Source organism: Flavobacterium kochi (assembly GCF_048286715.1).
Taxonomy (GTDB): domain Bacteria; phylum Bacteroidota; class Bacteroidia; order Flavobacteriales; family Flavobacteriaceae; genus Flavobacterium.
Genome location: NZ_JBLVPW010000008.1, coordinates 115,343 through 173,013, shown reverse-complemented (window position 1 = coordinate 173,013; position 57,671 = coordinate 115,343). Strand labels below are relative to the sequence as shown.

General features: G+C 34.9%; 52 protein-coding genes and 1 pseudogene (2 of these 53 running past the window's edge). 36 read left to right on the top strand and 17 right to left on the bottom strand.

The window, feature by feature from the left end; genetic code table 11:
- The 8 genes from ACNQGH_RS09475 to ACNQGH_RS09440 form a co-directional block, all read left to right on the top strand.
- Positions 1–1,480 carry the 3' portion of a DUF2339 domain-containing protein gene (locus tag ACNQGH_RS09475; protein ID WP_417955758.1) on the top strand. The gene continues 1,016 nt to the left of window position 1, outside the view, so the window shows 1,480 of its 2,496 coding nt (coding positions 1,017–2,496); the start codon falls outside the window, past its left edge; the stop codon is at positions 1,478–1,480.
- Between the two features lie 4 nt (positions 1,481–1,484).
- The gene (locus ACNQGH_RS09470) at positions 1,485–2,696 is read left to right on the top strand and encodes a hypothetical protein (RefSeq protein ID WP_417955757.1); all 1,212 of its coding nucleotides are present in this window, start codon (positions 1,485–1,487) and stop codon (positions 2,694–2,696) included.
- A 350-nt stretch (positions 2,697–3,046) separates the two neighbouring features.
- The gene (locus ACNQGH_RS09465; protein ID WP_417955755.1) at positions 3,047–3,814 is read left to right on the top strand and encodes a ParA family protein; all 768 of its coding nucleotides are present in this window, start codon (positions 3,047–3,049) and stop codon (positions 3,812–3,814) included.
- A gap of 4 nt (positions 3,815–3,818) precedes the next feature.
- A complete protein-coding gene (locus ACNQGH_RS09460) occupies positions 3,819–4,718 on the top strand; it encodes a ParB/RepB/Spo0J family partition protein (protein WP_417955753.1) in 900 nt (299 codons plus the stop codon).
- Positions 4,718–5,281 (top strand): DUF5683 domain-containing protein, encoded by a 564-nt coding sequence (locus ACNQGH_RS09455; protein WP_417955751.1) that lies wholly within the window; start codon positions 4,718–4,720, stop codon positions 5,279–5,281. Before ACNQGH_RS09460 ends, ACNQGH_RS09455 begins: the two co-directional genes overlap by 1 nt.
- Before the next feature lie 59 nt (positions 5,282–5,340).
- Complete coding sequence (dapB, locus tag ACNQGH_RS09450; protein ID WP_417955749.1) at positions 5,341–6,042, top strand: 4-hydroxy-tetrahydrodipicolinate reductase; 702 nt, start codon at positions 5,341–5,343, stop codon at positions 6,040–6,042.
- Between the two features lie 67 nt (positions 6,043–6,109).
- Entirely contained in the window at positions 6,110–7,663 is a 1,554-nt protein-coding gene (lepB, locus tag ACNQGH_RS09445) for a signal peptidase I (protein ID WP_417955748.1), read from the top strand.
- A gap of 141 nt (positions 7,664–7,804) precedes the next feature.
- Positions 7,805–8,422, top strand: coding sequence for a WbqC family protein (locus ACNQGH_RS09440; RefSeq protein ID WP_417955747.1), 618 nt, complete (start codon positions 7,805–7,807; stop codon positions 8,420–8,422).
- A 9-nt stretch (positions 8,423–8,431) separates the two neighbouring features.
- Here ACNQGH_RS09440 and ACNQGH_RS09435 read toward each other — a convergent pair whose 3' ends face one another.
- Genes ACNQGH_RS09435 through mutL form a run of 4 tightly spaced genes read right to left on the bottom strand, consistent with a single transcriptional unit; the run spans position 8,432 to position 12,980 of the window.
- Positions 8,432–9,484: an endonuclease/exonuclease/phosphatase family protein gene (locus tag ACNQGH_RS09435; RefSeq protein ID WP_417955746.1), complete on the bottom strand. Its 1,053-nt coding sequence runs from the start codon at positions 9,482–9,484 to the stop codon at positions 8,432–8,434.
- 35 nt (positions 9,485–9,519) lie between these two features.
- Positions 9,520–10,386, bottom strand: a complete 867-nt coding sequence (locus tag ACNQGH_RS09430; protein WP_417955745.1) for a rhomboid family intramembrane serine protease — start codon at positions 10,384–10,386, stop codon at positions 9,520–9,522.
- Positions 10,387–10,395: 9 nt separating this feature from the next.
- A complete protein-coding gene (locus ACNQGH_RS09425) occupies positions 10,396–11,142 on the bottom strand; it encodes a rhomboid family intramembrane serine protease (protein ID WP_417955744.1) in 747 nt (248 codons plus the stop codon).
- On the bottom strand, positions 11,139–12,980 hold the full coding sequence (mutL, locus tag ACNQGH_RS09420; RefSeq protein ID WP_417955743.1) for a DNA mismatch repair endonuclease MutL: 1,842 nt from the start codon (positions 12,978–12,980) through the stop codon (positions 11,139–11,141). The genes ACNQGH_RS09425 and mutL overlap by 4 nt, the downstream gene beginning before the upstream one ends.
- A 388-nt stretch (positions 12,981–13,368) precedes the next feature.
- Here mutL and ACNQGH_RS09415 point away from each other — a divergent pair, with 388 nt between their 5' ends.
- Entirely contained in the window at positions 13,369–13,944 is a 576-nt protein-coding gene (locus ACNQGH_RS09415; protein WP_417955742.1) for a YciE/YciF ferroxidase family protein, read from the top strand.
- 143 nt (positions 13,945–14,087) lie between these two features.
- Here the strand turns inward: ACNQGH_RS09415 and ribH are convergent, their stop codons facing one another.
- Positions 14,088–14,663, bottom strand: coding sequence for a 6,7-dimethyl-8-ribityllumazine synthase (ribH, locus tag ACNQGH_RS09410; RefSeq protein WP_417955741.1), 576 nt, complete (start codon positions 14,661–14,663; stop codon positions 14,088–14,090).
- Between the two features lie 107 nt (positions 14,664–14,770).
- Positions 14,771–15,544, bottom strand: coding sequence for a tetratricopeptide repeat protein (locus ACNQGH_RS09405; RefSeq protein ID WP_417955740.1), 774 nt, complete (start codon positions 15,542–15,544; stop codon positions 14,771–14,773).
- A gap of 144 nt (positions 15,545–15,688) precedes the next feature.
- On the opposite strand from ACNQGH_RS09405, the gene recF reads away from it, so the two are divergent.
- The 13 genes from recF to ACNQGH_RS09340 all read left to right on the top strand — a co-directional run bounded on the left by recF (position 15,689) and on the right by ACNQGH_RS09340 (position 30,003).
- Positions 15,689–16,768 (top strand): DNA replication/repair protein RecF, encoded by a 1,080-nt coding sequence (recF, locus tag ACNQGH_RS09400; RefSeq protein ID WP_417955739.1) that lies wholly within the window; start codon positions 15,689–15,691, stop codon positions 16,766–16,768.
- 76 nt (positions 16,769–16,844) lie between these two features.
- Complete coding sequence (locus tag ACNQGH_RS09395; protein WP_417955738.1) at positions 16,845–17,543, top strand: thioredoxin domain-containing protein; 699 nt, start codon at positions 16,845–16,847, stop codon at positions 17,541–17,543.
- A 7-nt stretch (positions 17,544–17,550) separates the two neighbouring features.
- Positions 17,551–18,222, top strand: a complete 672-nt coding sequence (locus ACNQGH_RS09390) for a DUF2461 domain-containing protein (protein WP_417955737.1) — start codon at positions 17,551–17,553, stop codon at positions 18,220–18,222.
- A 15-nt stretch (positions 18,223–18,237) separates the two neighbouring features.
- Positions 18,238–19,305 (top strand): glycosyltransferase, encoded by a 1,068-nt coding sequence (locus ACNQGH_RS09385; RefSeq protein ID WP_417955736.1) that lies wholly within the window; start codon positions 18,238–18,240, stop codon positions 19,303–19,305.
- A gap of 2 nt (positions 19,306–19,307) precedes the next feature.
- On the top strand, positions 19,308–21,155 hold the full coding sequence (gene asnB / locus ACNQGH_RS09380; RefSeq protein ID WP_417955735.1) for an asparagine synthase (glutamine-hydrolyzing): 1,848 nt from the start codon (positions 19,308–19,310) through the stop codon (positions 21,153–21,155).
- A 48-nt stretch (positions 21,156–21,203) separates the two neighbouring features.
- Positions 21,204–22,217 carry a UDP-N-acetylmuramate dehydrogenase gene (gene murB / locus ACNQGH_RS09375; RefSeq protein WP_417955734.1) on the top strand — a complete coding sequence of 338 codons (1,014 nt, stop codon included), beginning with the start codon at positions 21,204–21,206 and terminating at the stop codon, positions 22,215–22,217.
- Positions 22,218–22,310: 93 nt separating this feature from the next.
- Complete coding sequence (locus ACNQGH_RS09370; protein ID WP_417955733.1) at positions 22,311–22,925, top strand: FMN-binding negative transcriptional regulator; 615 nt, start codon at positions 22,311–22,313, stop codon at positions 22,923–22,925.
- 86 nt (positions 22,926–23,011) lie between these two features.
- Positions 23,012–24,118 carry a glycosyltransferase gene (locus ACNQGH_RS09365; protein WP_417955732.1) on the top strand — a complete coding sequence of 369 codons (1,107 nt, stop codon included), beginning with the start codon at positions 23,012–23,014 and terminating at the stop codon, positions 24,116–24,118.
- Positions 24,109–24,660: an RNA polymerase sigma factor gene (locus ACNQGH_RS09360; RefSeq protein ID WP_417955731.1), complete on the top strand. Its 552-nt coding sequence runs from the start codon at positions 24,109–24,111 to the stop codon at positions 24,658–24,660. The genes ACNQGH_RS09365 and ACNQGH_RS09360 overlap by 10 nt, the downstream gene beginning before the upstream one ends.
- A gap of 186 nt (positions 24,661–24,846) precedes the next feature.
- The gene (locus tag ACNQGH_RS09355) at positions 24,847–25,668 is read left to right on the top strand and encodes an energy transducer TonB (RefSeq protein WP_417955730.1); all 822 of its coding nucleotides are present in this window, start codon (positions 24,847–24,849) and stop codon (positions 25,666–25,668) included.
- Positions 25,669–25,886: 218 nt separating this feature from the next.
- The gene (lipA, locus tag ACNQGH_RS09350) at positions 25,887–26,756 is read left to right on the top strand and encodes a lipoyl synthase (protein ID WP_417955729.1); all 870 of its coding nucleotides are present in this window, start codon (positions 25,887–25,889) and stop codon (positions 26,754–26,756) included.
- Positions 26,757–26,810: 54 nt separating this feature from the next.
- Positions 26,811–27,815 (top strand): type I glyceraldehyde-3-phosphate dehydrogenase, encoded by a 1,005-nt coding sequence (gap, locus tag ACNQGH_RS09345; protein WP_417955728.1) that lies wholly within the window; start codon positions 26,811–26,813, stop codon positions 27,813–27,815.
- 22 nt (positions 27,816–27,837) lie between these two features.
- Positions 27,838–30,003 carry a tetratricopeptide repeat-containing hybrid sensor histidine kinase/response regulator gene (locus tag ACNQGH_RS09340; protein WP_417955727.1) on the top strand — a complete coding sequence of 722 codons (2,166 nt, stop codon included), beginning with the start codon at positions 27,838–27,840 and terminating at the stop codon, positions 30,001–30,003.
- 6 nt (positions 30,004–30,009) lie between these two features.
- Here the strand turns inward: ACNQGH_RS09340 and ACNQGH_RS09335 are convergent, their stop codons facing one another.
- Both ACNQGH_RS09335 and lpxK read right to left on the bottom strand, forming a co-directional pair.
- A complete protein-coding gene (locus tag ACNQGH_RS09335) occupies positions 30,010–30,822 on the bottom strand; it encodes a purine-nucleoside phosphorylase (protein ID WP_417955726.1) in 813 nt (270 codons plus the stop codon).
- Positions 30,794–31,816: a tetraacyldisaccharide 4'-kinase gene (lpxK, locus tag ACNQGH_RS09330; RefSeq protein ID WP_417955725.1), complete on the bottom strand. Its 1,023-nt coding sequence runs from the start codon at positions 31,814–31,816 to the stop codon at positions 30,794–30,796. The genes ACNQGH_RS09335 and lpxK overlap by 29 nt, the downstream gene beginning before the upstream one ends.
- A 111-nt stretch (positions 31,817–31,927) precedes the next feature.
- On the opposite strand from lpxK, the gene ACNQGH_RS09325 reads away from it, so the two are divergent.
- The 4 genes from ACNQGH_RS09325 to rluF all read left to right on the top strand — a co-directional run bounded on the left by ACNQGH_RS09325 (position 31,928) and on the right by rluF (position 35,603).
- The gene (locus ACNQGH_RS09325; RefSeq protein ID WP_417955724.1) at positions 31,928–33,022 is read left to right on the top strand and encodes a Nif3-like dinuclear metal center hexameric protein; all 1,095 of its coding nucleotides are present in this window, start codon (positions 31,928–31,930) and stop codon (positions 33,020–33,022) included.
- A gap of 3 nt (positions 33,023–33,025) precedes the next feature.
- Positions 33,026–33,805, top strand: a complete 780-nt coding sequence (locus ACNQGH_RS09320; RefSeq protein ID WP_417955723.1) for a zinc ribbon domain-containing protein — start codon at positions 33,026–33,028, stop codon at positions 33,803–33,805.
- Positions 33,806–33,841: 36 nt separating this feature from the next.
- A complete protein-coding gene (locus ACNQGH_RS09315) occupies positions 33,842–34,690 on the top strand; it encodes an alpha/beta fold hydrolase (protein WP_417955722.1) in 849 nt (282 codons plus the stop codon).
- A 100-nt stretch (positions 34,691–34,790) separates the two neighbouring features.
- Entirely contained in the window at positions 34,791–35,603 is an 813-nt protein-coding gene (gene rluF / locus ACNQGH_RS09310; RefSeq protein WP_417955721.1) for a 23S rRNA pseudouridine(2604) synthase RluF, read from the top strand.
- Positions 35,604–35,638: 35 nt separating this feature from the next.
- Here the strand turns inward: rluF and ACNQGH_RS09305 are convergent, their stop codons facing one another.
- From ACNQGH_RS09305 to ACNQGH_RS09295, 3 genes are read right to left on the bottom strand one after another with little or no spacing between them, the layout of a single operon-like run.
- Entirely contained in the window at positions 35,639–37,018 is a 1,380-nt protein-coding gene (locus ACNQGH_RS09305) for a DUF4153 domain-containing protein (protein WP_417955720.1), read from the bottom strand.
- Positions 37,019–37,072: 54 nt separating this feature from the next.
- A complete protein-coding gene (locus tag ACNQGH_RS09300; RefSeq protein WP_417955718.1) occupies positions 37,073–37,366 on the bottom strand; it encodes a winged helix-turn-helix domain-containing protein in 294 nt (97 codons plus the stop codon).
- Positions 37,367–37,368: 2 nt separating this feature from the next.
- A complete protein-coding gene (locus ACNQGH_RS09295; protein WP_417955717.1) occupies positions 37,369–37,983 on the bottom strand; it encodes a hypothetical protein in 615 nt (204 codons plus the stop codon).
- Positions 37,984–38,352: 369 nt separating this feature from the next.
- Here ACNQGH_RS09295 and ACNQGH_RS09290 point away from each other — a divergent pair, with 369 nt between their 5' ends.
- The 3 genes and pseudogenes from ACNQGH_RS09290 to ACNQGH_RS09280 all read left to right on the top strand — a co-directional run bounded on the left by ACNQGH_RS09290 (position 38,353) and on the right by ACNQGH_RS09280 (position 42,864).
- Positions 38,353–40,530 carry a response regulator gene (locus tag ACNQGH_RS09290; RefSeq protein ID WP_417955716.1) on the top strand — a complete coding sequence of 726 codons (2,178 nt, stop codon included), beginning with the start codon at positions 38,353–38,355 and terminating at the stop codon, positions 40,528–40,530.
- Positions 40,531–40,784: 254 nt separating this feature from the next.
- Positions 40,785–41,699 (top strand): annotated as a pseudogene (locus ACNQGH_RS09285) (IS1595 family transposase).
- Positions 41,692–42,864: a virulence RhuM family protein gene (locus ACNQGH_RS09280; RefSeq protein WP_417955715.1), complete on the top strand. Its 1,173-nt coding sequence runs from the start codon at positions 41,692–41,694 to the stop codon at positions 42,862–42,864. Before ACNQGH_RS09285 ends, ACNQGH_RS09280 begins: the two are co-directional and overlap by 8 nt.
- 67 nt (positions 42,865–42,931) lie before the next feature.
- On the opposite strand, the gene ACNQGH_RS09275 is transcribed toward ACNQGH_RS09280, so the two are convergent.
- Positions 42,932–43,213 (bottom strand): hypothetical protein, encoded by a 282-nt coding sequence (locus ACNQGH_RS09275; protein WP_417955714.1) that lies wholly within the window; start codon positions 43,211–43,213, stop codon positions 42,932–42,934.
- 1,206 nt (positions 43,214–44,419) lie between these two features.
- On the opposite strand from ACNQGH_RS09275, the gene ACNQGH_RS09270 reads away from it, so the two are divergent.
- The 7 genes from ACNQGH_RS09270 to ACNQGH_RS09240 all read left to right on the top strand — a co-directional run bounded on the left by ACNQGH_RS09270 (position 44,420) and on the right by ACNQGH_RS09240 (position 53,310).
- Positions 44,420–47,470, top strand: a complete 3,051-nt coding sequence (locus tag ACNQGH_RS09270) for a PAS domain S-box protein (RefSeq protein ID WP_417955713.1) — start codon at positions 44,420–44,422, stop codon at positions 47,468–47,470.
- Positions 47,471–47,505: 35 nt separating this feature from the next.
- On the top strand, positions 47,506–47,949 hold the full coding sequence (locus ACNQGH_RS09265; protein ID WP_417955712.1) for a response regulator: 444 nt from the start codon (positions 47,506–47,508) through the stop codon (positions 47,947–47,949).
- A complete protein-coding gene (locus tag ACNQGH_RS09260; protein ID WP_417955711.1) occupies positions 47,946–48,962 on the top strand; it encodes a PAS domain S-box protein in 1,017 nt (338 codons plus the stop codon). The genes ACNQGH_RS09265 and ACNQGH_RS09260 overlap by 4 nt, the downstream gene beginning before the upstream one ends.
- Before the next feature lie 6 nt (positions 48,963–48,968).
- A complete protein-coding gene (locus ACNQGH_RS09255; RefSeq protein ID WP_417955710.1) occupies positions 48,969–49,358 on the top strand; it encodes a response regulator in 390 nt (129 codons plus the stop codon).
- 256 nt (positions 49,359–49,614) lie between these two features.
- Positions 49,615–51,309: a hypothetical protein gene (locus tag ACNQGH_RS09250; RefSeq protein ID WP_417955709.1), complete on the top strand. Its 1,695-nt coding sequence runs from the start codon at positions 49,615–49,617 to the stop codon at positions 51,307–51,309.
- On the top strand, positions 51,302–52,543 hold the full coding sequence (locus tag ACNQGH_RS09245; protein WP_417955708.1) for a radical SAM/SPASM domain-containing protein: 1,242 nt from the start codon (positions 51,302–51,304) through the stop codon (positions 52,541–52,543). Before ACNQGH_RS09250 ends, ACNQGH_RS09245 begins: the two co-directional genes overlap by 8 nt.
- An 11-nt stretch (positions 52,544–52,554) precedes the next feature.
- On the top strand, positions 52,555–53,310 hold the full coding sequence (locus tag ACNQGH_RS09240; RefSeq protein ID WP_417955707.1) for a sterol desaturase family protein: 756 nt from the start codon (positions 52,555–52,557) through the stop codon (positions 53,308–53,310).
- On the opposite strand, the gene ACNQGH_RS09235 is transcribed toward ACNQGH_RS09240, so the two are convergent.
- The 5 genes from ACNQGH_RS09235 to argS all read right to left on the bottom strand — a co-directional run.
- The gene (locus tag ACNQGH_RS09235) at positions 53,311–53,718 is read right to left on the bottom strand and encodes a DUF1801 domain-containing protein (RefSeq protein ID WP_417955706.1); all 408 of its coding nucleotides are present in this window, start codon (positions 53,716–53,718) and stop codon (positions 53,311–53,313) included.
- A gap of 41 nt (positions 53,719–53,759) precedes the next feature.
- Positions 53,760–54,647, bottom strand: a complete 888-nt coding sequence (locus tag ACNQGH_RS09230) for a bifunctional 5,10-methylenetetrahydrofolate dehydrogenase/5,10-methenyltetrahydrofolate cyclohydrolase (RefSeq protein WP_417955705.1) — start codon at positions 54,645–54,647, stop codon at positions 53,760–53,762.
- A gap of 133 nt (positions 54,648–54,780) precedes the next feature.
- Entirely contained in the window at positions 54,781–56,130 is a 1,350-nt protein-coding gene (ffh, locus tag ACNQGH_RS09225) for a signal recognition particle protein (protein WP_417955704.1), read from the bottom strand.
- 132 nt (positions 56,131–56,262) lie between these two features.
- On the bottom strand, positions 56,263–56,730 hold the full coding sequence (locus ACNQGH_RS09220; protein ID WP_417955703.1) for a hypothetical protein: 468 nt from the start codon (positions 56,728–56,730) through the stop codon (positions 56,263–56,265).
- A gap of 78 nt (positions 56,731–56,808) precedes the next feature.
- A protein-coding gene (argS, locus tag ACNQGH_RS09215; RefSeq protein WP_417955702.1) for an arginine--tRNA ligase crosses the window boundary here: on the bottom strand, positions 56,809–57,671 show its end. 916 nt of this gene lie beyond the right edge of the window; 863 of the gene's 1,779 nt are visible here — the last part of the coding sequence; its start codon lies beyond the right edge, outside the window — the gene reads right to left on this strand; its stop codon occupies positions 56,809–56,811.

Sequence of the window (57,671 nt, the reverse complement as noted above, 5' to 3'; positions counted from 1 at the left end):
TTTTATAGTGATGAATCTTATCAATAACATAAGAACAAAAGGAGAATTTTCTAAAGCACAATTAATAATTCTGGCCAGTAATACCTTTTTGTTTTATGGAGCCGGAATGGCAATCCTGGCAAATTACCATCCTGAGTTGAGAGGGTTATTTACTACCTTAATTGCAGTACTTAATTTAATTTATGCTTGGTTTTTATATGCGAAATTTGGATTAGACAAAAAAGCAGTTTACTTGCTTATCGGGATGACCTTAACGTTCGTTACCCTTGCAATTCCTATTCAATTCGAAGGTAATTACATCACCTTATTTTGGGCTGCCGAAGCCGTTTTATTATTATGGCTTTCACAAAAATCAAAAATTACAAGTTATCGGTTTGGGTCTGTAATCGTTCATTTTCTTATGATTATCAGCTTGATTATCGACTGGAATAAATTTTACAGAGGCACTGCAACACTAAATATAATTATCAATCCTGTATTTTGCACCGGACTATTTGCAATGGCTTCTTTATTTGCTGTTTATTATTTATTGAGCCGTGAAACTAAAAAAAACAGTCTACTTGGTTTTACCTTTGATCCCGAAAAATATAGGAAATATGTTTTAGGATTAGGATTTGCTATTTCTTATTTTGTCGGATTTTTAGAAGTGGGCTATCAATCGGATGATTACATCCAAAATATAAATACTGCAGCGGAATTTCCAGTGATTTATCATTTGGTGTTCTTTGCAATACTATCAACTTATTTGATAAAAATGAAAACTGATTCAGGATTTAAAGCTGCAACACTAATTGCAATCAGTAACATTATATTATTCGCATTCTGGTTCTCAAATTATGCCTTCAATGAACATCAAGAAATTATAACTACCGGAAAAGGGCAGCCAATTGCGTTTTATTTGCATTATATTTCGTTGTTTCTAACTATTTATTTTGGATTCCAATTGTACCAAATGAATGCTAAAAAAGTGGTTTTTGAACTATTCAACAAGAAAATGTACGTTTGGATTGCCGCTTTTTTTGTAATTTATATCGCCAGTACAGAAATAATGCTTCACGGATTAGTGTTGCTTAATTCACCTGTCACCACCCAGGACGTTCAGGCAAGTAGCCTCTATGCTGACTACAAAACGGATTTGGATTACATTAGAGACACTATTGCTACGGAAACGATCGCTGTCGCTCGAACTAAAATAACCAAAACTGGCTACCCGATCCTTTGGGGAAGCTTAGCTTTCGTTTTCCTAATCGTAGGAATAAAAAAGCAAGTCAAAACCCTTCGCATTATTGCTTTGGCTCTATTGGGATTAACGATTATGAAATTATTCTTGTTCGATATTAGTAATGTTTCCGAAACTGGAAAAATCATATCGTTCATACTGCTGGGAATCCTGATTTTGGTTATTTCTTTTGTCTATCAAAAAATAAAAGTCCTAGTTATAGATGAAAATAAATCTACTGAAACTGATGAAACTAAATAAATTTATGATACTCTTATTTTTGACAAACCTTTCGTTTGCACAATATAAGACAACTGCAAAAATAAAAAAGGTCGCCAATGATGGTTTACATAAAATAGTTTTGCCCCCTGCTATTCGGTCTTTTTCTAAAGAAGACTTAAGCGATTTTAGGATTTTTGATGCTAAAGGAAATGAGGTGCCCTATTTTATAATTCAAAGCGAAAAAGAAACTTTCTCAAACACTTTTGAAGAATATACCATATTGTCAAAAACTGTTGTGCCCAAAAAGACCTCTTCGATTATCATTAGTAATCCTTCAGCTACAAATAGCAACCGGATCTCGCTTTCGATTGCCAATTCAGATGTTGTGAAAACGTATTCTGTCTCAGGAAGCGATGACCAAAAAGAATGGTTTGGCTTATCAAATGCACAAGAATTAGAAGATTTGAATAGTCCTGATAAAACTACTGTTATCAAAACCATTTTTTTTCCGCTTAACTCCTATCGCTTTTTAAAAATAGATTTCGACGATAAAAAAACCTTACCAATCAATATTCTAAAAGCAGGAAATTTTAATAGCCCATTTCAAAAGCATTTGTTGCACCAAATTATTCCAAAAAGCAGTTCGATAACGCAACTCCCGAACGAAAAGAAAACCCAAATCCATCTTATTTTTGAAGAGCCACAAGTTATAAACCAAATCGTTTTTGATATTGCAAAACCTACGCTTTACAAACGAAATGCAGGCATTTATAAAAATGTTACGCGAAAAATTAAGCATAAAACAGAAACCTATCAAGAAAACAGCACCAATTTCGAATTGAGTTCAAACACAAAAAATACATTCAATATTTCTCAACTATTTGAAAAGGAGTTTTTTATAACGATCGAAAATCAAGACAATCAACCCTTGACTGTTTCTGAAATAAAATGCAATCAAATCTCCGTTTCGATAATTGCAGATTTAAAAAGAAATGAACAATACAGCATCAAAACAGGAAATTCAAATTTAAGCACTCCACGGTATGACCTTTCCTACTTCAAAAATAACATTGCTACCACTTTGCCCGAAACGTCCATTTATGGGATAAAACAAACAATTACTAACCAAAACGGAATTCAGAAAAAATCGTTCTGGCAACAATCTTCTTTTATGTGGCTTTGCATTGCATTAGCAGCTATCGTTATTTTATACTTTACTTTGAGTCTCGTAAAAGAGATGAGGAGAAATAATTAAATTGCAATAATCTATGGTTATTTTCTATTTAAGCTGTTTTGGAATAATTCTTAATTAACGGTCGAATTCCTTACTCCCCTGCCAAATAGCAGTAAAAAGCTTCACATCCCCCCTATTTTTCTTGACGCGGAAGAGCAAACAAATGAAACTTCTTTAAGGGCTTTCGAAAAAAGGGGAGGACATCAAGAACAAGAAACGAACAGCCAGAATAGCTCTTGAAAATCAAATTCAGTTTTAAAATTTTGAATCTGTCAAATGACAACTAATCAAGCTTTAACAAATGTTAACAAAATAGATTTTTAGAAACCATAATAAATTGTATTTTTACGGTTCAAAATTTAGAAAAACAAATGGGCAAAATCATCGCGATTGCTAATCAAAAAGGTGGAGTTGGAAAGACTACAACGTCTGTAAATCTTGCTGCTTCACTGGGTGTTTTAGAAAAAAAAGTATTACTTATAGATGCTGATCCACAGGCAAATGCCTCTTCAGGATTGGGTATTGATGTCGAATCTGTTGAGATTGGCACCTATCAAATTTTGGAACACAGTCATACACCAGCGGAGGCCATTATAAAATGTTCAGCCCCAAATGTGGACGTGATCCCATCACATATCGACCTAGTCGCTATTGAAATCGAATTGGTCGATAAAGAAAATAGGGAATATATGCTTAAAAAAGCATTGGAAAGTATCAAAGACGAGTACGATTATATCATTATAGATTGTGCACCATCCCTTGGGTTGCTTACATTGAATGCTTTGACTGCTGCTGATTCGGTGATTATTCCTATTCAATGTGAATATTTCGCGTTGGAAGGTTTAGGCAAATTATTGAACACTATAAAAAGCATTCAAAAAATTCACAATCCTGATTTAGATATTGAAGGGTTATTGTTGACCATGTTTGACTCGAGACTGCGGTTATCAAACCAGGTAGTTGAGGAAGTTCAGAAACATTTCAACGACATGGTTTTTGATACAATTATTCAAAGAAATGTAAAATTGAGCGAAGCGCCAAGCTTTGGAGAAAGTATAATAAACTACGATGCGACCAGCAAAGGAGCTACCAATTACTTGCATCTTGCTCAAGAAGTTATAAAGAAAAACAGTAAATAGTTTTATGGCAAAAGCACTTAAAAAACAAGCCTTAGGAAGAGGATTATCTGCCTTATTGAAAGATCCGGAAAATGATATAAAATCCGTTGATGATAAAAATGCTGATAAAGTTGTAGGAAATATTATTGAGCTTGAAATTGATGCGATTGAAATAAATCCGTTTCAGCCAAGAAGTAATTTCAATGAAGAATCATTGCGAGAATTAGCGACTTCCATTAAAGAATTAGGCGTTATTCAGCCCATTACCGTACGTAAATTAGACTTCAATAAATACCAGTTGATTTCGGGTGAACGTCGTCTTCGCGCGTCAACTCTTGTAGGACTGACTACCGTCCCTGCTTACATTCGTATTGCAAATGACAATGAATCGCTGGTTATGGCATTGGTTGAAAACATTCAACGTCATGATTTGGATCCAATTGAGATTGCACTTTCGTACCAGCGTCTTATTGATGAAATTCAATTGACTCAAGAACAAATGAGCGACCGTGTCGGAAAAAAACGTTCTACAATTGCTAATTATTTGAGACTTTTAAAATTAGATCCGATAATCCAAACCGGAATTCGTGATGGTTTCATCAGTATGGGACATGGCCGTGCGATAATCAACATCGAAGATCAGGATATCCAAACGGATATCTATCAAAAAATTGTCAGTCAAAACCTCTCTGTTCGTGATACGGAATCATTAGTAAAAAACTATCATGAAAGTTTAAAACCAAAACCTGCCGGCAAACCAAAAGCGGCATCTTTTGAAATCGCAGCTGCTCACAAAAGCACTTTTACCAATTATTTTGGAACCAAAGTCGATGTAAAAGTAGCCGGAAACGGTAAAGGAAAAATCACTATTCCCTTTCATTCTGAAGAAGATTTCAACAGAATTATTAAACTAATAAACGAGTAGTGCATAAAATCATTTTCATAAGTCTCTTCCTCTTTATAGCAGGAAACGCTACCGTTTTTGGGCAATCCAAAACTGAGGATGCGGTTCTGATCGCAAAAGACACTTTGAAATCGAATGACATAGATCCTTTAACACCTGCAAAAGCAGCCTTTTATTCGGCAGTTTTACCCGGACTCGGACAAGCTTACAACAAAAAATACTGGAAAATACCCCTTGTTTACGGTGCCATGGGGACCAGTCTGTATTATTATATACACAGTAATGAAAAATACCATGAATATAGAGATGCTTATAAGCGCAGACTCGAAGGGTACAACGATGACAATTACGCTTATCTAGATAACAATCGATTGATTGCCGGTCAAAAATTTTATCAGAGAAATCGGGATTTGTCGGCATTGATAACGTTGGGTTTTTATGTTTTAAATATTGTAGATGCTAATGTGGATGCTGCCTTAATCCAGTTCAATGTGGATGAAAATTTATCGGTAAGACCAATTCTTTATCCAAATGATGTAACATTAAAAACGAATGTAGGACTAACTATTAATTATAATTTTTAAATAAGGAACGATTCCGGCCACCAGGCTGCTACTTATTTAAATAAAAAAAAATAAAAAAAATGAAAATTGCGCTTTTAGGATACGGAAAAATGGGCCAGGTAATAGAAAGAATTGCTCTTGAAAGGGGTCATGAAATAGTTTTGAAAAAGGACGAATTCAACACTTATGAAGGACTTTCAAATGCTGATGTGGCTATTGATTTCAGTGTTCCAACTGCTGCAGTATCTAACATTTCAAATTGTTTTCATGCTAATGTACCTGTAATCTCAGGAACTACAGGCTGGCTGGAACATTATGATGAAATGCTGGCGTTGTGCGCGGCAACAAACGGAGCGTTTATATCCAGCTCTAACTTCAGTTTAGGGGTCAATATTTTCTTTGAACTCAATGAGTATTTGGCCAAAATAATGTCAAAATTCGACAACTATACTGTTGAAATGGAAGAAATACATCATACTCAAAAACTCGATGCACCAAGTGGAACTGCCATTTCGTTGGCAAAAGGAGTAATTGAAAATAGTAATTACACCAATTGGACCTTAGAAAATCCTGAAGCGAATCAAATTCATATCGATACCAAAAGAATCGGAACTGTTCCCGGGACCCATACGGTAACGTACAACTCGGTTGTTGATGCTATCGAAATAAAACATACGGCGCACAATCGGGAAGGTTTTGCCCTTGGAGCCGTAATTGCAGCAGAGTGGATTGCAGGCAAACAAGGTGTTTTTACAATGAAAGACGTTTTAAATTTAAAATAAACTGGCTCCGGTTCAAGATCGTTTCCAATGGAACAGCCTTAAACCTTAAATCTTAAATAAAAAAATTATGACAGCATATCAATGGTTTGTATTTTTTCTAATCGTGCAGGTAGTTCACTTTTTAGGAACTTGGAAATTATACGAAAGTGCGGGCAGAAAACGTTGGGAAGCAGCTATTCCTGTTTATAATGCCATTGTTTTGATGAAAATAATCGGTCGCCCTACCTGGTGGACCGTTTTACTTTTTATCCCAATTATTAACCTCATTATGTTCCCGGTAATTTGGGTTGAAACCTTGAGGAGTTTTGGAAAAAAATCTTCTTTGGATACCTTTTTAGGCATCGTAACTTTTGGATTCTATATCTATTATGTTAATTATACCCAAAAATTAGAGTATACAGCGGACAGAAGCTTGCAGCCTAAAAACAAAACAGCGGACACCATTAGTTCGTTGCTTTTTGCTGTTATCGTCGCTACTCTAGTGCATACCTATTTTGTTCAGCCGTACACCATTCCTACTTCCTCACTGGAGAAATCATTATTGATTGGCGATTTTCTATTTGTCAGTAAAATGAATTATGGGGCAAGGGTTCCTATGACAACTGTGGCTTTGCCAATGGTTCATGATTCAATACCTTTTACAAAAAGCAAATCTTATCTTACGTGGCCACAATTACCCTATTTGAGATTACCCGGTATCCAAAACATAAATCGCACAGACATAGTAGTATTCAACTGGCCTGTAGATACCGTTTATAAATTTTTTGACACATCAAAAAGAAGAGCATACAAACCAGTAGATAAAAAATCGAATTATGTAAAAAGATGCGTTGGTATTCCTGGCGATAGTTTGTCCATAAAAGACGGTATCGTTTACATCAATGGCAAAATACTGCAATTACCGGAACGGGCAAAACCTCAATTTTCGTATGCAGTAGCATTAGACGGAAAAACACCAATCGATTTTGAGTTTTTGTTAAAAGACTTAGACATTACGGATGATGCAGGATTTAAAAATGATTTGAGAGACACCTTATTCTTAAAAGCACTTACCGCAGCCGGAGCAGAAAGATTAAAAAATGTTCCCGGAGTGGTGTCGGTAACAAGACAGATTTCAAAAGGTGTTGAAGATGGCATATTCCCTCACATCAACAAATGGAATCGTGACAATTTTGGTCCAATTTATATTCCACAAAAAGGAAAAACAGTTGCTTTAACTACTGAAACATTGCCATTTTACAGCATGATTATTTCAGAATATGAGAAGAAAGATCTAAAAGTTAATGGAAGTGAAATAAGAATTGACGGTAAAGTAGTTAACAGCTATACCTTTTGCCAAAATTACTATTGGATGATGGGTGACAACCGCCACAACTCAGAAGACAGTCGCTATTGGGGTTATGTTCCGGAAGACCACATTGTAGGAAAACCAATTTTCATCTGGTTAAGCATAGACCCTCATGGAAAAGGACTCAACAAAGTTCGTTGGGACAGAGTTTTTACCACCGTTAGTGGTGAAGGTCAGCCACAATCGTACTTTAAATTATTCCTGCTTGCTTTAGTAGCCTTCTTTGTTGGAGAATACTTCTGGAAAAAAAGAAAAGAGAAAAAAAATATATAACTACAACTTAATTTTAAAATACTAAGGACAGCCACAATCGTATCTTAAGTTATTTCTATTTGGTTTAGCAGCCTTCTTTGTTGGAGAGTATTTCTGGAAAAAAGAAAAGCGAAAAATAATTAGTCAAATCTTTAGACAACCATGAACATACTATTACACCCAACCTATTTCCCGTCCATTAGCCATTTTTCGGCAATGGCACAGGCTGATAGTATTACCTTTGAAACAGAGGATAATTTCCAGAAGCAAACCAACAGGAACCGCACTTATATTTACAGTCCCAATGGCATTCAGCTGCTGAATATTCCTGTAAAACATTCCAAAGAAAGTCATCAAAAAACAAAAGACATAAAAATAGAAACCGATTTTGACTGGCAAAAACAACATTTCAAATCATTGGAAGCAGCGTATAGAAGCTCTCCTTTTTTCGAATTTTTTGAAGATGATTTACGCCCAATTTTCGAAAAAAAGCATACCTTTTTACTGGATTTGAATTTTGAAACTTTAGCTATTCTATCCAAATGTTTGCGGTTTAAAATCGAGTACGCAACGACAACAGAATACTTTCATCAAGTAGATACAATTACAGACTTCAGGTATTTGGCAGATGGAAAAAAAGACACTTCCCTATTTGAATCGTACACTCAGGTTTTTGATGACAAACATGGATTTATTAACAATCTAAGTGTTCTGGATTTATTATTTAACGAAGGGAAATATGCGATGGACTATTTGAGAAGACAAAAACTTATTAAATAACATTTATAATTATTGCTGTTCAAAAGATAATCGTGCCATTATCGGAAAATGATCTGAATTTATAAATTCGGGGAAGTTTTCAAATTTCTTGACAGTAATTTTTTCATCAGCAAAGATATAATCAATCCGCGCAGGATAATACCTGAATTTATACGTCTCTCCAAAACCTTTCCCTGCTTCTTCAAAACTATCTTTTAACTTGCCTTTTATACCCCTGTAAACATACGAAAAAGCGCTGTTATTCATATCCCCACAAATGATAATCGGATATTCACAACCTTTAAGATGTTCTTTTAATAACTCTGCCTGTTCCTGTTGCTCTTTGAATCCTTCACTAATTCTCATCAGCATCTTTTGTGATTTCTTCTTATTGATCACATCAATATTTTCATCAATTTCATTAACATCAGGAGATATTTTCAATGATTGCAAATGCATGTTATAGACCCTGATAATATCTTTTCCTTTCTTAATATCAGCAAAAACAATATTGTTAGTCGTGTTGGCAAAAACTATATTTCCCTGGTTAATAATGGGGAATTTAGAGAAAATGGCCTGACCCGTTTTAATGTTGCTTCCATCAGTAAAAATATACCGGTGCGGATACACTTTAAAATCAATATTGGCTGAAGAAGAGTATTCCTGAAGGCATAATATATCAGGATTTTTATCATTTATAAAGGTCAAAATCTCAGCAGGAACATCATCTCTGTCAATCCACTTAAACACATTGAACAGATGCACATTGTAGCTCATGATAGTAAAATCATTTTCTCCTTTAGGTAATTCAATAGCGGAAAATTTATAGAATTTATTGATAAAAGTAATCCCTATCAACAGTACCAGACCGGACACAATCATTCGCTTTTTGAATTGAATGGCCCAGTAAACGAAAAACAATCCATTTATAATAAAGCAAAGCGGCATAAAAAGCGTCAAGACTGACAAAAGAGGGAACGCTTTTGGCGCTAAAAAAGGAAAAACATAAGCAATGAAAGTCATTACAGCGAGCGCTATATTTAATAGAAACATTACTTTATTGAACCAGGAAAGGTTTTTCATTTTTTTTATTTTTTGCGCAAACAAAAAAGTGCAACTTACTTGCCTGCTTTGAACAAAAATTCTTTTTCTTCTTTGGTCAGACTATCGTAACCGGATTGACTTATTTTATCCAAAATCTCATCAATTTGTTGCTGTGTTTTATCCTTGGTAATTATTCTTGAAGTATTCTTTTCAATTGGTTTACCATAATTTCTATGCACTTTTTTGAATTGCGGGGCTGTATTTTTTTTGAACAAATTTGTAAAAAAATCCAAAAAACGAGAAACGATTTTACTCAAATCAATCCCAATTTGAAGCAATTTAATAAAAATAAAACCAAAAAAAGCTCCTGAAAGGTGAGAAATATGTCCTCCGGTATTGGCTAATCTGAATTGCATTAAATCAATTAAAATAATCACGAAAGTGATGTGCCACAGTTTTACATTTCCTATGAGCAGCAGCCTCACATTCATCAAAGGATGATAGGTTGTAGTGGCTACTAAGACAGCCATGATGGCAGCAGAAGCACCAATAATGGAGGAACTTAAATTCAAAAAATAATAACCGGCAACAAAAGCTACTCCGGCGAATATTGCGCTCAACAGATACAGTCCTAAATATTGCTTGGGTGTAAAAAAAGTCAAAAACAAAGTACTGGCAAAATTCAAAACTATCATGTTAAAAAACAAGTGCCAAAACCCATCATGAAAAAAAGCGTAGGTTAAAAAAGTCCACGGTTTTATAATAAAATTAGAAGGTTCTGAAGAAAGCGCAATCCAATTTGGAAAATCAAATGCACCTACTTTAAATTGATAAAAAAACAGCAATGAAACCAGAAAACAAAAAACATTCCAGTAGATTAACCGTTGGGCTATTCCACCTAATTTGTACTGCAATTTCAAGTCGTCAAAAATACTTCCCATTTTTTTAAATTAATTCCAACGGTTATTATTAAACTGATTCTTCTTCCAGTACCACATAATTATGAAACCAAACAAAGCACCTCCTACGTGAGCAAAATGTGCTATTCCACCACCGCCACCAAATATGGATTTTCCGGATATCCCCAAATACAAATCTACTAAGACTAAACCTGGCACGAAATATTTTGCTTTTATTGGCACCGGAATAAACATCAAGGCCAATTCAGCATTAGGAAACATAAAAGCAAAAGCAACAATTACACCATAAATTGCACCGGAAGCTCCAACAACAGTCCCCAAATAGGCACTTACAAAATTTTGAAAACTGGCACTGTTTAAAAGTCCTACAATCTGATCATTCCCTTTTCCATTTAAAACAGCTATAATTTCCGTTTTAGAAAATCCCTGTTCCATCAAAGCATTTAATCCATCCTGATAGTAATAATAGTTGATTCCTGTATGAAGCAATGCTGCACCTAAACCGCAGGAAATATAGAAAAAGAGAAACTTTTTGCTTCCCCAGATACTTTCCAATGCAGAGCCAAAAGAATATAACGCAAACATGTTGAAAAAAATGTGCATAAATCCACCATGCATAAACATGTGTGAAATAGGCTGCCAAACTTGGAAATTTGGATTTTCAGGAAAATACATCGAAAGCATTTTATAAGCGGGATCACCTAAAGCAAGTGTCCCGACAAAAAACAAAATATTAATAATTATTAATTGTTTAACCGTCTCCGTTACGTTTCTCATAGTGCAAATTTTTTATCTAAATCTTCCACCCGCATCGTGATGAAAGTGGGTTTATAAAATGGCGAAACATTGGGGTCTTTACAGGCAAAAAGCCCGTTTACCAAGTTTTCCTGTTCTTTCTCTGTCAGGTGAGTCCCTGTTTTTACAGCCAAACTTTTCGCCATGGATTTGGCAATTGTATCATTCTGGCTAAAACTGCTCTCTGGAATTCCATCCTGTAAATCACTTAACAATTGTTCCAAAACTATTGAAACTTCACTCTCAGTCACATTCACGGGTATTCCTGAAATGACAATATGATCTGTATTGTTTTCTTCAAAAACAAACCCTGTATTCATCAGTGAAAGTTGCAATTCAGCGATAAGATCCATTTCACTAGTCGAAAAAAACAAGTTTAAGGGAAACAATAGCTGTTGGCTTGACGCTTGGTTGACTGTCATATTAACTAAAAACTGTTCGTACAAAACACGTTGATGTGCCCGCTGTTGGTCTACAATAACCATCCCTGATTTTATAGAAGACACAATATATTTTTTATGAATCTGATAGGTTTTATGCACCGCATGCTCTACTTCTTCATCGTTGAACAAAGAAGAAGTCACCTCTTCATTTTCGAATGCAATAGCTCCTATTTCATCTGTATCTTGTTTTAAACCTACATACAGGCTTTCCCAATTTGCTGTTGGTTCAGGCTTCCTGTAATTTGAAAAATGCTTATTCGGTTTATCATCAGAGAACGGATTGAAATTTCCATCCACCTGAATGGTTGGCGTAGCACCTTCTAAATCTTTGTAGTGATATGGGGTATCCAAATTCGAATCCCGATCAAAATCCAAAACCGGAGCCACATTAAACTGACCCAAACTATGTTTTATTGAAGCTCTCAAAATAGCATATAAAGCATGTTCATCGTCAAACTTGATTTCCGTTTTAGTAGGATGAATATTGATATCAATCGTATTGGGCGGTACAGATAAATATAAAAAATAACTGGGTTGCGCACCGTCTTTTAAGATTCCGTCATAAGCAGCCATAACAGCATGGTGTAAATACCCACTTTTTATAAAACGGTCGTTCACGAAGAAAAATTGTTCGCCACGATTTTTCTTAGCAAATTCCGGTTTGCTTACAAATCCCTGAATCGCCACTATTTCTGTTTCTTCCTGAACCGGAACCAATTTCTCATTGGTTTTACCCGAAAAAATATTGACAATTCGTTGTCGCAAAGTGGAAGGCGGCAAATTAAACATTTCGCTGCCGTTGTGATAAAACGTAAAATGAATTTTTGGGTGAGCTAAAGCCACGCGTTGAAACTCATCAATAATATGACGGTATTCCACCGTATCGGACTTCAGGAAATTACGTCGCGCCGGAATATTAAAGAATAGGTTTTTTACCGCAAACGAAGTTCCTTTTGGCAAAACAGCTACATCTTGCGATACAAACTTACTGCCTTCAATTATAATGTGTGTCCCTAATTCTTCCTGCTCTTGCCTGGTTTTCATTTCTATATGGGCAATCGCAGCAATAGAAGCCAATGCTTCTCCACGAAAACCTTTGGTATGCAAAGAAAATAAATCTTCAGCCTGACGGATTTTGGAAGTGGCATGACGTTCAAAACACAAACGGGCATCGGTTACGCTCATTCCCAAACCATTATCAATCACTTGTACCAACGCCTTCCCGGCATCTTTAACAATTAATTTGATGTCCGTTGCTTTGGCATCTACCGCATTTTCAAGCAATTCTTTAACAACTGAAGCTGGCCTTTGAACGACTTCTCCAGCAGCAATTTGATTGGCAACATGATCAGGAAGCAATTGAATAATACTCGACATTAAAAAAAAATTATTTAAAGTTTAAGGTTTAAAGATTTAAAACCAAGAACTACAAATTTAATGAAATTCTATTGGGTTTTATTATTAATATGCTTTTAAAAAAGAAAAATTCACAACCTAAAAATTAGTCGTATTTAGCCTTGATAACAACTCGTTTCGGTCTGAGTTCCATCGTTGTTCCTTGGTGTCACAAACTATTCCATTTCTTGTACCCTTCTGCTTCTCAGTCAAAGACGGAACTGCAGGAGTTTAACAAAGATTTAAGTATTTGAAAAACAACGAAATAAAGTATGAATTTTGAAATTTTTTATTAAAATTTTATAAATCCTGTAGTGCTATTTAATCTAAATTTGTTCTTTCAAACAAGTTTAACATTAAAACGACAATTATGAAAACGATCAATGAAAAACAAGAAAATGCGAAAGTGGAATCGAAAAAAGGAACTGTAAAAGCAAAACCGGATGCGGCGCAAGGTTTAAGAGATTTTTTTGAAGATGGATTGAAAGACATCTTTTGGGCAGAACATGCGTTGACTAAGGCGTTACCTAAAATGGCAAAAAATGCTACTTCGTCAAAACTTATTCATGCCTTTGAACACCATTTAAAAGAAACAGAGGAACATGTTGTTCGATTGGAAAAAATATTTGAATCGTTAGGTATAAAAGCAATAGGTAAAAAATGCGATGCTATGGAAGGATTGCTAAAAGAAGCCGATGGCATTATGGCAGAAACAGCAATCGGAGTGGTTCGCGATGCAGCAATTATTGCCGCAGCCCAAAAAGTAGAACATTACGAAATTGCCACTTACGGCACTTTGCGTGCTTATGCTGTAACATTAGGTGAAAATAAAGCGGCCACCCTATTGGCTAAAACGCTCGAAGAAGAGAAAAAAACAGACGTATCATTAACAGAAATTGCGCTACATGATGTTAATCTTGAAGCCGCTCATGCCCATGATAAATAATTTTTTTGCTTCGCAAAACGACCCTTTTTAGTTGCGATGTTATATTCAGCGCATCACTATACTATTTTTAGTAATGCAATAAAAAAACCTACTCCAAAAAAAAATGGAGTAGGTTTTTTTATATTTTTAAAAAATTTTACTATTTATTCTTTCAACTCTAAAGGTGATCCTTCTTCAATTTGAATGGCTCCAGCAGACAATAAATGTTGATTATCTACCTGATGGGACAAGGAAGCCTGTTGACGGATATAGGCCATTTTTATCGCCGCAATAGCAGCTTCAGTACCTTTATTGCCGTGAACTCCTCCACTTCTGTCAATGGATTGTTGCATGGTATTATCAGTCAAAACACAAAAAATAACAGGAATATCCGTTTGAACATTCAGGTCTTTTATCCCTTGCGTTACGCCTTCACATACAAAATCAAAATGCTTGGTTTGCCCCTGAATTACACATCCAATAGCAATAACAGCATCCACATTCTGCGTTTGCAACATTTTCTTAGAGCCATAAATAAGTTCAAAGCTCCCAGGAACATTCCAGCGAATAATATGGTGGGCTGGAACCTGGTTTTCCAAAAGGGCTTCAATAGCGCCTTTATAAAGTCCTTCAGTTATAGAGTCATTCCACTCTGACACTACAATCCCAAAACGAAAATTTTTCGCGTTTGGGACTGTATTTTTATCGTATTCGGATAAGTTTTTATTTACGGTAGCCATTTGATTTTTTAATTATTTGATTCAGATTCTTAATTTCAGATGTTAAAGATAGAATTTTGAAATCAAAAATCTACAATCTTAAATCAGCAATCTTAAATCATTTTTTATTATTGTGCCAACCCTATCAAAAGATCAATTGAAGCAGCTTCTGGAGTTGCATCAAAATTTTCTTTTATATCTGTAAAATATTTCAAAGCATCCGCTTTATTTCCTAATCCTAAAGCAGTTTTTCCGGCTTTTAGCAAGAAACGTGGTGTTGTAAAATCATTTTTATTTGACTCTGCTGCTTTTACGTAATTTTCCAAAGCTTCTTTCGGCTGATTTTTTTGAGAATATGCATCCCCTATTGCTCCTTTTGCCAAAGCACCCAAAACAATATCTTCCGACTTAAACTTACCTAAAAATTCGATTGCTTCGTTATATTTTCCAGTATTTAAATAAGCCAAACCTGCATAATAATTAGCTAGATTTCCTGCATCTGTTCCAGAATATTCATCAGCAATTTTCAAGAAGCCGAATTTACCTTCTGAACCATTCAAAGATAACTTATACAAGGAATCACTTGCCACTCCGTCAGTAGCTTTTTGAAAATTTTGTTGTGCAACAAACATTTCATTAGCCGCTTCGTCTTGTTTTGGCGAAGCAATAAATTTTTGATATGCTAAATAACCTACAGTAAACAATGCAACACCTGCAACTAATCCAATAATGACTTTTTGATTTCTAGCTACCCAATCCTCAGTTCTAGAAGCTGTTTCGTCTAATGTTGCAAAAACCCCAGCTGTTTGGCTGTCTTTTTCATCAATTTTAACCTCTTCAACCGTATCGTTTACTTCTTTTTCTTTTGGTGCTTTATATCCTCTTTTACTGTAAGTAGCCATTTAATTTTAATTTAGTGAGTCGCAAAAATAAAATTTTTATTCAAATCTAAAAGCCATTTTTATCGATATTTTTCAATAATTTGCACCCACTTTGAAAAAGCCGTTCAAAAACATCAAAGTTCTCAATACCAGCAAGCCTTACAGATGTATTTAAAAAAAATTTCATTATTCAATTATAAGAATTTTTCGGAAGCAAATTTCGATTTTGACAGCAAAATAAATTGTTTTGTAGGTAAAAATGGTGTTGGAAAGACTAATGTGCTCGATGCAATCTACCATTTGTCCTATGGAAAAAGCTATTTCAACCCATTAGCCGTTCAGAATATAAAACACGGAGAAGAATTCTTTGTGATTGATGCTGAATTTGAAAAAAACGAGAGAAAGGAACAAATTCTTTGCAGTCTAAAAAAAGGACAAAAAAAAATACTGAAGCGCAACGGGAAAGCATACGATAAATTTTCAGATCATATTGGTTTTATTCCTTTGGTTATTATTTCACCAGCCGACAGGGATTTGATTGTAGAAGGCAGTGAAACACGAAGAAAATTCATGGACAGTGTAATTTCGCAGCTCGATTCCCATTATTTACAGCAACTCATACAATACCAAAAAGTAATGAGCCAACGTAATGCTTTGTTGAAATATTTCGCACTGAATCACGTTTTCGAAAATGATACACTCTCCATATATAATGAACAGCTCAATGGTTATGGAAGCTATATTTTCGAAAAAAGAAAAGAATTCCTAGACCAGTTTATCCCTATTTTCAACCTACACCATAAAGCCATAACCGGTTCGCAGGAAACCGTTCAACTGGTATACGAAAGTCATTTATTCGAAAAAGACCTGCTTTCCCTTTTACAGGAAAACATCAATAAAGACAGGGCGCTGCAGTATACAAGTGTAGGAATTCATAAAGACGATTTATCTTTTGAAATAGACCAGCATCCCATCAAGAAATTTGGATCGCAGGGACAACAAAAATCATTTCTGATTGCTTTAAAATTAGCTCAATTTGAATTTCTAAAAAAGCAAAGCGGTGTCAAACCCATTCTATTATTTGATGATATCTTTGACAAATTAGACGAAAGCCGGGTGGCCAAAATAATCGAAATGGTCAACAGCGATACTTTTGGGCAGCTCTTTATTTCAGATACACATCCGGAACGCACAGAAACGATTGTAAAATCTACCCATCAGACGTATAAAATTTTCAACTTATAACGTTATTTATACTGGATTACGTCTGAAAAATTGAAAAATTACCTAATTTAGCCTATTCCAATTTAAACAATTTATAATGAAATTTCATTCTATATGCCTTGTAATCTTCTCTTTTATAGCTTTATCCTGTAACGGACAGGCTTCAAAAAACATAAAAACTATTGAAGCGAAAGCTTTTGCGGAAAAAATCACAGCAACTCCAAATCCACAAATTCTCGATGTAAGAACTCCTGAAGAATTTGCGTCGGATCCTATCGCCAATGCAAAAAATGTAAATTGGCTCAGCAATGATTTCGCTACAAAAGCAGCAAAATTCGATACCACAAAACCTGTTTTTGTATATTGTAAAAGCGGAGGAAGAAGTCAGAAAGCTGCTGAAAAATTAAGTGAATTAGGTTTCACGACAATCTACCAATTAGCGGGTGGAATTCTAAAATGGGATGCAGCCGGATTAGCTAAACCCAGTGATAAAATCATTGGAATGTGCCCTCAGGAATATGCCGAATTATTCAATACGGATAAAAAAGTACTGATTGATTTCTATGCAGACTGGTGCGCTCCCTGCAAAAAAATGGCTCCCTATGTTGCACAATTGCAAAAAGATTTAGCCGGTAAAGTGACCATCGTCCGCTTGAATGCCGACGAAAACAAAACGCTGATTGCTGCAATGAAAATCAGTGAACTTCCTACCTTATTATTGTATGAAAACAAAGAAGTACAATGGAAGCATTCCGGTTTTATCAGCGAAGACGATTTAAAAAAACAATTACAATAGTTTCAAGATGCTTTCAAAAGACACACTACAATTCCTGGATGATTTAAAAACCAACAACAACAGAGACTGGTTTTTGGAAAATAAAAAACGCTACGAAGCGGTCAAGAACGATTACCAGCAATTAGTTGGCGATTTACTCAACGCCATGAAACCGATGGATCCTTCGCTGGAAATGTTGGAAGTGAAAAATTGTACGTTTAGGATCAATCGTGACATTCGGTTTTCTAAGGACAAGACTCCTTATAAATCGCATTTAGGTATTTGGCTTTCTTCGGGTGCAAAAGGGCTAAATCGCTCCGGCTATTATATTCATTTAGAAAAAGGAGCCAGTTTTATTGCCGGCGGACTGTATTGTCCCGAAGCGGAGGATTTGAAAAAAATGCGTAAGGAAATTGCTTATTTCCATGATGATTTAGAAGCAATTCTCGACGATAAAAATTTCAAAAAAGAATTTAAGGATTTTGATCGAAATGAAAAAAATACGCTAAAAAATCCGCCACGGGGATACGAAAAAGAACATCCAGCCATTGAATTTTTAAAATTAAAAAGCTTTGAATCCTCTCAAAGAATTGATATTTCAGTAGCGACAAAAAAAGATTTTGTTGCTACTGTCAGTAAAAAACTAATCGTCCTAAAACCGCTGAATGACTTTATAAACAGAGCGTTAACTTCTGAGTAATTCAAATTGACACTGATGCGAAAAAAGAAAATACTTTTTTTGGGAGAATCCCACAGAGCTGACGCCATCACCTGGATGAACGGTCTCAGGGAATTTGGTGATTTCGAAATCATTACCTGGGAATTGAAAACCCCCAATAACAGTATTTACAACCGTGTTTTAAGGGTTTTCGAATTTGAATTAGCCTTTTTTAAAATTAGAAAACTAATAAAAATGCATCAGCCGGACATGGTTATTGCCGAAAGAACGACAAGTTACGGATTTCTTGCAGCCTTATCTGGCGCAAAACTTATCGCAATCGCGCAACAGGGCAGAACCGATTTATGGCCTGAGAAATCCATCTCCTTACCTTTAAAAAAAATCATTCAGCATTATGCTTTTCAAAAAGCGAATCTGATTCATGCCTGGGGCCCTGTGATGACTATTTCAATGAGGGAAGCCCATGTCGATATGAATAAAGTAATGGTTTTACCAAAAGGAATTGATTTGGCGCAATTCGAAAATAAAAACAATGCCAGTCCGGAAAAAATTTGCGCGATCGTCACTCGTTCATTATTACCTGAGTACCGCCATTCCATTATTTTAAAATCGTTTGCCCTTTTACACCAAAAGGGAATTGATTTCGCACTTACCATTATAGGAGACGGGACACAACTGGCGACGCTGAAAGATTTGACAAAAAAATTAAATATCGAAAACAAAGTCAACTTTACCGGAAGAATTCCAAACACAGCATTGCCAAAACTATTGCAACAGTCCAATATCTACGTCAGTATGCCCATTACCGAAGGGGTTTCAGCCTCGCTATTTGAAGCCATGGCTACCCATTGTTATCCAATTGTAACCGACATTTCCGGGAATCAAAGCTGGATCAAACATAGAGAAAATGGACAGCTAGTTACCGTTGATGATTATGAAATGCTGGCAGAAGAATTAATATGGGCATTTAAAAACAATAAACACCGTCACCAGGCCGTTTTAAAAAATAGACAGTTTGTAGAACAAAATGCGGATTACACTATAAACATGAAAATTATTGCCAACAAATACCACGAATTAATCAGCACAAACAGCACCAACTAACTATGTGTGGAATTAATGGCATCTTGCATCTGCAATTACAAAAAAAAATTGACGAACGGGTTCTGACAAAGATGCGCGATTCGCTGGAACATCGCGGACCTGATGATAAAGGGTTGTTTATAGACAACAATATCGGTTTTGGACACAGAAGGCTTTCAATTCTGGATCTTTCCCCGGCAGGACACCAGCCCTTCCTATCAGATGACGGAAGATATGTACTGGTGTACAATGGCGAAATCTACAATTTCAAAGAATTTTATCCAGAGCTAAAAAGCAATGGATTTGACATCAAAACCACTTCGGATACCGAGGTCTTACTGAAATTATTCCAATTGTACGGTTTAAAAATGCTTCCCCGTCTCAACGGAATGTTTGCTTTTGCCATTTGGGATAAAATGAAAAAAAAGCTGACTGTTGTTCGTGACAGAATGGGTGTCAAACCGTTATATTATTCTTTTTACAACGAGACTTTCTATTTTGCGTCCGAACAAAAAGCACTTTTCACGGCTGGAGTTCCGCTTAAAATGGCGCAAGACGGACTGGAAGAATACATCTTTAACCGATTTGTTGCCGGTGAAAATACGTTGTACCAAAATGTAAAAAAAGTATTGCCCGGACATAGCATGACCATTGGTGAAGACGGAAAAGTGACTACCAAAAAATGGTGGGATTTAAAAAAGGAAATTCAAAATCAACCCGAAATAAAAAATCCCGTAGCATGGTTTCGCGAAACCTTCGACGATTCAGTAAAATTACGAATGGTAAGTGACGCTCCTGTCGGTGTTTTATTGAGTGGCGGATTGGATTCCTCTTCTATTTTGACTTCCTTATACCATCAAAATTATAAGGACATACAAACCTTTAATATTGGTTTCAAAGAGAAAGAACACAACGAATCGCATTTAGCCAAAATGATGGCTCAGCAATTCGACTATGGATTTCACACGATGCAGTTGGAAGACACCGATCTTTATGACGAATTAATACGCGCTACTTATTTTCAGGACGAACCTATTATGCATTTCAGCGAACCTCATCTTTTGGCAGTCTCACAAATGGCAAAACCGTCAGTAAAAGTAGTGCTGTCTGGTGAAGGTGCCGATGAATTAATGGGAGGCTATGTGCGCTATAAAGCCTTACAATACCCATCGTTACTGAATTCCATTGCCACCATTGGCCATTTGGATGTTTTTACAAAAAAACCACGGTACGAAAAGCTAAGCCGTTATGCCCAAATCACTAAAAAATCTGATTTGGTTCTATTCAATGGCTCCAATATTTACCCAAAGGATATTGCACAAACTTTTGGAATCAACAGCCCTCCTAAAAACGAATACAGAAAACAAATTTATAAAGAAGCAAAATCTTTGTACCCGGATAATCTACGCCGGCAAGCACTTTATTTTGATCAGCACACCTATTTGTGCTCGCTGATGGACAGAAACGATCGCTGCACAATGGGCGCATCCATTGAATGTCGGGAACCCTTTTTGGATCCAAGATTAGTTGTTGGATTAGGCTCATTGGAAGACAAATGGCTGTTTGCAGGAAAAAAATGGAAATTCATACTGAAGGCAGCAATGCAGGAACGTTTGCCAGAGGAAATTCTAAACTTCAGAAAAGTAGGGCTGAGTGTTCCCTGGGGAGATTACATCACAAAAAGCCCCGTTTTTAAAGAAGAGTTAGTCTCTTTTTCCAAAAGTGATTTGTTCCAAATTCCTTATTTTGAACACATAAACATTCAGAAACTCGTTCAGAATTTACAAAAAGGAGACAGCCGAATGACTCCTTATATTATGCCTTTATTTATGATGCATATCTGGATGAAAACGTATGCAACTAAATTTTAATTCTTACTTTTGACCTGGAATTAAAAAATTCAAAAAGCACTTTCTTTTATGGAAATACTACCTAATTTCTCTTTAAAAAAATACAATACGTTTGGCATTGAAGCCAAAGCAAAACAGTTCGTTGCGGTCCATTCGGCAGACGATCTGAAAACTATTTTACAAGAAAACAAATCGCAGAGAAAATTTATTTTGGGCGGCGGAAGCAATATGCTTTTGACAAAAGATATTGATGCATTGGTTATTCATATCGATTTGAAGGGCAAGAAAATTATAGCAGAAAATGATGATTTCGTTTGGGTCGAAAGTCAGGCTGGAGAAAACTGGCATCAATTTGTGCTTTGGACCATCGAGCTAAATTTTGGCGGTTTAGAAAACATGTCGTTAATTCCTGGAAATGTGGGGACCACTCCAGTACAAAATATTGGCGCTTATGGCGCTGAGATTAAAGACACTTTTGTTTCCTGTGAAACGATGACCAGAGACAATCAGGAAATCAAAACATTTACAAAAGACGAGTGCCATTTTGGCTACCGGGAAAGCGTTTTTAAGAACGAAGTAAAAGACCAATATGTGATTACATCCGTTATTTTTAAATTGACCAAACGCAATCACAAAATCAACATTTCGTACGGTGATATTACGACAGAATTAGAAAAAAACAACATTACCAATCCTACTTTAAAAGAGGTCAGCAATGCTGTAATTGCAATTCGTCAAAGCAAATTACCAGACCCAAAGGAATTAGGAAATAGTGGTAGTTTCTTTAAAAACCCTATCGTATTAAAATCTGATTTTGAGAAAATCCATCAGCAATTTCCAGAAATGAAATATTATGATGTTTCTGAAACCGAAGTGAAAGTTCCGGCAGGATGGCTCATTGAACAGGCAGGTTTCAAAGGAAAACGCTTTGGCAATGCCGGAATCCATAAAAATCAAGCATTGGTTTTAGTGAATTATGGCAATGCCACCGGACAGGAAATTTTGAATATTTCTAAAGACATCCAGCAGACCATTTTTAAAACGTTTGGCATTCACATTGAAGCTGAAGTGAATGTGATCTAGGTTCCAAAGTGTCTGTATTGCAAATTCTTAAACCCATTTAGTAATTCATAAATAAGGACATTTCCAAAAAACCAATCCTAAAACAATCCTAAAATGTTTATTCCGGACAGCTACAAAAACGAAGATCAAGAAGAAATTAAAAAATTTATTCAAGAGAATAGTTTTGGCATTCTTATCAATCAGACCAATGGCAAATTGTGCGCCACACATATTCCATTAGAACTGGATACCAATGCAGCAGGCAAATCGATTCTACTGGGTCACATTGCTAAAGAAAACCCTCAATGGAACGGTTTTACAGAAAATGATGAAATTTTAGCTATTTTTTCCGGACCCCATTCTTATATTTCTTCCTCTTGGTATGATCACGAAAATGTCCCAACCTGGAACTACATTGCAGTTCATGTTTACGGGAAAATCAAAATTATCGAAGGCAACGCAGTAGTCGAATCTCTCAAAAAACTAGTGGATAAATACGAACAGCATTCTGAAAACCCGGTTCGCGTGGAAGATTTATCTAAAAAAACCATGATGGCAATCCGCGGTATCGTAGCATTTGAAATTGAAATTACAGCTATTCAGGGCGCAAAAAAGATGTCACAAAACCGAGATGATAAAAATTATCAAAACATCATTTCCGAATTAGAGAAAACGGAAGATGTTCAGGCAATTGCCGTTGCAAATGAAATGAAAAAATGTCCCAGATAAATTCTTTCGAAATTCACAGATTGTGGTTAACAATTCACAATTCTATTCATACCTTTGCACTCGATTTAAAAACTCATTAAACACTGATGCTTATACAAATTCTTTACTTTTTTATTTTTATTGTTGTTGTTCAAATTTCTTATTATCTTGGTGTTTTTGGGAAATTTGCTTTTGCCAAAGCGCAAAAGGTAACGCCCAAAAGAATTCCAATATCGGTTATTGTCTGTGCCAAAAACGAAGAAGAGAATGTAACGAATTATATCCCGTTACTTGCCGAACAAAACTATCCTGATTTTGAAATCGTCTTGATTGACGATGCCTCAAGTGACAACACTTTGGCTATTTTTGAAGAATTTGAAAAGCAATATCCAAATGTACGCCTGGTAAAAGTGAAGAACAACGAAGCTTTTTGGGGCAACAAAAAATACGCCTTGACTTTAGGAATAAAAGCAGCCAAAAAAGAATATTTATTATTCACTGATGCCGATTGTTACCCAACGTCAAAAGACTGGATCCTTGCCATGACTTCTCAGTTTACGATGCAAAAGACAATAGTTTTAGGTTATGGTAAATATGAAAAAATCCCGAATTCATTTCTGAATAAAATAATTCGTTTCGAAACGTTACTTACGGCAATTCAATATTTTTCCTGGGCAAAAATAGGACATCCTTATATGGGTGTGGGCCGAAATTTAGCCTACAAAAAAGAAACTTTTTTTAATGTAAATGGTTATATAGAGCACATGCAAATTCGTTCAGGCGATGATGATTTATTTGTCAATCAAGCAGCGAATGCCAGAAATACGACAATTGCTTACACCTCGGAAACGTTCACCTTTTCTAAACCAAAAACAACATTTAAAGATTGGTTTACCCAAAAAAGAAGACACGTGGCAACAGCAAATTATTACAAACCGTTAGATAAATTACAATTAGGGGCTTTTTATTGTTCGCAACTGCTGTTTATTTTATTGCCCATTATGCTATTATCTTTTCAATTTCAATGGATATTAGTTTTGAGTTTAATTGCAGTCCGATATCTTGTCGCCTGGACTGTTGTTGGATTTTCTGCAGGAAAATTAAAAGAAAATGACATTAAATTCTGGTTTCCTCTAGTTGAGATAGTACTTATATTCACACAAATCAATATCTTTATAACGAATATATTCTCAAAACCGGTACATTGGAAATAAACAAACAAATAGAAAAAGCAAAACAAGGCGATCAGGCTGCCTTTACGTTTCTATTGGATTATTATTGGAATGAAGTGTATGGTTTTATGCTCAAGCGTACTGAAAATGAAACCAATGCCGAAGATATCACCATCGAAACGTTCTCCAAAGCTTTTGATAAAATAGCAACTTACAACACCGAATTTCAGTTTAATACATGGCTCATCGCCATTGCAAAAAACGTTCACATCGATTTATTACGAAAAAAGAAATCGAGCCTTTTTGTCGAAATTACTGAAGACGAAGACCAACAAGCGTACAACATTGCCGACACTACTCCATCAGCGGAAGATGAATTGATTACGGAACAAAATCTTTCGCAATTATTACAATTCATCAAAGAATTAAAACCGCATTACCAGGAAGTTATCCAATTGCGTTATTTTCAGGAAATGAGTTACCAGGAAATAGCCAATAAAATTCATGAACCGCTGAGCAACGTTAAAATTAAATTGCTTCGCGCTAAAAAACTTCTGGCGGAAATCATTCAGAATAAAAGGTAGTTTTTTTATTATTCGCTGATTTAGCTGTGCGTGGCTCTGCGCTTAGGCCACCATTTCAACGAATAAATAATTAAAATGAAAAATAATTACTCTTTTTGATACTAAATTTCTTGTTATTTACGTTGTTAAAATAAAACAACAACTGCTTATGATTTAACTGCTACCTAACCTTTAAATCCATAAATTATGTCAAAATTAAGCATTTACGAGACCAGTTGGATTGACCTTGTTTTTCAATACAGAAACAAAGAATACGGAGCGTATCAGTTGCGCAGGGAAAGTGGCAAAACTTCAATAATGGCACTTTTCATGGGAATATTACTTTTAACTTCTGCTTTGAGTATCCCTGTGATTTTGAATTATTTTAATCCTGAAATCGGGATAACACTACCTGAATTTACAAATACCACAGTCAACGTAACTGACATTATACCCAATCAGCTTCGCGAAATAGAAAGACCAGCGCTTCCAGTAGTAAAAACACAAAATACTGAAGCACCGGTTCAAAGCGAACAACTGGTCAATCCTGAAATCGTGCAGGCACAACTGGCAAACCAAAACATAGCAAAAAATACTGATAACACAACGGTTGCAATCACCAGTACTGAAGGAACTGCCACTGCCGGTACAAACCCATCTCCTGCCACTGGAACAGGGACGGAAACAACAGGTTCTATTGATCCCGGAAATACAATTGTGGCCAGTGCAACGCTGGACAAACTGCCTGAATTTCCCGGAGGAATCAATAAGTTCTATACGTATGTAGGAAATAATTTTGAGAAACCGGATGTCGACAGCGGCAGCACTATGAAAGTTTATGTGTCTTTTGTAATAGAAAAAGACGGAAGCATGACTGATATTCAGGTAAAAAGAGACCCTGGTTATGGTCTGGGAAAAGAAGCTGTCAGAGTATTGAAATCCTTGAAAACAAAATGGTCACCGGGAATGATTGGCTCAAAACCGGTCCGAACCGCCTATAATCTTCCCATCACTGTACAGATGAATTAGTTTTAATATAACAAAGCAGCATCGTCTGATGCTGCTTTGTTTATCCAATTAAAAAATAAAAATCAGAATATATTACTTCTTTTTTTTTTCCTTCATTCATTCCTGCCAAAATCGAAAAGGCTTTAAAAAATAATTGAACTTTGAACTCCTAAATCCGAATTCCAAAATCTTATTTCTTAAAGCAACTTTCCTTATCTTTGTCCTCTGAAAATTGATATATGGAAACTGTTTTAGAAAATACTTTACCGATAGGAAAACCAAAATGGCTGAAGGTAAAACTCCCAATTGGCCAAAAATATACAGAGTTGCGCGGCTTGGTGGACAAATATAGTCTGAACACCATTTGCACTTCGGGAAGTTGCCCAAACATGGGTGAATGCTGGGGCGAAGGAACGGCTACCTTTATGATTTTAGGAAATGTATGTACCCGTTCTTGTGGTTTTTGTGGTGTAAAAACCGGAAGACCAGAAACTGTGGATTGGGACGAACCTGAAAAAGTGGCCCGTTCAATCAAAATAATGAACATCAAACACGCTGTCATTACCAGCGTTGACCGAGATGATTTGAAAGACGGCGGCTCGATCATTTGGATAGAAACCATAAAAGCTATTCGAAGAATGAACCCAAACACAACACTGGAAACATTGATTCCTGATTTTCAAGGTATCGAAAGAAATATTGACCGAATCGTGGAAGCCAATCCTGAAGTAGTTTCACATAATGTAGAAACCGTTCGCAGGCTGACTCGCGAAGTACGTATTCAGGCTAAATATGACAGAAGTCTTGAAGTATTGCGTTACTTGAAAGAAAAAGGAATCAATAGAACAAAGTCTGGAATCATGCTTGGTCTTGGCGAAAAAGAAGAAGAGGTTTTTCAAACGATGCGCGATTTACGTGATGCTAATGTTGATGTTGTAACGATAGGCCAATACTTGCAACCCAGTAAAAAACACTTACCGGTAAAAGAGTTTATAACACCGGATCAATTTGCAATATATGAGAAATTTGGATTAGAATTAGGCTTTCGTCATGTTGAAAGCGGACCGTTAGTTCGTTCTTCGTACAAGGCGCAAAAACATATTTTATAATAAACATTTCAGGTTTAAAGTAGATTAACTTTAAACTTTAACAACAAAGTAATCTTGAAAATAAGAATTGCCATTAATGGTTTTGGAAGAATTGGACGAAATTTATTTCGTTTACTTTTAAACCATCCTACTATTGAAGTCGTTGCCATAAATGATATTGCTGATACAAAAACGATGGCACATTTACTGAAATACGACAGTATTCACGGTGTTTTGCCATTTCCAGTACGTACTGATGAAAAAGGTTTTTATATTGATGAAAAACCTTTTTTGTTCTTTCACGAAAAAAGGATTTCAAATCTTGACTGGAAAAGTTTAGACATCGATTACGTTATCGAGTCTACTGGAAAGTACCACACTTTTGAAGATATAAATGCCCATATTTTGGCTGGTGCCAAAAAAGTAATTCTTTCTGCTCCTTCAGAAGTGGACACAATAAAAACGGTCGTTCTGGGAGTAAACGAAACGATTCTTGATGGTACTGAAACCATTATATCTAACGCCAGCTGCACAACGAATAATGCAGCACCAATGATGAAAGTCATTGACGAACTTTGCGGCATTGAGCAAGCCTATATCACCACTATCCACTCCTATACTACGGATCAAAGTCTACACGATCAACCCCATAAGGACTTACGCAGAGCACGTGGGGCAAGCCAATCAATTGTTCCAACAACAACTGGTGCGGCTAAGGCATTAACAAAAATTTTCACTAACTTGCAAGGGAAAATTGGCGGATGCGGCATTAGAGTCCCGGTTCCGGACGGTTCTTTGACGGATATAACATTCAATGTGAAACGTGCAGTCACTATAAACGAAATAAATGCTGCTTTTAAAATTGCAGCACAAACCAACTTAAAAGGGGTACTCGATTATACAGAAGATCCCATTGTTTCTGTAGACATTATCGGAAACAGAAACTCTTGTCTTTTTGACGCACAGCTCACCTCAGTAATTGACAAAATGGTAAAGGTGGTCGGTTGGTATGATAATGAAATAGGATATTCGTCCAGAATTATTGATTTAATTCTTTTGATAGAAAGTAAAAAAAATTAATAAATAAAAAATTTAGTTATAAATGAAATACCTTTTCATTTTTATCTTTTTTTTAAATTCGGTTCTGTATTCTCAAACCAATGAGAAAACAGACAGCATTTCGTATTACGGTAATTTAAGCAAAGCCAATATCTTAGATAACAAGTACAAAAATGCCCTTTTTTACACACAAAAAGCGATAAGCTATTCTAAGGATATTCGTAATACCCTGGCACAAACCAATCAAACCTACCTCTTAGGTAAAATTTATTATGATCTAAAAAAATACAATGATGCCATTGAGACCTTTCATAAAAGCATTACATTATATAAAAACTTACACCCAACAGCGGTATACGCCTATTCCTATTATTATCTTGGTGTATGCTATATCGCAAAAGCAAATTTTGCTGATGCGAAAATTTGTTTTGACCAGAGTCAATCCATATTTGACGAATTAAAAATCACAGATGCAGCCGAAATAATAGCGCTTCAAAGAGGAATTATAAGCAAATCAAAAGGAAAGTCAGATGCAGCATCAACCATTTTTAAAACTATTATTGCTAAGCCTGACAGTCCTCAAATAATAGGTTCTAAAGCAGAAGCATTGTATCAGATAGGAACTATTGAAGCTGCAAAAAACAGGTTTAACCTCGCTTTGAATTATCTAAATAAAGCATTGGTGCTGAATGAAAAAACTGAAAATCCAGAACAAAAATCAAATATTTTACTTGCATTAAGTGCTGTTTATGAAAAAATGCTGGATAAAAACAATGCGTATTCTTATTTGAAACAACATCTCAATCTCAAAGAAAGCATCTCTATTTTAAATAACGAAAGGCTGGGAATTGATGATTATGATAAATTTAAAGAATCCGAACGTTTAAGGGAACTGGTGCAACTGGACAGTGAGAACAAGCAGCAGGAAAAAACCAGTAAATTTTCGAAATTGATCAGTATTCTGGCGATTGCCTTAATTTCTATTTTATCGTTATTAAGTTTGTCCCTGTATAAAAACAACATCATTAGAACGCAGTCCAATCTAATGTTGAAAGAAAAAAACAAAGAGTTGGAAATCGCAAAGGAGAAAGCAGAAAGAGCTTCTAATGCCAGATCTGAATTTTTATCAACCGTGAGCCATGAACTCCGGACGCCATTGAATGCCATCAATGGGATAGCCCATTTATTATTGGAGGAAAAGCCAAAAAAATCCCAAATGAACTATTTGTCTTCCTTAAAATTTTCTGGAGATTATCTGACAAAATTTATAAATGAAATTCTGGAAATCAATAAAATTGATTCGAATAAGGTTGAAATAGAATACATCAACTTTAATCTTAAACAATTATTGGAAGACATACAAAACTCCTTAAAAGAATTAGCAATAGTTAACAACAACAAATTCAAACTCCAAATTGATTCCTCTATTCCGGACTATTTGATTGGTGATCCTACAAAATTATCTCAGATAATAATGAATCTGATTAACAATGCACTTAAATTCACAAAAAATGGCACCGTTAGCGTAATTGCAAAACTTCATTCTTTGGAACCTGAAAAAGCAACTTTATATTTTGAAGTAATTGATACCGGAATCGGAATTCCTTCCGACAAATTGCAAAGTGTTTTTGACAGTTTTTCTCAGGGTTCAATAGAAGTAAATCGTAAATATGGCGGTACTGGTTTAGGATTGACAATTGTCAAAAAACTAATCAAAATTCTTGGAGGACAAATAAATCTAAAAAGTACCCTAGGAAAAGGCTCTTCCTTTTCGTTCGAATTGCAATTTAAACTCGGTTCGCAAGTAGTGAACGTGGAAGAAAAGCCAAAAACATATGATGATTCTTTGTTAAAAAACAAAAAAATACTTTTAGTGGAAGACAATAAAATCAATCAAATGATTACGGACAAAATGCTCCGCAACAAAGGAATATTTTGCGAAATAATTGACAATGGTGAAGAGGCTATAGAAATAGTGAAAAAGAACAAATTTGATTTGATTCTTATGGACGTCCATTTACCGGGGATCAACGGAACTGTTGCCACAGAAGAAATTAGAAAATTTGATACAAAAACACCTATAATTGCGCTTACTGCTATCTCATTGGATGAAAATCGGGAAATGCTTTTATCCTTTGGTATGAATGATGTTGTCACAAAACCGTTCATACCAGAAGAATTCTATTCCATAATTGCTAAAAACGTATAGCAATTACTAATAATTCAAAATCAATTCTTTGATCAGGCTTCTTACTTTAGGTTCTGCATTTTTAGCAGCTTGTAAAACTTCTTCATGAGAAATAGCTCCTATACTTTTTTCATCTCCCATATCAGTAATGACGGAAATTCCGAAGGTTTCCAAATCCATATGACGCGCTACAATCACCTCAGGAACTGTAGACATCCCTACGCAGTCTGCACCGAGAATTTTCACCATTCTATATTCCGCTAAAGTTTCAAAAGTAGGCCCCTGCAAACCCAGATAAATGCCCTCGTGGACGGCAATACCTAACTCTTTTGCTAATTCCTGAGCTTTAGCGATCATCTTTCTGGAATAGGGCTCACTCATGTTTACAAAACGAGGTCCAAAGCGTTCGTCATTTTCACCCCGTAAAGGATGCTCCGGCGTCATATTGATATGATCCTTAATCATGACAATAGCACCTACTTTATACGTTGGATTTACGCCACCGGATGCATTGGAAACAATTAATTTTTCAACACCTAAAAATTTCATCACGCGAACGGGGAAAGTCACCTCTTTCATCGAATAACCTTCATAGAAATGAAAGCGGCCTTGCATAGCAACTACTTTTTTAGTTCCTATTGTCCCAAAAACCAATGCCCCTTTATGACCTTTAACAGTCGATATGGGGAAATTTGGAATTTCGTTGTAAGGCAATGTAAATTCGACTTTCATTTCGTCAGTAAAACTTCCTAAACCCGATCCTAAAATCACACCATATTCAGGCGTAAAATAGATTCTTTCTTTAATAAAGCTAACGGTTTGCTGTACTTCTTTCCACATAATTTAAAATGGTTTTGTCAAAATTTTCACCTCCTGAAACAAAAGAGCTTTTTATGGGCAGATAAAAAAGTTGATCCATTGGCAAACTTCCTTTTAACCGTACATAATCTTTTTCAGTAGTGATAACAATGCTGTTCTGTGCTAAATTTTTAATTTCTAAAATATCTTTATCCGTAAAATTATGATGGTCCGAAAAAGACAGACAGGTATCATTTATGTTCTTCAAATGGGTGAAAAACGCTTCAGGCTTCGCAATTCCTGCGACCAGTACTTTATCAAGAGATTTGATTTCAGTTACTTTTATCTTTTTATTTTCAGAATAAATACAGTCATCATACGCAATATAAGTAAAATACAATTCCTGATTGGAACCCTTCAATTTGTTTCTAATCTCCTTTTGCGCCTCAGGTGAAAGATCCAAAGGACATTTTGTAACGATAATTATATTCGCTCTTTTAGCACCACTGCTGCTTTCTCGTAAATTACCTGTTGGAAGCATACAATCCTCCGAATACAAATCACCATAAGAAGTCAGTAAAATATAAAAACCTGCTTTTACTTTTCGGTGTTGAAAAGCGTCATCAAGCAAAATAACTGCTGGCTTTTCTTGTAGTGCAAGCAATTGTTCAATCCCGTTTTTTCTATCCCCATCAACCGCGACCTGGATCGTTGGAAATTTTTGATAAAACTGAAAAGGCTCGTCTCCCAAAGTGGCAGCAGTTGCAGTCACACCCGCCAAAATAAACCCTTCCGATTGTCTTTTATATCCACGGCTCAACGTGGCAATTTTATACTTATCCGAAAGCAACCGAATCAAATATTCAATTTGTGGTGTTTTTCCGGTTCCGCCAACGCTAAGATTTCCAACAGCAATAATGGGTAAATCAAAAGAATAGGATTTTAAAATGCCTTTATCGAAAAGAAAATTTCGAATACTCGTTATCAGACCATATAAAATGGCGAACGGAAACAGTATTTTTCGCAGTAAAATCATTTTACGAAAGTAGAATAAATTATCTTTGATTTATAATTTTGTTTCTTCTCTTTACTATTTAAAGTTGATAAACATTGCATTTTTAGACCTTAGACTTTAAACTAAAAAATCATGAAAATCAAAGAAATCATTTCCGTGCTTGAAGAAATGGCGCCACTTGCCTACGCTGAAGATTTTGACAATGTGGGTTTATTGGTTGGAGATCAGGAATCAGAAGCGACAGGTGTTCTGGTATGCCATGATGCTTTAGAAAATATAATTGATGAAGCAATTGCAAAAAAATGCAATCTGGTAGTTTGTTTTCATCCGATACTATTTTCCGGACTGAAAAAAATTACAGGTAAAAACTATGTGGAGCGAGCCATTATAAAAGCCATAAAAAATGACATTGCCATTTATGCCGTTCATACCGCCTTAGACAATCATCAAGAAGGTGTAAATAAAATATTTTGTGATGCCTTGGGATTGATAAAGACAAAAATCCTGGTTCCGAAACAAAATTTTATCCGCAAATTAATAACCTATACAATTCCTGAAAACGCAGAAGAAGTCCGAAATGCACTATTTGATGCCGGCGCGGGAACAATAGGAAACTATGAAAATTGCAGTTTTAATTCGAAAGGAATCGGAACCTATATGGGGAACGAACACAGTAATCCTCAAGTTGGCGAACGATTCGAATTTGTACAGGGTGATGAAATCAAAATCGAAGTCACTTTCGAAAAACATTTAGAAAATAAAATCCTAAAAGCATTATTCAGAAGCCATGCGTATGAAGAAGTTGCTTATGAAATTTATGCGTTGCAAAACCAACATCAAAACATTGGTCTGGGCATGATTGGAGAACTGAAAAATCCGATGAAAGAAAAAGATTTTCTTCTTTTTGCAAAAGAAAAAATGCAAAGTGACGGGATTCGGCATTCTAACTTTACAGGTGCAACTATAAAAAAAGTAGCTGTTCTTGGCGGAGCCGGAAGTTTTGCGATAAAAAATGCGATTCAGGCCGGGGCTGATGCTTTTCTGACTGCCGATTTGAAGTACCATCAGTTTTATGAAGCTGAAAACCAGCTACTTTTAGCCGATATTGGACATTTTGAAAGCGAACGCTATACAAAAAATTATATTGTTGACTATCTTCGGAAAAAAATCCTTAATTTTGCAGTTATTTTATCAGAAGAAAATTCAAATCCAGTTAAGTACTTATAGAATATGGCGAATACGAAAGAATTAAGTGTTGAGGACAAGTTAAGAGCAATTTACGATTTACAACTAATTGACTCAAGAATTGACGAAATCAGAAATGTGAGAGGTGAACTTCCTCTTGAAGTAGAGGATTTAGAAGATGAAGTTGCAGGTTTAAGCACCCGTTCAGAAAAATTGAAAAGTGAACTTGAAGTTATCGAAGATCTTATCAAGGTAAAAAAGAATGCAATTGATGAGCACAAAGAGGCTATCAAAAAATATACTAAGCAACAAGAAACTGTTCGTAATAACAGAGAATTTAATTCGTTGACTAAAGAGGTTGAATTTCAGGAATTGGAAATTCAATTGTCTGAAAAACAAATTAAAGAAATGAAAGCTTCTATCGAACATAAGAAAGAAGTAATCGCAAATTCAAAAGAAAGATTAGAAGCAAAATCTAACCACTTGAAACACAAAAAATCAGAGTTAGATGCTATTATGTCTGAAACTGCTAAAGAAGAAGCCTTTTTATCTGAGAAATCAGCTGAATACCAAGCTTTAATTGAAGAGCGATTATTGAAAGCTTATACCAGAATCAGAACAAGCGTTCGTAATGGATTAGCTGTTGTTTCTATTGAAAGAGGCGCATCTGCAGGATCATTCTTTACGATTCCACCACAAACACAAGTGGAAATCGCTTCAAGAAAGAAAATTATTACTGATGAACATTCAGGGAGAATATTAGTCGACAGCGCACTAGCTGACGAAGAAAAAGAGAAAATGGAACAATTATTTTCTAAATTCTAATTACATTTAAGCCTCCTAATCGGAGGCTTTTTTATTATGAAGAAATTGACGTTTTTTATATTCACTAAATCCATTGGATTATACATTAACTTCTTGAGTTTTGTATTACCCAAAAAAGCATCGCAGCTGGCGTATGCCTTTTTTAGTGAACCCAGAGAAGGCAGATTGTCAAAAACCAATCTTCCTGAAATTTTACAGGAAGCGCAATCCGAAACGTTTCAAAAGGGAGAACATTCTTTCCAAACCTATACCTGGAAAGGAAATGACACCATTATTCTTTTGGTTCACGGATGGGAAAGCAACGCTTCTCGGTGGGAAAACATCCTGCCCTATCTAAAAAAATCAGGAAGCACCATTATTGCCATCGATGGTCCGGCTCACGGATTATCCAGCGGAAAAGAATTTAGCATCCCAAAATATGCTGAATTCATTCATATTGCTGTCCAAAAATTCAGGCCTCAATACCTGGTAGGTCATTCCATAGGTGGAAAAACCTGTTTGTACTATCAATCGGTATACCAAAATGATTTACTTAAAAAAATGGTGATTTTGGGAGCACCAAGTGATTTCAAAATTATTCTTCACAATTACATTGCCCTGTTGAGTCTGAATTCTAAAATTTCTAAAGCTTTAGAAGATCATTATTTGAATAATTTTAAACTTAGTCTGGAACAGTTTTCCGGCAAAATTTTTGCTTCCAAATTAAACATCAAAGGATTAATTGCCCATGATATCGACGACACTGTAGTTTTATTCGAAGAAGGCAAAAAAATTGCGAGTGCATGGAAAAATGCCGTTTTCATCGAAACCAAAGGTTTAGGTCATAGCATGCATGATGACGCTTTATATGAAAAAGTCACCCATTTTTTATTTGAAACCGACTAATTAAAATGAAGTGGCAGTTCAATCTCTTACTGACTTCTTATTTTTCAAATAAAAAAACAAGCCTACAAACGATTAAACAATTAAGCACTACTTTTGTATCATGGAAGAAAATCTAAAACGCCTCAATAAATTCATAGGAGAAACGGGCTATTGCTCCCGCCGTGAAGCCGATAAGATTATTGAAGAAGGCCGTGTCACCATCAATGGAGTCGTTCCGGAATTGGGAACAAAAGTTTCCCCTGATGACGAAGTGCGCATTGACGGTAAATTAATCCGCGAGAAAAACGAAAAACCCGTTTATCTTGCTTTCTATAAACCGGTAGGAATTGAATGCACAACCAACTTGGACGTTCGCAACAACATTGTGGATTACATCAATTATCCCAAACGTATTTTCCCTATTGGAAGATTGGACAAAGCCAGCGAAGGTTTAATTTTTATGACTAATGACGGTGATATCGTAAATAAAATATTACGGGCCCGAAACAATCACGAAAAAGAATATACGGTAACGGTAAACAAACCCATTACGGATCGTTTCATCGAAAGAATGGGCAACGGAGTTCCTATTTTGGACACTATTACCCGAAAATGTAAAGTAGAACAAATCAGTAAATTCACATTCAAAATTATCCTTACTCAGGGACTGAATCGCCAAATTCGTAGAATGTGCGAATATTTAGGATATGAAGTCACCGCTTTGAAACGCATCCGAATCATCAATATTTCGCTGGACATACCTGTGGGACGTTACCGTGATCTGACCGATGCCGAAATCAAAGAATTGAATGAACTTATTGAACCTTCCAGTAAAACCGAAGAAGCGAGCTTACCTAAGGCGGAACCTGCCAAAAGAAGAACCGAATTCATCAAAAGAGACGATCCCAGATTTAAGAAAAGAGGGGACTATTAAGAATAAAAAATCCCATTTTGAATGGGATTTTGCTTTTATTTCCTGCTTATAAACTCATAATACAACGCTTTTGACAATACGCTTTTAGATTGCTGATCACTAATCTCGTTCTCTCTTGAAAGCTCCACGTCTCCTCCATTTAATTGCTTTAGCAAAAAATAGTCTCTCCGGTTTTCATCATTAAAGTTCAATTGACATAAAAATTTGGATTCTACCCCTTTATTAACAGAGATATTGTAACTCGTGATAATATTCCCCCAATTAATAAAACTGCACAAAAGCACTGTCCCATAAAAATACCAAATCATTTGATTGAAAAGATAAGCATTTGTTTTTTGCTTATAAATTTTCCAAAAAGTAATGGACAAACCAACAATTGCCAACAACAGGAAAGCAAAAACACCTAATCTTTTATAGGTCAAACCAAATGCAGCAACATATTCAACGTTTTTGATTATTGTACTGCAAATTAATACTCCGTTCAATACGATCCAGATTTTGGACAATAATTTGAGGTTACCCGCCTTCTTGTCAAAATTAAATCCGCTTTTAAAAAAAAATAGCATCACGCCAACAGCCATTACTATTGAAAAAATAACAGCATTCACTCTTTCGTGTGTTGCTGCGCTCAAAGACACTGCGGCCTGCTTCTCAAAAAACTGCTCATAATTATAGGTACCAATAAAAATTAAAATCATACAATTTAAAAGTACCAACGTAATTTCACCGCTCTTTCTTTCAAAATCAAGATCAAGAAATGGAAAAGTTTGTTGCTGCGCCGTTCTTCTGTCACTGCTAAAATCATTGTCTAATTTTGAATTAAAATCATAACAATATTCAGGTGTCCAATAATTCCAGTAACTGAAGGAAATATAAAAACCCAACAGTCCAATTAAAAATAGTTGCGGTACATCTACTGCTAAACTGGAAAACAGTCCAGAAAAATGATCACTGCCAAAAGAATAAACAATAAAAAACACCGTAAGAAACAACGACGGTAGTACAAAATAAGCAATTAGTTTTTTGACGAGCTGATGCTCTGTTTTTCTTTCAGGAAGCCACTGACTAAAATGAAAGATTCTGACAATTGAAGCAAACTGATTGACAACTATAAGTGGAACGGATTGTATCATCTTGAGTTTTGGATCCCGCGTTTTGAATTGCAAAAAAATCAAAGAGAAAGCCAAGGCCACAAAAGAAATAAAATCACCATACCACGCAAAAGCTGCGCAAGAGAATACGCTGGCCAGTATCAAAATCAATTTCGTTTTATCTAAAAACCGGTCTATAGATAAATAACAAATGAATCCCGTTAAAACAAGTCCAAAAACAGACAGGTTAATACCGACAGATTCGCCGTAAAAAAGCAAGGTAAAAATCAAGCTACAGACTACAATTAAATGGTGTTTTTTCATAATAAAAAATTTAAAAGTACTTTGCATTTCAAAGTATCAGGTTAAAAAAAGGTGTTATTTCGATTTGATTAATTTTTCAAGACAATTCAAGTGGGAAACAAAAGCGGCTCTACCCCTATTGGTCACTCGGTACGACGTTTTCGGTTTTTTACCGACAAACTCTTTTTTCACTTCTATGTATTCCGACTTTTCCAATGCCGAAGAATGACTGGCTAAATTACCATCAGTAATATTCAATAACGATTTCATTTCGGTAAAATCAATCCAGTCATTAACCATCAGAACAGACATGATCCCCAGTCTGACTCGGCTTTCAAAATCTTTATTCAATTTATCAATGATTCCCATTTCTATTTATATTTTCTGAACATAATTAATCCGTACAGAATATGTAAAACTCCAAATCCCATAGCCCAAAAAACAAGTCCATATCCAAGATAAAAAAGGGAAACACATCCTAAAATAATTTCACACACACCCAAATATTTAATATCTGAAAAAGTATATTTCTCAGCATTAACGAGTGCTAAACCATAAAACAATAAAGTTGTCGGAGCAATCAGAGCAAATAACTGGTGGTATAAAAGTGCAAGGCAAAACACCCCTCCAACCAGTAAAGTAATTGCTAAATTAACTACCATTTTTTTAGTGGTAGTAGTCCACACCGGTAAATCAAACTTTCTACTTTTTCTCAAAGTAAAAAAAACAGCAAATACCAATGCTAAAAACAAAATTAACAAAGCAATGCCAGTTAATTCCATTATTAAATCATAACTATACCTCTTTTGCTCACCGTCAAAATATTCAATCCCATTCCGTTTAAACAACAGATAGGCATAAATTGACCCTGCTAATGCAAACACCCCGGCAAATACCCCTGAAAGGCCACTTAATGAAATAAATCTTGAAGAGCGCTCCATCATGGAACGAATATGTAATAAATCTTCTTGATGTTTCTGATCCATAGTTAAAGTACTTTGTGATACAAAGTTATATTTTATTAATCAGATAAAAAAGTACAATCCCATTTTATTTGTATAAAACAGCGAATTTTCCTGCACCACTGAAGCCAGTTTGTCAAAAGCAGCACTGAATTCACCGAAAGAGACGATACCAGGTCTCAACGCGCTTTACATGGCGATACACGCTAATTTTAAATTCGGGATACAATTACTTAACCTTTTGTTTGAAGTATTTTAATATGTTTTTTTAAGGGACACCCTAAGTTTGCAGAAAAAATAATCTTGAAATTTTCCTTCAACAATTTCCGTTACTTCAGAACACAAATATTTTTATCCTTTTCATCAATGGTTTTTTTGATCGTTGTTTGGTTTATGTTTTATCTGTATATCGATCGTAAAGTGGATCATCTCAATAACTTCAATTACAAATCGTACCGAATTTCGCAAGACTTTACCGGTAATATAAGAAATTTTCAAACTTTTTTATTGTTTGGCTATAGGGAAAAAGACTTTTACATTAAACACAATCAGAAAGACCTTAAATTATACATAGACCACTTAAAAAACCAAAGAAAAGAAATAGATCTAATTTTCAAAGAATCGAAAGCGTTGAACATTGGAACCAATCAATCAATGATTACGCTGTCAAAAGAAATGGATCATCTTTATGATATTGTAAATCAATTTAAAAAGACAGCTTTACTTCGAGGGTTTAAAGACTATGGAATTGAAGGTAAAATGAGAGACAAAGCTCATTTCTTAGAAAAATATTCGTCGTTAAACAAAATTACTTTACTTCAATTTCGCAGACATGAAAAAGACTATTTGTTACGTTCCGACGATTCTTCCATTAAAAAATTTGAGAATTTGTATCATGCTACTTTAACAGCAAAAAATATTGATTCGGCAACCAGACAGGTTCTTATAGAATATAAAATCAATTTTGATGCTTTGGTGCAATTGAGTTCCAAATTAGGAATTTCTCAAAATCAGGGTTTATATGGACAGATAAATCAAATCAATGGGTTTATTGAAAATTCATTTGTTCAGATTATTCATCGTAATGAAAAAAGAGTAAATGAATTAAAAGAAATCTTATTCTATTTCCAATTATGCCAAACGCTGCTCATGGCGCTTATTGCTTTACTGTTATGCATCTATATCTCTAAATATTTCACGAAAGATATCCAACTGCTTTCGTTAGATATTTCAAATTACATAAAGTCCAATTTCAAAGAGCCTATATCCAACTTAAATCATAAATCATCGATCAGAGAAGTTGATTTCTTATTAAAAAGTTACGGAATATTAAAAGAAAAGCTATCTGAAAACATTATTTTCTTAGAAAAGAAAACCGAGCAGGCAAACAAAATAGCAACATTCAAAACACAATTTCTTGCCAATATGAGTCATGAAATCCGCTCACCGCTCAATGGCGTGATCGGAATGCTAAACATGCTTAAAACAAGCGCATTGAATAGCGAACAAACCGAATACATAGAGATAGCAGAACATAGTGCAGATCACCTTTTGGGTATTGTAAATATGATTTTAGATCATTCAAAAATGGAAGCGGGCAAAATGAAGATCGAACAATATCCAATACACCTTAAAAAAGAACTCACTAAACTGATGCGATTATTTGAATATCGGATACAGGATAAAAACATAAAACTGCATTTTATTTATGATGACAGCATCTCCAATAACGTACTTGGTGATAATTTAAGACTACAACAAGTATTGATTAACCTTATTGACAATGCCATTAAGTTTACCAGTCATGGTGATGTTAAACTGGAGGTCAATTTATCAAATCGAATCGATGATTTGCAGTATTTGAATTTTAAAATCATGGATTCCGGTATTGGTATTGACGCGGATAAAACAGAACAGTTGCTTTTAGCGTTTGAACAAGCCGATTTGACAACCACAAGAAAATACGGCGGTACAGGATTGGGTTTAACAATCTCGAACCAATTAGTACAACTAATGGGAGGCAGTAAATTAAACATTATAGCGTTAGAAGGTGGCGGGTCGAGTTTTAGTTTTGACATACCATTCAAAATCAATGTGAATCTAATTTCAATTAAAGACAGCAATGAAACACAGTCCAGTACTATAAAAGATATAATTATTAATAAAGCATTAATCGTTGAAGATAATCTGATCAATCAAAAAGTATTGAAGAAACTTCTGAACAAACTAAATATCCCCTCAGATATTGCAGTTAATGGAAAAGAAGCGGTGTCATTTTATAATGAAAACGATTATGACATCATTTTTATGGATTTACACATGCCTGAAATGGATGGGTTTGAAGCAACAGAAAAAATACATTCCTCTGCAAAATACCAAACTAACACCATACCAATTGTTGCTGTAACAGCCAGTGCATTTGATGAAGACAAGGTAAAAGCCATTGCTAACGGTATGGATGATTTTATAACAAAACCCGTAGTTTTAAAAAACCTGGAAGAAATAATAGCCAAACAAATGCATTTGAAATCTTTTCAATATAAAAAGTGTTCTACCGATTGCAAAGTGTAAAAAATGGCTCTATTAGCTGTCTCCTATAGTGGTAGAATCTATTAATCCCAAATAGCATGCAACTTTGCGCTGCTCAACTCTTTGATTTTGAACACAGTTTACATCTGAGTGTATCACAAAAGAAAGCACATCCTATTTTTCGTTACTACAATGAACTAAAAAAAATTAGGTAACTATATATAATTTTACACCAACCAAATTTGTTTTAGTGTAGTTTACTTCTTATATTTGTTTTGTAATTAAATCACAAGACAATGATTAATCAAGATTTTAACTCAATTTTAGACTTAATTAAAGCATTTCCAAATGAGCAAACCTGTATTAGCCATTTGGAAACTTTGCGTTGGAATGGCAACGTAATTAGTCCTTTTGACACTTCGTCAAAGGTTTATGTTTGTAAAGGGAATAAATACAAATGTAAAAATACTGGAAAGTATTTTAACGTTAAAACCAATACGTTATTTGACAATACTAAAATGGAATTGCAAAAATGGTTTCTTTCTATTTGGATTGTTACTTCTCGCAAAAAAGGAATTTCATCTTTACAATTAGGTCGTGATTTGAATATTACTCAAAAGTCAGCTTGGTTTATGCTACAACGTATTAGAAAATGTTTTGGTATTGAAAATAACAATGAATTAGGCAACGAAGTAGAAGCAGACGAAACTTATGTAGGCGGTAAAAATAAAAATCGTCATAACAATAAAAAAGCAATAGCTTCACAAGGTAGAAGCGCAAAAGACAAAACTCCAGTAGTAGGAATGGTTGAGCGTAATAGCTAATTAAACGCTAATGTTGTAGAAAATGTTGGCTCGGTTACTTTAACTAGTGAAATCGTTGCAAACGTAAAAGAAAGCGCATCTTTATATACTGACGAATGGTTAGGTTATAAAGGTGTTTCAAGAATTTACGACCATTCAATTGTAAAACACAATCAAGGTAAATATGTAAACGGCAGAATCCATACTAATACAATTGAGGGGTTTTGGAGTTTATTAAAAAGAGGTATATTTGGCACCTATCATTTTACATCTAAAAACCATTTGCAAATGTACGTTGACGAATTTGTTTTTAGACAACACTAGAAAATCACCGAAGCAATGCGTTTTAACTTGTTGCTTTCAAACTCAAATAATCGTTTAACTTATAAAATGTTAATTAATGCGTAATTTAGAAAAAGACACAAATTTTATGTTTTATTCTTCTAGCGAAGGCAATACAAGTATACAAGTTGTTTTGGATGAAGAGAATCAAACAGTTTGGCTGTCTCAAAATAGCATGGCAGAAATTTTTGACACTACTAAGCAAAACGTTAGTTATCACTTAAATAACATATATGTTGAAGGCGAATTAAACAAGTTTGCAACTGTCAAAGAAATCTTGACAGTTCAATCAGAAGGTTCAAGAAACGTTCAAAGAAATATAGAGTTTTACAATCTAGACGCCATAATATCAGTTGGTTACAGAGTAAACTCTCAAAAGGCTACCTTATTTAGGATATGGGCAACATCAATCTTAAAAGAATATTTAACAAAAGGTTTTGCGCTAGATGATGATCGATTAAAACAAGGGAAAAATTTATTTGGTAAAGATTATTTTGATGAATTATTAGAGCGCATAAGAGAGATACGCGCAAGTGAAAGAAGATTTTATCAAAAAATAACTGACTTATACGCTACAGCCGTAGATTATGATTCCAAAGCTCAAATAACTAGTACTTTTTTTGCTACTGTTCAAAACAAATTGGAATTTGCAATAACTCATCATACCGCTCCTGAAATAATAAAACTTAGGGCTAACTCTAAAACTCCCAATATGGGATTAACTACATGGAAAAATTCTAAAAGTGGAGGTAAAATATTGAAAACAGATGTAGGAGTTGCTAAAAACTACCTTACAGAAGAAGAAATATCAGAACTAAATAGAATAGTGACTATGTACCTTGATTATGCTGAAAATCAAGCAAAAAAGGGCAAAAAAATGACAATGAAAGAATGGTCTGAAAAGTTAGATGCGTTTCTAGAATTTAATGATTACGACATATTAAAAAATTCGGGGAAAATTCGTGCTGATGTAGCTAAAGAATTTGCAGAAAAAGAATATGATACGTTTAGAATTGTTCAAGATTTAGAATATAAATCAGATTTCGATAAAGTAATAGAGAATATTAAGTCCTCTGGAAACCTACCTAAAGAAAAAGAGTTGATTAGGATAAATCCTTTATCTATAAGTTCCATATCTAAATTGAAGAGAATACAAGAGAAAGATGATTTATCTGAATTTAACAAAAAACTAAAACAAGGATTAAATTACAATCCAAAAGAAAATGAATAAAAAAATCCCGAATTCGGGATTTTATCGTTTTTTATTAGTGTATTTGTTTTTAATTTTGGGTATGTTTTTAACTGGAATTAAACCGTAATTTGGATTTGCAACATAATCTGGGTATTCCGGGGCAAAGTGAATAATCTATTTCATGTTCTGACGGAACCCTAAAAGACATACATGTTTTTCCGTTATGATTAGTTATGGAAAAATTACCTAAACAGATAATATCCATTCCTATTAACGCCTCACAACCACCACTTAGTCCATCTACTTCGGTTACTGTTATACCTTGGATTATAACGCCATTTAGCAAACCTATATCAACAGTAAAAGTATTTTGTTTTACTTGTTCCATTAGCAGTATTTACTCGCGCAAACCCTGTGGGTATTAAACCTAATACCTTGGATAACCATTACAAATCCGCGCCCATATAAAAATATACTAACTACCTAGCAACTCAGTACAAATCCATAAATAAAAAAGGCCCTAGTGTAATCATTCATTCTGGTAATGAATATGACATTTCAATCATAAGGACATAAAGGAAGAAAAAAAAGACTGTTTCATTGAAGCCAATTAATAAAAATCATAGTGTGTACCCTTTAACAGAGGTCGACTTTTAAATTGTTTTTTGTTGACAATTAAGTAATAAATTCAAAAAAAGTTGCTGTAATACCGAAGAGGTATTTTGATTAACGGTTAATTCAAGTGAAGAACCGTTATCTCCAATTGTAAAAACAGTTGTTTTTTTATTAATTGTCACAACGAAAACGATTACAGTTTTTTTTAAAATAATAAATCTGAGTTTTTTATTATTTATAATGAAATTTACGCATTTCGTCGATTTAATTTGCTTTTTATCGACTTATTAACTAGATTTATCTTATTAATTTTATGAAAAACAGGAATTTCAAAATCAATTTTTGCGAGAATTTTAATGCTCTTTTTTAGTTGTGATGGGTATCATTTTTTGAAACAAATAAGGTAATTGATGGTTTTTAGTACTTTGGAACGTGGCAGTAAATTTTAATATCCTTGTTGCGAGGACTCTTTCTTTAACAAAATAAAAGGAAAAATAATATTAACTAAGTATAAATACGTATTTTTGCAAAATACTTGTAAGTATATTTAAATCAATTAAATAAAAATAAAAAATTTCAATAAGTCGATTGCTCTTTATTATGCCGTTTTAAAACAGGCCTATGGAAGAAAATAAAAAACATACCCTACTGGCAGCATCTGGATTGAATACCTAAAGGCATAGGTACAATAGTAATTAGAAAAAATTGCTAAAACTGACTAGAAGTAATTAAAAGAGTTGCGGCGCAAACTAACGAAAAAGAGCAATCCAAATATTTCATGAATTAGAAAATTAAATGATTTCGCCTAAATAAAGTGGATAAACATCAATTTAATAAATCCTTTAAACTATAAAAAGCATACACTATTCATTACTGAGAGCACCATTGGCAACAGAACAAGTTTTTATGATAATGATACCACAGAACAAATAATTATTAAATCCGATTGTTTCAATGATACCTAATCTATTATCCTATTATGACTGATAAGCTTGAGTTCTATAGTAAAGCCGCACAATCCACAAAAATTGGTATTTGGGAATTAGACTTGGAAACTAACATCCTTTTTTGGGATGCTGTTACCAAATGCATCCATGAAGTCCCGGATAATTTCATTCCTAAAATTGAAAATGCAATTAATTTTTATAAGGAAGGTAAAAACAGGGATAAAATTAAATTGCTTACTGAAAGAGCTGTAGATAAAGGAATTCCTTTCAGTGACAAGTTTCAAATCATCACGGCCAAAAACAATATCAAATATGTAAAAAGCATTGGTCAGATCGTATTCAAAAATGGAAAACCAAGTCGTTTATCAGGTACTTTTCAAAACATTACAAAGGAGCAGCGTTCAATTAAAGAACTTGAAAAATTCTCTTCCATTTTTTCCAGGACCAATGATGCCGTATGGATCACTGATGGAGAACCGAATGACGGACAAGGCCCGAAAATAATTTATGTAAATGAAGCATTTACAAAAATGACAGGGTATACGGCTGGAGCAGTAATAGGCAAAACCCCACGCATTTTAGAAGGTCCAAAATCAGATGAAAATGAACTAAAAAGATTAAATGAAGCACTGATAAAACAGGAATCTTGCGAAATCACTACAGTAAATTACAGAAAAAGCGGAGCAGAATTTTGGATAAATTTAACTGTAAGTCCCGTAGCAGATGAAACCGGTTGGTTTACTCACTCGGTATTTATTGGAAGAGATATTACAGAACGCCAAAATGAGGAATTGCAAAAGACACTTTTTGCAGACATAAGCCGGTTATTTAATGAGCCGGGCACATTAAACCAACTGTTGGATAAAGTTTTAGACCGGCTGGTAGTTTTTGGATATTTCAGCATAGCGGAAGCTTGGTTAATCAGTCCAGATAAAAAGAAAATAAACTTAATTTCTAACTATTGTCAAACAGCTGCTTCACATACTTTTTACGACGAAAATAAAGCACTGAAAAGTTTTACCAAAGGACAAGGTTTGCCCGGCACTATTTGGGAAACCAAAACCATTCAGCTTTGGCAGAATATTAGAGAGGAGAATAGCTTTATCCGCAGACATGCAGCTAAAAAATTGGGTTTACAATCAGCGTATGGATTGCCCGTTTTTCACAATGATGAAGTGATAGCCGTTTTTGTATTAGGATTAAATACAAATCAACATTTAATTGATGACTTTTCTGTTTTATTTGAAAATATAGGGATTCTGGTCGGTGCTGAAATTAAGCGTAAGCAATTGGAACAGGAAGTGAGTCAGATATTCAGCTTTACACCGGATGTTATCTGCATAGCAGGTTTGGATGGATATTTTAAAAAATTAAATGCTGCAGCTTGTATACTGCTTGAATATACTGAGGAAGAACTGTTGGCAGTTCCGATTTCTGAATTCATTCATGCTGAAGACAAAGTAAAAACTGCTGAAAAATACCAAGATTTCTCTAAAGGGGTAGCAACAATTTATTTTGAGAACCGGTATATCACCAAATCTGGAAAAATAAAATGGTTGGCGTGGACCACTTCTCCATCTCCTGAAGAAGGATTCTTTTTTGCGGTAGCTAAAGATATTACGGAGAAAAAAAACCTGGATTTCTTGATTAACAGAACGAATACCCTGGCTCGTATCGGCAGTTGGGAAGTAGACCTTATTAATAACACGACCTATTGGTCCAAGCTAATTAGAGAAATTTATGAAGTTCGGGAGGACTATATGCCGGATTTAGAAACGGCTATCAATTTCATTAAAGAGGGAGAAAGCAGGAAAATTATTAGTAAAAAAATCCAGGGGGCCATTGAAAAAAACATTCCATTTGATGTGGAATTACAAATTGTAACCGCTAAAGGAAATGAAAGATGGATAAGAGTTATTGCTGAACCAGAATTTTCCAATGGGAAATGCATGAAAATTTATGGTAGTTTCCAGGGTATTGATAAAAGGAAAAGAGCAGAGTTAGCAGTTATAGAAGGTCTCCAAGAGAAAAATACTATTTTCGAGAGTATAGGTGATGCTTTTTTTGCCATCGATACGTCCTGGACGGTTACGTATTGGAACAATCAAGCAGAAAAACTAATAGGTATATTAAAAAATGAAATAGTTGGACATTATTTATGGGAGGTACTTCCGGATAGTATTAATTCCGAATCTTACAGGAAATACCACGAAGCCGCCGAAAATAATCAGATAGTTCAATTTGAGGATTATTTTGTGTCTTTGAATAAATGGTTTGAAATAAGTGTTTATCCTTCCACTAATGGTTTGTCAGTTTATTTTAGAGATGCGACAAAAAGGAAAATGGCTGAAGAACAGCTAAAGGAGCTAAACACGAATCTTGAAAAGAACGTAAAACAACTGGCATCCTCTAATATTGAATTGGAACAGTTTGCCTATGTCGCTTCTCATGATTTGCAAGAGCCATTGCGTATGGTGACCAGTTTTCTCACTTTATTGGAAAAAAAATATGGAGATCTAATCGATGAAAAAGGTAAAAAATATATTCATTTTGCTGTCGATGGAGCCAAAAGGATGCGACAAATCATACTGGATCTATTAGAATTTTCCAGAGTAGGCACTCTGGAGAATGACCAGGAAGAACTTGATGTTAATGAGTTAGTTAAAGAAATCCAGCTGCTGTTCAGAAAAAAGATAGCAAAGAAAAAAGTCATTATTAAGTTTGATAAACTTCCAGTTATTCAAGGCCATAGCGCACCACTGCGTCAGGTATTTCAAAACTTAATAAGTAATGCCTTGAAATATTCTAAAGAAGCATACTGCGAAGTAAATATTACGGTTAAGGAATTTGAGAATCATTGGCAATTTGCGGTAATCGATAATGGAATAGGTATTGCCGAGGAGTATTTTGACAAGATATTTGTCATTTTCCAGCGACTTCATAACAAAGACGAGTATACTGGAACAGGAATCGGGCTGGCAGTTACCAAAAAAGTTGTGGAGAACCTTGGGGGTAAGATCTGGTTAGAATCTATCGAAGGTGAAGGCAGTACCTTTTATTTTACAATTAAAAAAAAGCAGTAATACAGGATCAAAATCAAAATTAAAAAATAATTGCCATGGAACCCATTCATATTTTATTGGTAGAGGACAGTGAAGGTGACATTCTACTTACAAAAGAGGTATTTGAAGATGCAAAAATAGTTGTCAGACTAAACGTAGTGAAGGATGGACAGCAGGCACTTGATTTCTTAAACAAACAGGGCAATTATCAAAATGCGGACCTGCCGGATCTTTTATTGCTGGATGTCAATCTGCCTAAAAAAAATGGGATTGAAGTACTGAAATACATCAAAGGGAGCTCCGTTCTTAAACATATACCCGTAATCATGCTTACTACTTCTTCTTCTGAAAAAGATATCTTTATGTCGTATCAGAACTATGCCAACTGCTATATCACTAAACCGGTAGATATCGATTCTTTTATGGATATTGTCACTAAAATAGAAAATTTTTGGATTTCAGTAGCGAAGTTGCCAACCAGAAAAAATTATTCCAAATGAAAAAGGATAAAAAAACGTACAGTATTTTAGTCATAGAAGATAATTTGGGTGATTTTATGATAGTTGAGGAATTGTTAACAGAACTTTTTCTAAATCCTAAAATAATACACGCAAAGAATTTCAAAGAAGTTGCCATAATATTGTCTTGTCGCCATATTTTTTTCGACATCATTTTATTAGATCTTACACTGCCGGACAAAAGCGGACAAAATTTGATTACTGAAATCTTGCAGATGGCCTCACTGTGTCCAATAATAGTTTTTACAGGTTATGCCGATCTTGATTTTAGTATCAAATCAATATCTCAGGGTATTTTAGACTATTTAATCAAAGATGATTTGGATGCGACAATGCTTTATAAAAGTATTATTTATTCCATAGAACGAAAGAAATCAATTTCTTTACTTAAAGAATCAGAAAAACGCTATAGCGATCTTTTTCATTTAAGTCCACAACCCATGTGGGTATTTGACAGAGACACCTTTCAGTTTTTAGATGTCAACGATTCTGCCGTTTATAATTATGGATTCACAGAGGACGAATTCCTAAAAATGACTACCAAAGAAATTGTACTGGAAAGAGCCGTTACCATTTCAGCACCAGAAGTTAATTGTTCAAAACAAAAAGAGCAACCTTCCACAAAAGGAATTTACAAGCACATGAAGAAAAACGGAGATGTTATTAATGTAGAGATTCAAAGTAACACTATTTATTTCAACAATCGGAATGCTGAATTGGTTCTTGCAAATGACATTACAGAGCGCGTTCAATATATTAAAGCAATAGAAAAACAAAACGAAAAACTGCAGGAGATAGCTTGGACACAGTCACATATAGCCAGGGCCCCGTTAGCAAAAATGATGGGTATAGTAAATCTCATTAAAGAGATGGACAGTAATTCAGCGGAATTTGAAGATTTATTGAATCATCTTTTTGATTCGGGAACTGAATTGGACAAAATAATAAGAAACATTGTAAAAAAGACAGAACGTATTACTATTAAAAAAAATTAAAATTAGATGGATTTTACCATAGCAGTTGTAGATGATGATACTATAATCCTTTTTCTGCATAAAAAAATTATACAAAAAGAAAAACTTGAAGAGGCACCCCATACTTTTAATTCCGCAAAAAAGGCATTAGATTTTTTTGATACTCTTCCTGATGATGCCAAGCCTATTTTATTATTTCTGGATATAAATATGCCTGTTATGAATGGCTGGGATCTATTGGAAGTTATTCATCAGGATGGTTTTAAGAAAGAAATACATGTTGTAATGGTGACATCGTCCGTCGATGCCTCGGATAAAGAAAAAGCTTTCTCCTATTCCAAAGTTATTGATTTTGTCGAAAAGCCATTGGATGATCAGGTGTTGCAAAGATTAAAATTAAGGCTTTTAAAATCCTAAATTAGAGCCAGACAGACAGGGGTAAAGAAATCGAAAAACAGGAGTAAGGCCAGAATCGTACTACTCAGTATATAACTCGCTCATTTTAAAAAAAAATCTATTTCTTATAACCCCAAGACTTAGTTCTTGGTTTTTTTATTCCAACTTGATTTTTATTTATTATGAAAACGTATTAAATTACCTAATATTATGTAACTTTATAATCCTCAAATCTTTGATTTTCAACATATTTTACAGCTAACTTAACTTTTGTATTATGAAAAAAAAACAAAGTAGATCCCACCTCACCTTACTACAATTAATTAGAAAAAGAAGCAGAATTATTTCCATAATAATGACTTTTACTTTTTTAAACCTATGTCTTGGCTGCTCCTATTACAAATCCAAACCAATACAAACCAATACAGACAACTTTGCCAGTAAGTACAAATCCATAAATAAAAACGACCGTTATGTTATCATTCATTCGGGTAACGAAACATGGCATTTAAACAATTTGAACATCAATGAAGACAAAAAAGAAATAACAGCTTCCCTGATGCCCATTGCTGAAAACCATGCCTTATACCCTTTAAAAGAGCATCAAAAATCGCGACACTATAAAAAATCAAAAACATCCGGTAAAACATTAGAAATTCATTTCTATACTAATGAAATGATAAATAAAACCGGGTCTTCAGAAGTTGTCATTCCATTTTCAAATATCAATAGAATTGAAGTTTATGAGCCTGATGTTGCTAAAAAAGCGCTAAGTATTTTAGGTTTTACAGTTGCAACATTAGCCGTAATTGCAATTATCATTGTGGCAACTAAAAGCTCTTGTCCTTTCACTTACATCAAAGAGGGTAATTCATTTGCTTTTACAGGAGAATTATATCCCGGAGCAATACTCCCATCGCTGGAACGGACGGACTACCTTCCGTTACCCAATTTCACTGCACAAAATGAAGAGTATGAACTAAAAATTACCAATGAATTATTAGAGATTCAGTATACCGATTTGGCTCAGCTTGTAGTTGTAAACCATTCCCAATCCAATGAAGTGCTTTTGGATCAAAATGGAAAACCGCATACGATTTCCAAAAAAGAAAACCCGAAAGACGTTAGCATTGATGATCATTCCATAGCACTAAAACCCGCTTTAGAAAAAGACAACCTTGCTTATCTTTTTGATGATGGAATGTTTACAGATCATAGCTGTAACAATCTTGTTTTAACATTTGACAACACCAGCCAATCCAATCAGGCAAAACTAGTTTTATCTTCTAAAAACTCGCTTTGGTTTGATCTTGTTTACGGCAAATTTAATGAACAGTTTGGGTCTTATTTTAACCAATTCCAAAAACAACAGCACAAAGTCCCGGCAGAAAAAAACATACAATGGAGCAAGGAGCAAGGTATTCCGCTATCGGTTTACATCAAGTCAAATAAGGAATGGGTTTTGGTTGAAAAAATAAACCCCGTTGGACCAATGGCCTTTAGAGATTTGATTATTCCTATTGACTTAGAGAATATAAACACCAAAAAAATTGAAATAAAACTCGAGTGTGGCTTTATGTTTTGGGAAGTAGATCATGCAGCTATTGATTTCAGCAAAGATATTCCTATAGCACCGCAGTATATCAATCCTTTTTCCGCTGTTGATGAGAATGGCAAAAATGTAACGCACTTGCTGGACAAAGAGGACAAAAACTATTTAATCCAGCCCACCATAGGAAATCAAGTTGTTATCAAGTACCATGTTAAAGCTCCAAAAAGCGGAGAAAAACAAAGTGTGTTTCTAAAAAACCGAGGTTATTATGAATACATAAGAGCGTATAAAGGAATTCCAAATTTCGCAAAACTGAAAACTTTCCGCGAAAAAGGGGCACTGTCTAAATATTCTAAAGAAGAATACGCCCGATTTACAACAACTCCCAATCTGACTGAAATCGTATTTAATCATGAATAACGATAATTTTACAAGCCAGAGTGTTCCGGCTCCTTTTCTTACTGAAAGGAGAAGCAAATCGATTGAAATTAATACAATTATCAAACCCGTACTAATTTCCGGTCTGAGGAAAGAACTTGTTGAGTTATTATTTCGTTGTACTATTATTAGTATTGCCATTAAAAGTTATACTAATCCCTGGAATTGGTTTTATGTGCCCATTACATTGGATAAAATGAGAAGGAAAGCAATTGGCCCCCATCGCCTTTACAAATTGGCTTATGTTGACAACAGGTATTATTGGGGACTTTATACACCAGGCTGGAACGGAACATCCTTTAAACGATTTATTGCTTCAGAAATGAACCATATCGTTCCTGTAAAACAAAAAGTAAACCGATTCATCAATGCCTATGTTGCCATAACTAAGAAATGTTCGCTTCAATGTGAACACTGCTATGAATGGGAAAACCTAAATAAAAAAGAAGTGCTGTCTTGTGATCAACTCAAAGCTATTGTGTCGAAAATTCAAGAGCAGGGAACCAGTCAAATTCATTTTTCCGGAGGAGAACCACTTCTAAAAATGGACCTATTGATCACTATTTTAAATAGCGCAAAAAAAGGAACTGATTTTTGGGTGCTGACTTCGGGATACCAATTAACTTTTGATAATGCAAAAAGGCTAAAATTGGCAGGCTTGAATGGTGTCATGATCAGTCTGGATCATTTTAACCCGGAAAAACACAATAGCTTCAGAGGTTTTAAAGACGCCTACTATTGGGTGGAACAAGGGGTGCAAAACGCAATGGACAATCAGTTGGTCGTCGCATTATCCCTTTGTGTGACAAAAGATTTCGCCACCTTCGACAACCTCATAGCCTATGCTAATCTGGCAAAAAAAATAGGCGTTTCCTTCGTTCAAATATTGGAACCTAAAGCAGTAGGGCATTATTATGGAAAAGAAGTGTATTTATCCAATGACCAAATACGCCTTCTGGAAGATTTTTATTTAGAAATGAATTACAATCCAGAATACAAAGAATATCCCCTAATCAGTTATCATGGCTATTATCAAAGACGTCAGGGATGTTATGCTGCCGGGAATCGCAGTTTTTATGTCGACACGGACGGAGACATAAACGCTTGCCCCTTTTGCCAAAAAAAAACAGGAAATGTTTTAGATGGTAATTTTGATTATTCCCTACAGGAATTACAAAATTTGGGCTGTCCCCAATTTATTCAAAAAAACAATTAAAGAATTAGCCTATGTTTTTCTTCGAAGAAAATAGCTGGATCAGCGGAGCACTCCTATTCATTTTAAGATACTTTATAATTGCGGGAATTGCTTATTTCATCTGTTACAGGTGGAAAAAAAGAAAACTGGCACACTTAAAAATCCAACAAAAATTTCCCGAAACAAAACAGCTGAGAAATGAGATTTTTTTTTCTATCCTTACGCTGCTGATTTACAGCGCAGCGGTTGGGATAGTATTGTTCTGGTACAAAAAAGGCATTACCAAAATATATCTGGATGTTAATGACTATGGCGTTTTCTACTTAACAATCAGTATGGTGTTAATGATTGTTTTACACGACACTTACTTCTATTGGACCCACAAATTAATGCATACATCAAAATGGCTCTATCAATTTCATAAAATTCATCATCAGTCCCATAATCCAACACCCTGGGCTGCTTTTGCATTCCATCCTGTTGAGGCGATAATTTCTCTTGGAATCATCCCATTAATTATTTTCACTATACCTACGCATCCGATGGCCCTGCTCCTGTTCCTCTCGTTCATGACGATTTATAATGTATTGGTCCATTTAGGTTATGAGATTTTTTCCAAAAATTTCATAAATCATTGCATCGGGAAATGGCAGAATACAGCAACAAATCACAACTTACACCATCAAATTGGCGGAAGATTTAATTATGGTTTTTATTTCTCGATTTGGGACCGGATCATGGGAACGTATAGGGAAAACAAAAATGCGAAGAAAACAGAAGGATCCTGATTACTGGATTTTTCTTCGCTTTGCTTTTACAATTTGCTCATCGATTAAAACGGCTTCGTAGATTTGTTGTCTCAAAAGTGCAACATCAATTTCTTTTACAGTTGAAAAAACACTTTTTGAAGCAAATTGTGTTGTTTCAAAAGTCTCATCTAAAAACGAAGCGTTTTTACAAAAACCAATTGCAACGCCTTTTTCAACTTTCCCCCAAGGAATGGAAGCCGGCCAAATATAACAAATCCGGGAATGGCAATAATAAAAAGGGACATTGTAAGCTAATTTCTCTTTACAATTTGGAATGCATTCCAAAATAATTTTACGCAGAAAAAGAACGACTTCCAGTTCTTCTTCGGGAAGATAATCCAGAAAGGTATCTACTGTACTAAATTGTATTCCTTGTGTATTTCCCATATCAAAAAAAGGCCTATTCTCACAAATAGGCCTTAACGTTTCTAATTATCTTTAGTCATTCTCATTTTTCTGGCAAGCAGCGTATTTTTCAATAACATCGCAATGGTCATGGGTCCTACTCCACCGGGAACCGGTGTAATAAAAGAGGATTTTTTACTCACTTCATCAAAATCAACATCTCCGGTAATTACATATCCCTTTGGGTGAGCAGCATCTTCCACTCTGGTAATACCTACGTCAATGATCACAACTCCTTCTTTCACCATATCGGCTTTAAGGTAATTCGGTACTCCAAGAGCCGTTATAATGATATCAGCATCCTTAGTGAAATGTTCGATGTTTTTAGTATGGCTGTGCGTCAGCGTTACGGTCGAATTCCCAGGATATCCTTTTCTTCCCATCAAAATACTCATCGGGCGGCCTACTATATGACTTCTTCCAATGATAACCGTATGCTTTCCTTGCGTTTCTATTTTGTAACGCTCCAATAACTGCATGATTCCGAACGGAGTTGCAGGAATAAAAGTTTCCATATCCAACGCCATTTTTCCAAAATTAGTAGGATGAAAACCATCAACATCTTTATCGGGATCAATAGCCATCAAAATCTTTTGCTCGTTTATATGTTTAGGTAAAGGCAATTGAACGATGAAACCATCCAAATTGTCATCTTCATTTAGAGCTGCAATTTTTGCCAGCAACTCCGCTTCTGTAATGGTTTCCGGCAGACTTACTAAAGTGGATTCGAAGCCAATTTGTTCACAAGAACGCACTTTACTCCCAACATAAGTTAAACTAGCTCCGTTAGTACCAACTATTACAGCTGCTAAATGAGGCACTTTTTCCCCATTATTTTTCATTTGTTGTACTTCGGCCGCTATTTCGTGTTTAATATCCTCCGCTGTTTTTTTTCCGTCTAGTAATTGCATTTTTTAAAGTTGTTTAAAGTTAAACCATAAAGTGAAAAATTGAAAACTTTATGGTTCAGTACTGATTTATTTTATATAAAAGTTTAAGGTTTAAAAGTTCCAGAATAGCAACTTCTAAACCTTAAACAAATAATTAACGCATTCCCGGCATACCACCCTGCATGCCACCCATCATTTTCATTAGGTTTTTACCTCCTGGTCCCTGCATCATTTTCATCATTTTGCTCATTTGCTCAAACTGTTTCATCAACTGATTGACCTGCTCAACTTTTGTTCCGGAACCTTTTGCAATTCTGGCTTTTCTTTTCACATCAATTATAGCTGGTTTGCTTCTTTCTTTAGGGGTCATTGAATGAATAATCGCTTCAATATGTTTGAAAGCATCATCTTCTATTTCTACATCTTTCATGGCTTTTGAAGCACCTGGTATCATCCCAACCAAGTCTTTCATATTACCCATTTTCTTTACCTGTTGTATTTGGGATAAGAAATCGTCAAAACCAAATTCATTTTTAGCGATTTTCTTTTGAATTTTTCTTGCTTCTTCTTCATCAAATTGCTCCTGAGCTCTTTCTACCAAAGACACAACGTCACCCATTCCAAGAATACGTTCCGCCATACGAACGGGATAGAATACGTCAATAGCATCCATTTTCTCCCCTGTACCTACAAATTTAATTGGTTTATTTACAACTGATTTAATTGAAATTGCAGCTCCTCCACGAGTATCACCATCCAGCTTGGTTAAGATAACCCCGTCAAAATTCAAGATATCATTGAAGGCTTTAGCAGTATTTACCGCATCCTGACCTGTCATTGCATCAACAACAAATAAAGTTTCCTGTGGCTGAATTGCTTTGTGAACTTCAGCAATCTCTTTCATCATTTGCTCATCAACAGCCAAACGACCTGCAGTATCGACAATCACAACATTAAACCCATTCGCTTTAGCGTGTTTGATTGCATTTTGGGCAATTTCAACAGGATTTTTATTTTCTGGTTCTGAGTACACTTCAACACCGATCGAATCTCCAACAACATATAATTGTTGAATCGCTGCCGGACGATAAATATCACAGGCAACCAAAAGTGGTTTTTTATTCTTTTTTGTAAGCAAATAATTAGCCAATTTTCCAGAAAAAGTAGTTTTCCCGGAACCTTGCAAACCTGCCATCAAAATCACTGTAGGATTTCCCGATAAATTAATTCCGGCAACATCCCCACCCATTAATTCGGTAAGTTCGTCTTTGACCAGTTTTACCAACAATTGCCCTGGCTGTAATGTTGTTAACACATCCTGACCTATTGCTTTTTCTTTTACTTTGGTGGTAAAATCTTTCGCAATTTTAAAATTAACATCGGCATCAAGTAAAGCTCTGCGAACTTCTTTTAATGTCTCTGCTACGTTTACTTCGGTGATTTTTCCGTGTCCTTTTAGTATATGAAAGGCTTTATCTAGTTTATCGCTTAAATTATCGAACATAATTGTTGTCTTTTATTGAAGTGCAAATTTAAGGATTTGATTTTGAAGTTTTACGGATTATTTTAATAAAAAAAACAGCCTTTTTTAGGCTGTTTTAAATCGATAGGATACAAAAATCCTTTTATATAAAATCTAAATCTTTTCGAAAGTTAAATAATCAATGCCTCCCGTACCTCCGTTCAGGTCTCTTAATACCACTCTTGTTGTTGTTCTTTCAAAAACATCCCAATTATTTGACAGCGACAACATATGATCCGGACTTGAAAATGAAATAGAAAAACTCAGGTCGTTAGTAGGATTGTCGTCAACAAGATTCGATTGCAGTACCGACCAATTACCTGAATAAACAGTGGTCTCTTTATTCGCAGTCAGCATAGCATTAGATCCAAAACTAAAAGTATGGCCCGAAAAAAGACTTGTTTTGTTTGAATTATCATCAAAAAAATAGCTGATTTTCCACGTTCCTTTATTAATAGTATTTACCACTGGAGCAACATCTTTTGCAACCGCGACAGCAATCGTGTCGTCATCACAACATGTCCCGGCAATATTTAGAAAAAATATGCAGAACAAAACTGGTATAAAAACGATTCTTTTCATAATTCATTATCTTTTTACAACGATCATAACGAATATACACAAAAAAAAGTTAATTGACTACAGCATTGAAAATTATAGTTACATTCTTTCCGGAACATTAATCCCCAACAAACGGAAAGAAGCAGCGATGGTATCAGCCACTTTTTTAGACAACAGGACTCTGAAAATTTTCTTCTCTGAATCGGCTTCTCCAAGAATGGGAACGGCCTGATAAAATGAATTGTATTCCCGAACCAAATCGTAAGTAAAGTTGGCCAATAAAGCCGGACTGTGATTCTGAGCTGCATTTTGAATTACCTCAGGGAATAATTCCAATTGTTTCAATAATTCTTTTTCTTTTTCGTGCAACGTTACCATCTCTGATGAATTGGAAAAATCAAAATCAGCCTTGCGAATAATGGATTGAATTCTGGCATAAGTATATTGAATAAACGGCCCTGTATTTCCTGCAAAATCTACTGATTCTTCAGGATTAAAAAGAATTCGTTTTTTTGGATCCACTTTTAAAATGTAATATTTTAAAGCACCAAGACCAATAGTATTGTATAATTTTGCTTTTTCTTCAGCAGAATAGGTATCTAATTTTCCTAAATCCTCAGCAATTTTCTGTGCCGTATCCGTCATTTCCTGCATCAAATCATCGGCATCAACAACAGTTCCCTCACGGCTTTTCATTTTTCCAGAAGGTAAATCTACCATTCCGTACGATAAATGAAAAAGATTTTCAGACCAATCGAAGCCCAATTTTTTCAGGATAAGAAACAACACTTTGAAATGATAATCCTGTTCGTTTCCTACCGTATAAACCATTCCACCAACATCTGGATAATCTTTTACACGCTGAATAGCGGTTCCAATATCCTGCGTCATATAAACTGCAGTTCCGTCTGAACGAAGCACAATTTTTCTATCTAAACCTTCATCCGTTAAATCAATCCAAA

What these genes read in the sequence shown, in the direction of transcription:
- ACNQGH_RS09470 (WP_417955757.1), top strand. Translation starts at nt 1,485, where the DNA reads ATGATACTCTTATTTTTGACAAACCTTTCGTTTGCACAATATAAGACA.
- ACNQGH_RS09465 (WP_417955755.1), top strand. Translation starts at nt 3,047, where the DNA reads ATGGGCAAAATCATCGCGATTGCTAATCAAAAAGGTGGAGTTGGAAAG.
- ACNQGH_RS09460 (WP_417955753.1), top strand. Translation starts at nt 3,819, where the DNA reads ATGGCAAAAGCACTTAAAAAACAAGCCTTAGGAAGAGGATTATCTGCC.
- dapB (WP_417955749.1), top strand. Translation starts at nt 5,341, where the DNA reads ATGAAAATTGCGCTTTTAGGATACGGAAAAATGGGCCAGGTAATAGAA.
- lepB (WP_417955748.1), top strand. Translation starts at nt 6,110, where the DNA reads ATGACAGCATATCAATGGTTTGTATTTTTTCTAATCGTGCAGGTAGTT.
- ACNQGH_RS09440 (WP_417955747.1), top strand. Translation starts at nt 7,805, where the DNA reads ATGAACATACTATTACACCCAACCTATTTCCCGTCCATTAGCCATTTT.
- ACNQGH_RS09435 (WP_417955746.1), bottom strand. Translation starts at nt 9,484, where the DNA reads ATGAAAAACCTTTCCTGGTTCAATAAAGTAATGTTTCTATTAAATATA.
- ACNQGH_RS09430 (WP_417955745.1), bottom strand. Translation starts at nt 10,386, where the DNA reads ATGGGAAGTATTTTTGACGACTTGAAATTGCAGTACAAATTAGGTGGA.
- ACNQGH_RS09425 (WP_417955744.1), bottom strand. Translation starts at nt 11,142, where the DNA reads ATGAGAAACGTAACGGAGACGGTTAAACAATTAATAATTATTAATATT.
- mutL (WP_417955743.1), bottom strand. Translation starts at nt 12,980, where the DNA reads ATGTCGAGTATTATTCAATTGCTTCCTGATCATGTTGCCAATCAAATT.
- ACNQGH_RS09415 (WP_417955742.1), top strand. Translation starts at nt 13,369, where the DNA reads ATGAAAACGATCAATGAAAAACAAGAAAATGCGAAAGTGGAATCGAAA.
- ribH (WP_417955741.1), bottom strand. Translation starts at nt 14,663, where the DNA reads ATGGCTACCGTAAATAAAAACTTATCCGAATACGATAAAAATACAGTC.
- ACNQGH_RS09405 (WP_417955740.1), bottom strand. Translation starts at nt 15,544, where the DNA reads ATGGCTACTTACAGTAAAAGAGGATATAAAGCACCAAAAGAAAAAGAA.
- recF (WP_417955739.1), top strand. Translation starts at nt 15,689, where the DNA reads ATGTATTTAAAAAAAATTTCATTATTCAATTATAAGAATTTTTCGGAA.
- ACNQGH_RS09395 (WP_417955738.1), top strand. Translation starts at nt 16,845, where the DNA reads ATGAAATTTCATTCTATATGCCTTGTAATCTTCTCTTTTATAGCTTTA.
- ACNQGH_RS09390 (WP_417955737.1), top strand. Translation starts at nt 17,551, where the DNA reads ATGCTTTCAAAAGACACACTACAATTCCTGGATGATTTAAAAACCAAC.
- ACNQGH_RS09385 (WP_417955736.1), top strand. Translation starts at nt 18,238, where the DNA reads ATGCGAAAAAAGAAAATACTTTTTTTGGGAGAATCCCACAGAGCTGAC.
- asnB (WP_417955735.1), top strand. Translation starts at nt 19,308, where the DNA reads ATGTGTGGAATTAATGGCATCTTGCATCTGCAATTACAAAAAAAAATT.
- murB (WP_417955734.1), top strand. Translation starts at nt 21,204, where the DNA reads ATGGAAATACTACCTAATTTCTCTTTAAAAAAATACAATACGTTTGGC.
- ACNQGH_RS09370 (WP_417955733.1), top strand. Translation starts at nt 22,311, where the DNA reads ATGTTTATTCCGGACAGCTACAAAAACGAAGATCAAGAAGAAATTAAA.
- ACNQGH_RS09365 (WP_417955732.1), top strand. Translation starts at nt 23,012, where the DNA reads ATGCTTATACAAATTCTTTACTTTTTTATTTTTATTGTTGTTGTTCAA.
- ACNQGH_RS09355 (WP_417955730.1), top strand. Translation starts at nt 24,847, where the DNA reads ATGTCAAAATTAAGCATTTACGAGACCAGTTGGATTGACCTTGTTTTT.
- lipA (WP_417955729.1), top strand. Translation starts at nt 25,887, where the DNA reads ATGGAAACTGTTTTAGAAAATACTTTACCGATAGGAAAACCAAAATGG.
- ACNQGH_RS09340 (WP_417955727.1), top strand. Translation starts at nt 27,838, where the DNA reads ATGAAATACCTTTTCATTTTTATCTTTTTTTTAAATTCGGTTCTGTAT.
- ACNQGH_RS09335 (WP_417955726.1), bottom strand. Translation starts at nt 30,822, where the DNA reads ATGTGGAAAGAAGTACAGCAAACCGTTAGCTTTATTAAAGAAAGAATC.
- lpxK (WP_417955725.1), bottom strand. Translation starts at nt 31,816, where the DNA reads ATGATTTTACTGCGAAAAATACTGTTTCCGTTCGCCATTTTATATGGT.
- ACNQGH_RS09325 (WP_417955724.1), top strand. Translation starts at nt 31,928, where the DNA reads ATGAAAATCAAAGAAATCATTTCCGTGCTTGAAGAAATGGCGCCACTT.
- ACNQGH_RS09320 (WP_417955723.1), top strand. Translation starts at nt 33,026, where the DNA reads ATGGCGAATACGAAAGAATTAAGTGTTGAGGACAAGTTAAGAGCAATT.
- ACNQGH_RS09315 (WP_417955722.1), top strand. Translation starts at nt 33,842, where the DNA reads ATGAAGAAATTGACGTTTTTTATATTCACTAAATCCATTGGATTATAC.
- rluF (WP_417955721.1), top strand. Translation starts at nt 34,791, where the DNA reads ATGGAAGAAAATCTAAAACGCCTCAATAAATTCATAGGAGAAACGGGC.
- ACNQGH_RS09305 (WP_417955720.1), bottom strand. Translation starts at nt 37,018, where the DNA reads ATGAAAAAACACCATTTAATTGTAGTCTGTAGCTTGATTTTTACCTTG.
- ACNQGH_RS09300 (WP_417955718.1), bottom strand. Translation starts at nt 37,366, where the DNA reads ATGGGAATCATTGATAAATTGAATAAAGATTTTGAAAGCCGAGTCAGA.
- ACNQGH_RS09295 (WP_417955717.1), bottom strand. Translation starts at nt 37,983, where the DNA reads ATGGATCAGAAACATCAAGAAGATTTATTACATATTCGTTCCATGATG.
- ACNQGH_RS09290 (WP_417955716.1), top strand. Translation starts at nt 38,353, where the DNA reads ATGTTTTATCTGTATATCGATCGTAAAGTGGATCATCTCAATAACTTC.
- ACNQGH_RS09280 (WP_417955715.1), top strand. Translation starts at nt 41,692, where the DNA reads ATGCGTAATTTAGAAAAAGACACAAATTTTATGTTTTATTCTTCTAGC.
- ACNQGH_RS09275 (WP_417955714.1), bottom strand. Translation starts at nt 43,213, where the DNA reads ATGGAACAAGTAAAACAAAATACTTTTACTGTTGATATAGGTTTGCTA.
- ACNQGH_RS09270 (WP_417955713.1), top strand. Translation starts at nt 44,420, where the DNA reads ATGACTGATAAGCTTGAGTTCTATAGTAAAGCCGCACAATCCACAAAA.
- ACNQGH_RS09265 (WP_417955712.1), top strand. Translation starts at nt 47,506, where the DNA reads ATGGAACCCATTCATATTTTATTGGTAGAGGACAGTGAAGGTGACATT.
- ACNQGH_RS09260 (WP_417955711.1), top strand. Translation starts at nt 47,946, where the DNA reads ATGAAAAAGGATAAAAAAACGTACAGTATTTTAGTCATAGAAGATAAT.
- ACNQGH_RS09255 (WP_417955710.1), top strand. Translation starts at nt 48,969, where the DNA reads ATGGATTTTACCATAGCAGTTGTAGATGATGATACTATAATCCTTTTT.
- ACNQGH_RS09250 (WP_417955709.1), top strand. Translation starts at nt 49,615, where the DNA reads ATGAAAAAAAAACAAAGTAGATCCCACCTCACCTTACTACAATTAATT.
- ACNQGH_RS09245 (WP_417955708.1), top strand. Translation starts at nt 51,302, where the DNA reads ATGAATAACGATAATTTTACAAGCCAGAGTGTTCCGGCTCCTTTTCTT.
- ACNQGH_RS09240 (WP_417955707.1), top strand. Translation starts at nt 52,555, where the DNA reads ATGTTTTTCTTCGAAGAAAATAGCTGGATCAGCGGAGCACTCCTATTC.
- ACNQGH_RS09235 (WP_417955706.1), bottom strand. Translation starts at nt 53,718, where the DNA reads ATGGGAAATACACAAGGAATACAATTTAGTACAGTAGATACCTTTCTG.
- ACNQGH_RS09230 (WP_417955705.1), bottom strand. Translation starts at nt 54,647, where the DNA reads ATGCAATTACTAGACGGAAAAAAAACAGCGGAGGATATTAAACACGAA.
- ffh (WP_417955704.1), bottom strand. Translation starts at nt 56,130, where the DNA reads ATGTTCGATAATTTAAGCGATAAACTAGATAAAGCCTTTCATATACTA.
- ACNQGH_RS09220 (WP_417955703.1), bottom strand. Translation starts at nt 56,730, where the DNA reads ATGAAAAGAATCGTTTTTATACCAGTTTTGTTCTGCATATTTTTTCTA.